Genomic DNA, 49802 nt, shown 5'->3' with positions numbered 1-49802 from the left:
GCCGCGGGCCAGCGCCGGCGCCGCGGCCGTGGTCGCCGCGGGGGTCGCGGCGGTCGCAGCGCCCGCCGCCGCCGCGTCGATCGACCCGGCGCACGCCATCCGCGCCGTGCGCGGGCAGGAGACCGGGACGTCGATCGCCCCGTCGCGGGTGGCGGTGAGGGCGCGGGTGCGCACCTGCAGCGCGCGGGCCCGTGCCGGCCCGGCGCCGGGCAGCGGCTCGAGGCGCACCCCGGCCACCGCCAGGACGTCCTGCAGGTTCAGGATCGTCCGGAAGGCCTCGTCGGGATCGACCGCCGGCTTGCCGTCGTCGCGCTCGGGGGCGCGCTCGGGCACCGTCGACGGCGCGCGGATCGCCTTCGTCACGGCCTCCTTCAGCGGATCCTTGACGCCGCTGGTGATGCTGCCGAAGCGCACGACGACGAGCGACTGGCTCGGGACGACCCAGACGATCTGCTCGCCCAGCCCGTTCATCTCGTAGCCGTCCGCGGGTGCCCAGCGGCCGGTGCAGCCCGGGGCGTCGGGCCAGAACAGCAGCGCATAGCACGCGTTGGTCGCCGTCGGCCGGGCGACCTGTGCGGTCCAGTCCTCGTGCAGCAGTCGCCGGCCGCCCCAGCTGCCGTCCTGGAGCAGCAGCCGCCCGAGACGCGACCAGTACTTCGTCGCCATCTCGATGCCCATGTAGCCGTCGGTCCGGCCCGCCCGGTCGCGGTGGATCGCCGCGGCGTCGGCCGGGATGCCCAGGGGCGCGAAGAGCTCGCGGCGCAGGAACGCCTGGTAGTCCTCCCCCGCCGCGCGACCGACGACCTCGGCCAGCAGCGAGACCGTCACCTGCCCGTACGTGAAGTGGCTGCCGGGGGCGTGGTCGAACGGCAGCGTCAGCGCGTTCTGCAGGTGGTCGTCGAGGATGAAGTTGTAGTCGCGGACGAGGTTCTGGTGCAGGCCGCTGTTCTGCTGCAGGAGCTGCCGGACGGTGATCCGGCCGTGGGCGGCGTCGGCCTCCGGGATCAGCGACCCGACCGTGTCGTCCATCGACAGCAGCCCGAGCTGCATCGCCCGGGCGACCGCCATCGAGACCACCGACTTCGACGCCGACCAGCTCTGGTAGCCGCGCTCCGGTCCCTCGGCGTGCGCGGACGCGACGAGGCAGCCGTAGCGGTAGACGGCCACCGAGCCGCCCGCCCGGGCCGTCGCCGTGCTGATCGCCCGGCCCAGTGCCGCGTCGTCCATCCCCGACGCCGCGGCGCTCGCGCGGGCAGGCTCGCCCCGTCCCGTGGGCTCGGCGCACCGCAGCTCGGGGACCGCGGCGCGCGTCGTGGACGGTGACGGGACCGTCGTGGCGCCGGCTGTCGGGGCGGCGGTCAGGAGCGCCGCCCCGACGGCGACCGCGGTCAGGCCGCGCCGGCCGGGACGGGTGGCCGGTGGGCGGTGGGACGGGGGGCTCGCGCGCCACGGGGCTCTCATGTCGCGACAGTACAGAGGCCGTTCATCTGTCACACGCCTTTCGGCTCGCGGGACCGCGCCCGGGGGTCCCCCGCCCCCGCGCGCCGCGACGCCGCACGATGCCCGATCATGGGTCGGTCGCATGAACACACCCGGAGAGCCCACCGACCCCTCCGACCCGGTCGTCGGCGACTTCCCGCACGGCCGCGTCCCCCGTGCCGTCCGCGAGCAGCAGGTGCTGCGGATCGCGCAGTCGCTGTTCGCCGAGCGCGGGTACCAGGGCGCGTCGATGGACGAGCTGGCCTCGCGGGCCGGGGTGTCCAAGCCCGTCGTCTACGACCTCGTCGGCAGCAAGGAGTCGCTCTACCTGCGGTGCGTCGAGCGTGCCGGACGGGCGCTCGCCGAGCTCGTCGCCGACGCGGCGTTGACCGAGTCGGATCCGGAGCGGCGGATGCGCGCCGGGGCCGTCGCGTTCCTGCACTTCGTGGCCGAGGAGCACGGGGGCTGGGACCTGCTGCTGACCGCGGGTCCCGAGCCGGGCTCCGAGCCGATCCTCGCGATCCGGGCGCAGCAGAGCGCGCTGCTGACCGAGCTGACGCGCGAGACCGTCGGCGGCTTCGGCGTGGAGCTCGACGAGTGGCGGATCGAGGCGCTGGCCCATGCGCTCAACGGCGCGTTCGAGGGCCTCGCCTACTGGTGGCAGGCCAACCGGGACGTGCCGCCGGAGGAGCTCGTGGACTGGATCACGGCGCTCTTCTACCCGGGCATCAAGGCGCTCGCCGGGTTCTCCGGCGGCGCCTGAGCCGCGGCGCGCCCGGCCGCCCGCTCGGGTGTCGGCAGGCGTCGTCCCCGCGGCGCCCGACCGCCGGGCCCGCACCGGTCGGCGCGGGCCCGAGGCGGGCGGCCCTAGCCCTGCGGCGGCGCGATCGTCGACCGGAGGCCCAGGTCGCCGAGCTGCTTCGTGTCGACGGGCGCCGGCGCACCGGTCAGCGGGTCGCCGCCCGAGGAGGTCTTCGGGAACGCGATGACGTCGCGCAGCGAGTCGCGCCCGGCGCACAGGGCGGCGAGGCGGTCGACGCCGAACGCGATGCCGCCGTGCGGCGGGGCGCCGGCCTTCAGCGCGTCGAGCAGGAAGCCGAACTGCTCGTCGGCCTCCTCCGCGGAGAACCCGAGCAGGTCGAGGATCGCGCGCTGCTGGTCGGGGCGGTTGACGCGGATCGAGCCGCCGCCGACCTCCCAGCCGTTGACCACGAGGTCGTAGGCGCGGGAGTGCAGGTCGCCGGGCGTGGTCTCGTCGTCGTTGAACGCCCCGCCCGGGGCCAGGTCCTCGGCCGAGACGGGCGCGCCGCCGGGGGCGCACGGCTGGGTGAAGGGGTGGTGGACCGCGTCCCAGCGGCCGCCGCCGAGGTTGGTGCCGTCGCCGGCGGTGCCCTCGAACATCGGGAAGTCGACGATCCAGAGGACGTCGTTGCGGTCCTCACGGAGGTCGAAGCGGTCGGCGAGCTCCAGACGCAGGACGCCGAGGACGTTCGCCGCGACCGGGGCCTTGTCGGCGACGATCAGCAGCAGGTCGCCGGGCGAGGCCGACAGCGTCGTCTTGATCGCCTCGATCTCCTCGGGCGTGAGGAACTTGGCGATCGGGGAGCGCCACGAGCCGTCGGGCTCGACGAAGCCCCAGACGAGGCCGCCGGCGCCGGCCTTCTTGGCGATGTCGGTGAGCTCGTCGAGCTGCTTGCGCGGGACCGTGAGGCCGCCGGCGTTGATGCCGCGGACGACGCCGCCGGAGGACAGCGTGCCGGCGAAGACCTTGAACTCGGTCGTCGACAGGGCCTCCGAGAGCTCCTGGATCTCGAGGCCGAAGCGGCGGTCGGGGCGGTCGTTGCCGTAGCGCAGGACGGCCTCGTCGTAGGGCATCCGCTCCCAGGCGGGCCGGGGCAGGTCGAGGCCGCCGGCGACGAACGCGCGGGCCATCACGCGCTCGAAGATCGCGATCACGTCGTCCTCGTCGACGAAGCTCAGCTCGGCGTCCAGCTGCGTGAACTCGGGCTGGCGGTCGGCGCGCAGGTCCTCGTCGCGGAAGCAGCGGACCACCTGGTAGTAGCGGTCCAGGCCGGCGACCATGAACAGCTGCTTGAACAGCTGCGGGGACTGCGGCAGGGCGTAGAACGAGCCGGCCTGCAGGCGCGACGGCACGAGGAAGTCGCGGGCGCCCTCGGGCGTGGAGCGGGTCAGGTACGGGGTCTCGATGTCGAGGAAGCCCTCGTCCTCCATCGCGTCGCGGATCGCGCGGACGATGCGGGAGCGCAGGAGCAGCGCGTCGCGCGTGTGCTCCCGGCGCAGGTCGATGACGCGGTGCTGCAGGCGCAGGAGCTCGTCGACCGGGCCGTCCTCGTCGACCGGGAACGGCGGGGTCTCGGCCTCGGCGAGGACGTCGAGCGACGTGGCGCGCAGCTCGACCGTGCCGGTGAGCATCTTCGGGTTGACGTGCTCGGGCCCGCGGAGCGTGAGCTCGCCCTCGGCGGAGATGACGTGCTCGGGGCGGATTCGCTCGGCGGCCTGGAAGACGTCGGCGCCACAGGTGGCGGGGTCGAAGACGACCTGCAGCAGGCCGGAGCGGTCGCGGAGGTCGACGAAGATCAGTCCGCCGTGGTCGCGGCGGCGGTGGACCCAGCCGGCGACGCGCGGGGTCTGGCCGACGGCCTCGTCGGTGAGGAGGCCGGCCCAGGTCGAGCGGTACCGGTTCGCATGGACCGGCGCGGCGCCGACGGTGTCGCGGACGAGGGCGGCGATCCGCTCGTTCTTGGAGTCGGTGGAGGAGGTCGGCTCCGCAGCAGGCATGACGCCCGAGGGTACCGGCCACCGTGACGGCCGGGTCTCCAGGCCGGAGTCCGGCCCGGGGTCGCGCCCCCGCGGCTTCGCGCAGGGGCCCGGGGTCGCGCCCCCGCGGCGTCGCGGAGGTGGACCTCGTACACCCGGGAGGCCGCTCCTCCGCAGCTCGCACCGGGGCGACGGTGGCCGGGCACAGGCGGGCACGGCGGCGTCACACGGACGTCACCGAACCGTCACCGGCCGGGCCAGGACGAGACCTAGGGTGCCACGCGTGCCCCCGTTCCAAGGACCCCGGTCCGTGCCACGTCCCACCTCACCGCCGACCCGCCGCGCCGTCGCCACCGCGACGCTGATCGCCGCCGTCGCCGCCTCGACCGTCGCCGGACCCGCCGCTGCCGGCGCGTCCGACGCCCCGGTCCGTGCGAAGGCGTCCGCGTCGAGGACGGCGAAGGCGAAGAAGAAGACCCGGACCACGAAGACGTCCCGCACGGTCACGACCCGCGCCGGGCTGAAGCGTCCGAAGACGATCAGCCGCAAGTGCGGACGGTCGAAGAGCAACGCGAAGATCCGGCGGCGCACCTCGAGCGTCAGCTCGACCACGCTGCGGGTCACCACGCGCTACTGCGGCGGCCGCACGGTGATCCAGACCACCCGCCTGGTGCCCGGCCCCACGAAGACCGTTCCCGGCCCCGCCGTCCCCGGGCCGACGACGACCGTCCCGGTGCCCGTCCCCGTCCCGGGCCCGACGGTCACGGTCCCCGGGCCCACGGTCGAGGTCCCGGCGACGCCGAAGGAGAAGAGCTTCCGCCTCACGCTCCTGCACAACAACGACGGCGAGTCGAAGTACGCGACCTCCGACGCCCCCGCGAACTACGGCGGCGTCGACCGCTTCGCGACGGTGCTGAACCGCCTGCGCACCGCCGCCGCCGACCACGTGACCGCGGCCGAGAAGGCCGGTGCGGAGTCCAAGGGCACGCTGACGGTCTCCTCCGGCGACAACTTCCTCGCGGGCCTGAACCTGCGCGCCTCGTTCGCGCGCTTCGACGCCGGCCAGGGGCCCTGGTACGACTCGACCGCCCTGGACCTCCTGGGCTACGACGCCGCGACGATCGGCAACCACGAGTTCGACTTCGGCCCCGCCCGCCTGGCCCAGTTCATCGGGGGGACCACGAGGACCACCTTCCTCAGCGCCAACACGGACGTGTCGCAGGAGCCGACCCTCCAGGCGCTGCGGGCCTCGGGCAAGATCGCGAGCTCCACGGTCGTGCAGAAGGGCGGCGAGCGGCTCGGCGTCATCGGCGTGACACCGCCCGAGACGCCGTCGATCTCCTCCCCCGGCAAGGTCGCGTTCAACGCCGCCGTCGCCGACGTCGTCAACGCCGAGGCGAAGAAGCTCACCGACGCGGGCGTCAACAAGATCGTGCTCTCGTCGCACCTGCAGAGCGTCGCGAACGAGCGCGCCCTGATCCCCCTGCTCGAGAACGTCGACATCGTCATCGCCGGTGGCGGCGACGACCTGCTGGCCAACTCCGGCGACCTGCTCGTCCCGACGACGGGCGACCCGGCGGGCGGCTTCCCGACGCCGGTCGGCAACTACCCCCTGCGGCTGGCCGACAAGACCGGCCGCGTCGTCCCCGTCGTCACCACGGCCGGCGAGTACAACTACGTCGGTCGCCTGACGGTGACCTTCGACCAGGCCGGCCACATCGACCAGGTCGACGGGTCCCGCAGCGGCCCCGTCCGGGTCTCCGGCCGCACCGGCGATCCCGACGTCGCGGCCCCGGACGCTGCCCTGAAGGCCCAGGTCGTCGACCCGCTCGCCGCCTACTCCAAGGTCGCGGACGAGACCGTCCTCGCGCAGTCGGAGGTGGCCCTCAACGGCGGCAACCCCGACCCGATCCGCCAGAAGGAGAGCAACCTCGGCGACCTCGTCGCGGACGCCTTCCGCTTCTCCGTCCTCGACGCGGTGAAGGACGGCGTCATCGCCGACAACGGCCTGCAGACCGTCGGGCTGGTCAACGGCGGCGGCATCCGCGCGTCGATCCCCGGGCCCGGACCGGTCAGCCAGGGCGACACGTTCCGCGTCCTGCCCTTCAACAACGTCATCAGCCGCGTCCCGTCCGTCCCCGCGTCGCAGCTGAAGGAGCTGCTCGAGTGGGGCGTCGAGGCCCTGCCGTCGGCCAAGGGCGGGTTCTCGCACGTCAGCGGCATCACGGTCGCCTACGACGTCTCGAAGCAGAAGCAGACGCTGAACCTGGCGGACGGCACGATCGCCACCCCGGGCCAGCGGATCCGCACCGCGACGCTCGCGAACGGCACGAAGATCGTCGAGAACGGCGCGGTCGTGGCCGGTGCCCCGGCGGTCAACGTCGCCACGACGGACTTCACGGCCCGCGGCGGCACCAACGGCAACGGCGGCGACGACTACCCGTTCCGCAAGCCGACGGTCCAGCCGGTGGGCATCGCCTACCAGCAGTCCCTCGAGGAGTTCCTGACCGCGCCGGTCGCCGACGGTGGGCTGAACAAGACGGTCACCGCCGCGAGGTACCCGGTCGGCGGCGACCTGCGGTTCCAGCCGGTGCCGGTGCCGTAGGGCACGGGCTGCTGCGGGGCGGCGGCCGGGCCGCCGCGCCCTCAGACCCGCGCGGCCGCCAGCGCGTCGCCGACGGTCAGGCCGGTGGCCCGACCGCCCGGGGCGCGCTCGACCCGGATGCCGTCGTCGTCGAGCACGACGACCGTCCGGGCGCCCGCCTTCTCGGCGCGGCGCAGCTGGCCCTTGATGCCGCGGCCCGGCGCCTGGTCCAGCCGGACGGCCAGGCCCTCGCGGCCGGCGGCGTCGGCCAGGTCGAACGCCTCGCGGCGGTGCCCGTCGGTCCACGCGACGTAGAGGTCCGCGCCGGCCAGGCCCTCGGGCTCGGCGTCGTGGCCGGGCTCCGGGTGGTCGGGGTCGTCGGGGTGGCCGGCGGCCTGCGCCAGCAGGATCCGCTCGATGCCGGCACCCCAGCCGAAGCCGGGCGTCGCCGGCCCGCCGATGAGCTCGGCGAGCCCGTCGTAGCGTCCGCCGCCGCCGACGCCCGACTGGGCGCCGAGCGCGTCCGAGGTGAACTCGAAGAGCGTCCGCGAGTAGTAGTCCAGGCCGCGCACGAGGGTCGGGTCGACCTCGTACTCCACCCCCGCACCGTCGAGCAGCGCACGGACCTCGTGGAAGTGCTCGGTGTCCTCGGCCGGCAGGTGGTCCAGGAGCAGCGGCGCGCCCTCCATGACCTCGCGCGTGCCGGGATGGTCGGAGTCGAACGCCCGCAGCGGGTTCAGGTCGATCCGCTCGCGGACCTCGTCCGACAGGCGATCCTCGTGCTCGCGCAGGTACGCGACGAGCGTCTCGCGGTAGCCCTCGCGGCCGGCGGGCGTGCCCAGCGACCCGAGCCGCAGCCGCAGGCCGGGCACGCCGAGGTCGCGGAGGATCCGGTGCAGCAGGACGATGCCCTCGGCATCGACGGACGGGTCGTCGGAGCCCAACGACTCGATGCCCAGCTGCCAGAACTGCTTCTGGCGGCCCTTCTGCGACCGCTCGTAGCGGAAGAACGGCCCCCAGTACCAGAGCTTCACCGGCTGGGGCAGCTTGTGCATGCCGTGCTCGATGTACGACCGGACCACCCCTGCGGTGCCTTCGGGACGCAGCGTCACGGATCGCTGCCCGCGGTCCTCGAAGGTGTACATCTCCTTCTGCACGACGTCCGTCGAGCCGCCGACGCCGCGGGCGAAGAGGTCGGTGTCCTCGAAGATCGGCGTCTCGATCCGCCGGTAGCCGGCGCCCTCGAGGACAAGCGTCGCGACGTCCTCGATCCGGCGGCGCCGGTCGAACTCGTCGGGGAGCACGTCGTGGGTGCCGGGAAGGGTCTGGACCTTCTGCCGCCTGCCGCCGCCCTTGCCCTTCGCCGACGCGGCCGCCGCGTCGTCGGTCGCGCCGGCCATCAGGCGCCGTTCTCGAGCATGTCGAGGATGAAGGGGTTGGTCCGTCGCTCCTGACCGAGCGTCGTCGGGCCCATGTGGCCCGGGCAGACGGTCGCGGCGTCGTCGAAGCGCTCGAGCAGGGTGGCGATCGACCGCATCAGCGTCGCGTGGTCCGCGCCGGGCAGGTCGGTGCGGCCGATGGAGCCCTGGAAGAGGACGTCGCCGGAGAACAGGACGCCCTCGTCCGGCAGCGCGTAGGTGACGTGGTCGGGGCTGTGGCCCGGGGTCGAGACGACCTGGAAGTCCATGCCCGCGAGGGAGACGACGTCGCCGCCCTTCACGAGGTGCTCGGGGTCGTAGCCGCGGAACGGCCCGAAGCCCTCCCAGCGCATGACCGCGTTGGGGTCCTTCAGCGTCTCGACCTCGCCGGCGGGGCACCAGACCTCGGCGCCCGTGGCGTCGTGCAGGTCGGCGACCGCGCCGATGTGGTCGAAGTGGGTGTGGGTGATGAGGATCCCGGCCAGGGTCAGGCCGTGCTCCTCGATCGCCGCGAGCAGCTTCGGGGCATCGTCGCCGGGATCGACGATCACGGCCTCCGACGCGCCCTCGTGGCTGACCAGGAAGCAGTTCTCCTGGATCATCCCGACGGTGTACATGCGGACGTCCATGGTGGGTCCTTCCCCTCTGTGAGTTCGATGCCGCCGCGGGCGCGCCCGTTCAGCGCTTGGGCTTGGCCTTCGCGGCCGCCCGCTGCCCGGCGACCTGCGCCAGGCGACGGCGGTACATCCAGCGGTCGAAGTAGAAGCCGAACGGGGTGTAGACGCCGAGCAGCAGGATCGTCGTCAGCAGCACGCCGGCGGGGCTGCCCTTCAGCACCGCGAGCATCACGACGGCGAAGATGCCGGCCGCGAACAGCGCGCGGATGAACGCCGAGCGCCACGACGGCTCGCGCAGCCGCGGGTCGGTCGACCGGCCACCCTTGGTGGCGGGGCCGCCACCCGAGCGCGCATGCGTCACGCCGCGCGCCTCGATCATGCCGGCGGCGTTGCCGCGGTGCTTGGTCTTGCGCTTGGTCTGACGGGCCATCTGCGCGCTCCAGCGTATCGACGCGCGTGCGGGCCCGCCGACCCCGTCGGCCCCGTGCGCCGACGCGACGCCCCGTGGCGACGCCGACGGGCGCGAGCCGGTCGTCCGGCCACGGCGGGCCGGGGCCGCCGTCGCACGGCGCGGACGGGCCGCCGACCGTGCCGACGGGCCGCACACCGGGCTGGCGTACCCTCTCTCGGAGATGTCGCGCATGCGCCTCGGCCTCGTCCTCACCGGAGGCACGATCGGCTCGACCTCCCCGGGCGACTCCGACGTCGTCCGGCTCATGCGGGGCCCCAACGCCGCGGGGATGCCGGGCTGGCTCAGCGGTCCGCTCGCCGCGTTCGGGGCGCACCAGCTGTCGATCGAGCGCCCCGTCGAGCTGCACTCGGAGGAGGCGCGGCCGTCGGACTGGGAGGCGATCGCCACCTCGTGCCGCAAGCTCGCCGAGCGGGGGGTCGACGCGATCTGCGTCCTGCACGGCTCCGACACCATGGCCTACGCGGCGGCCGCGCTGTCCTTCGCGCTGGCCGACCTGCGGCTGCCGATCGTCCTGACCGGCAGCAACCTGCCGCCCGACGCCGAGGAGAGCGACGCGAAGAACAACGTCCGCGCCGCCCTCGTCGCCCTGCGGACGCTCCCCGACGGCGTCTACCTCGTCTTTGCCGGCACCCCGGACGGCGACGCGCTGGTCCACCTGGGAACCCGCGTGCGCAAGGAGCGCGCCTCCGGCCGGGCGTTCGTCTCGCCCAACGGCGGGCCGGTCGCCGTCGTCGAGCGCGGACGCATGCGCCGGCTGGTGCCGTGGCCGCTCCCCCAGCCGCTCGGTCCGACGTCGGAGCAGCGCCTCGGCGCGATGGCCGACGGTCCCGCCGGCCCGGTCTCGGCGGTCCTCGACGGGCTCGACACCCCGGGCGCCAACGGCACCACCCCGGTCAACGGCTGGTCCGCTGCGCGGGCGGGCGCCGCGATCGGCGTGACGGAGCACCCGCGGGTCGCGCGCTTCGACCCGCGCGTGCTCGAGCTGCGGGTCCACCCCGGCCTGCCGGTGACCGCGCTGGAGGCGGCCGTCGACGCGGGCGGGCTGCTGGGGGTCGTCGCCGAGCTCTACCCCTGCGCGACCGGCCCGACGGGCGACGACGACGCGTCGCTCTCCCGGCTGGCCGAGCACGTCACCGCACGCGGCGGCGTGGTCGTCGGCACGGTGGCCGCCGCCCCCGAGGTCGCCGGCTCGTACTACCCGTCGCTGCCGAGCCTGACGGCGTCGGGCATCGGGTTCCTCCCCGGCGTCCTGACCTCGACGGCGACGGTGAAGCTCATGTGGGCGCTGGCCGTCACCGGCGGTGACCAGGCCCGCACCCGCGCCCTGATGCGGCGGACGATCGCGGGCGAGGTCGCGCTGGTCGGGCGCCCCGCGCCGCGGCGGCGCGTGCAGCACCAGGCGCGTACCGGGGGCTGAGGCCGGGCGAGTACGGAGGCCGGCGAGAGGGCGCTGCGAGTCCCGGGCCGCGGGAGTGGCGTCGCGTCCGGCGTGCTGTGGGCCGCGACGGTCGGACCCGCACCCCCATCCCACCGTTCTCCCGAACGTTCGCCCCGCCTGGCGAGGGAAACGTGCCGAAGAACGGGGCCCCGGCCGAAGACCAGGATCCTTCAGCCCGCGATCGCGTCCTCGATCGTGCGGCGGTTCCGCACGACGACGTGCTCGGGGAAGCCATCGAACGCTGCGGCGGGCGGCAGACCGATGACCTCGCAGGCCGCCACCGGGGCGTGCAGGGCGATCGCCCGCACGAGCTCGGCCAGCGGCACCGCGCGGTGGTCCTCGACGTTGCACGAGACCTGCGCCACGACCTCGCCGCCGGCGGCCAGGCCCTCCGCGTGCTCGAGCCCGAAGCCGATGGCGCGGACACCCGGCAGCCCGTCGGGGCCGCCCTCGCGGATCGCCGCGGCGATCGCCCGGGCGTGCTCGACCGTCGACGGCGGGGCCAGCTCGACGTTGAAGGCCAGGAGCGGCGGACGCGCCGCGACGAGGACGGCGCCGGCGGTCGGGTGCGGCGCGGCGGGCCCGAAGTCCGGCCGAAGCTCGCCGGCGGCCATCCGCTCGGCCAGCGCCGCGACGCCGCCGCGCCGGACGTCGGCGCGGGCCCGGCCGTCGCCGAGCTCGCCGTAGAGGAACACGGGCAGGCCGAGATCGCCGAGCGCCTCGGCGACGGCCAGCGCCTCGAGGACCGCGGCGCCGCGCCGGTCCTCGTCGAGGAAGACGACCGGACACACGTCGAGGGCCCCGACGTGCGGATGGACGCCGCGCGGCGTGCCGAGGTCGATCCGGGCGATCGCCTCCTCGGCCCCGGCCAGCAGCGCGTCGGCGAGCGCCCCCGGCGCCCCGGCGAGCGTGTGGACCGTGCGGTGGTGGTCGGGGTCGGAGTGGACGTCGAGGACGCACGCGGGCGCCGGATCGCCCGGACGGGCGGCGGCGCCGGCGGGCGCGCCTGCGGCGTAGGCGGCGGTGATCGCGTCGATCGCCGCGCGGTCGCGGCCCTCGCTGACGTTCGGCACCGCCACCAGCAGCGGCGGGGCGCCGGGGGTGGTCGGATCGGGCGACGGCTGGGCGGAGGACATCCCGGTCGACGCTAGCCGAGTGGCGTCCCGGGCCGTGCGGGCCGGTGCGGCCCGTAGTGTCCGCCCGGTGACCGAGCCCGCACCCGCCGTCGCGCGCCCGCCGCTGCCCGGCGACGACGGCCGCCGTCAGCTCTCCGCGCGCGCCGTCCCCTACTGGCGTCTGGGCCTGGCGCTCTGGCTGGTCCCGGCGTGCATCGTCGCGACGGTCGTCCTGATCCTGGTCGACGTCTCCCCCGCCCTGCGGGTCGTCCTGGGCGTCGCCGCCTGGGCCGCCGCCGCCGCGGTGATCGTCCTCGTCCCGCGCATCCGGCGCCGGATCTGGTGGTACGCGATCGGCGAGGAGGAGGTCGACCTGCACGAGGGTCTGGTCGTGGTGACCCGCACCGTCGTGCCGATGGTCCGCGTCCAGCACGTCGACCTGCACCGCGGGCCGCTGTCCACCCGCATGGGCCTGGCCGAGATCGAGCTGCACACCGCCGCGGGCTCCGTGACGATCCCCGCGCTCGACGCTCCCGAGGCCGAGCGGATCCGGGCCCGCGTGGCCGTGCTCGCGCGGGTGCCCGATGACGTCTGAGCCGGAGCCGCCGGTCGACGGGGCGACGAGAGGTGCGGCGACGGGCGGTGGGCCGACGGCGGGTGGGCCGACCGGCGACGGGGCGACCGGCGACGGGGCGACCGGCGACCGCCCGACCGGTGACGGCGCGACGGAGGTCGACGAGCGCCGCATGCACCCCGCGTGGGTCCTGACCCGCGCGCTCTCCGTGCTGCGCGGGCTCGTGCCCGCGTTCATCGGGCTGGCCGTCGGGCTGCGCGAGTGGGCCGTCCCCGCGGCGCTGGCCCTGTCGGCGATCGTGATCGGCCTTCGCGCTGTCGAGTGGTGGGCGACGCGCTACGCGGTCGTCGACGGGACCCTCCGCGTGCGCAGCGGCGTCCTGGCCCGGCGCGAGCGCGTCGTCCCCGCATCGCGGATCTCGGCACTCGACACCAGCCGCGGGTTGATCCAACGCGTGTTCGGGCTCGTCGCGCTCGAGGTCCAGACCGCCGGTGGCGGCAAGGCCGCGGAGCTGCGCCTCGACGCCCTGACGACGGAGGAGGCCGAGCGCCTGCGGGCCGCGCTCGGGCACGCCGGGGCGGGCGCGCCGGGGTCGGCGGCGGTGGGCGCCGGGGCACCGGGCCGCGACGGGGTCGGCGCGCCGGACCGCGCGGACGGATGGGCCGGGACGCCGGGCCGGGTCGGGGCCGACGCACTGGACCGCACGGACGGATGGGCGCCTCCGGGCGGACCGTCCTCATCGCCCGGCCCGGACGGCCGGGTCGACCACGTTGGCTCGGTCGACCACGGCAGCCCGATCGACCACCGCGGCCAGGGTGGTCGGACCGGCCAGGGCGTCGACCGCGTCCCGGTCCACGCCGCGGCGCTCGCCCCCTCCCCCGCCCCCGTCTACGCGATCACCTCCCGACAGCTCGTCACCGCGGCGCTCACCGGACCGCAGCTCGGCCTCGTCGCCGTGCTCGTCGGGTCGGTCTTGTCGCAGGGCCAGGACCTGCTGCCACGCAGCATCACCGACCGCGTCGAGGACGAGCTGAGTGGCGCGAACGCGATGACGATCGTCGTCTTCGTGATCATCGGCCTGCTGCTGGCCGCGGCCGTCTCCGTCGCGGGCACCGTCCTGGCGTTCGCGGAGTTCACCGTCGTCCGCGACGACCGCCGCTTGCGGGTCCGCCGCGGCCTGATCACCGAGCGCACCGGCACGATCCCGCTGGACCGCATCCACGGGATCCGGATCGTCGAAGGACTCCTACGACGGCCGCTGGGGTACGCCACCGTGCAGGTCGAGGTCGCCGGCTACCGCGGGGACTCCGAGCTGACCCGCACGCTCGTGCCGCTGGTCCACCGCAGCGAGCTCCCGGCCCTGCTGGAGCGGATGCTCCCCGAGCTGCCGTGGACCGACGAGCGGCTGCAGCGCCCGCCGGCCCGCGCGCGGCGGCGGTACTGGACGGTCCCGGTGCTGCTCTCGCTGCTGCCCGCGTTCGTCCTCCTGGTGACGCTGCCCGAGGACGTCGACCTGCTCGCGATCCTCGTCCCGGTCGTCGGCCTCGCCCTGGGCGAGGCGCGCTGGCGCGGCGCCGGATGGGCGCTGGGTCCCGGGACGCTCACGGTCCGCTCGCAGCTCATCGCCCGCACGACGCTCGTCGCCCTCCCCCGCCGGGTGCAGCGCGTCCAGCACCGCACCCAGCCCTTCCAACGTCGCGCCGGGCTGGCGACGTTCGTCGTCGCGCTGGCCACCGGCCGGACCGGCGAGGTCCGCCATCTGGACGACGACGTGGCCGACGACCTGCAGCGCGCCGTGGTCGCCCGCACCACCCGCGCACCGTCACCCGCCGTCCGTCGCGACGGCTCGCTATCCTCCGTCGCCCCGCCGGAGTAGCTCAGTCGGTTAGAGCAGCGGAATCATAATCCGCGTGTCGGGGGTTCAAGTCCCTCCTCCGGCATCCCGAAAGGCCCGCACCAGCGGGCCTTTCGCGTTCTCCGGCCCCGATGCGACGACCGTCGGCCCCCGCTCAGAGCCCCGCCAGCTGGTCCACCGGCGCCTCGGCGTCCGTCAGCGCCTCGCGGGGCTGCAGCTCCCGCGGCACGACCTCGAGGTCCGGGACGCCCAGGGTCGTCCGGACGCGGTCCACGCACGCCGCCTGCGGGAGCGGACCGGTGCGCAGGAGGACGTTCTGCAGACGCCTGCGGGGCGAGGCCTCCTGGGCGCTCAGCTGCGGGAAGCTCGTCCGGGCTGAGGCGGCGATCGCGTCGGTCAGGGGCGCCTCGGGGACGGTGAGGACGTTGAAGGCGAGGACGCCGCCGGGGCGAAGCCGTTGCGAGGCCAGGCGCGCGAACTCGGTCGTCGCCAGGGTCGGGGGCATCCGGTCGCCGGAGAACGCGTCGACGTAGATCAGGTCGTAGCGGCGGTCGGTGGACTGGAGGAACCGGCGTCCGTCGCCGGCGACGAAGCGGTCGCCCGGGCGCTCGCGGACGCCCATCCATTCGCGCGCCAGGCGGATCACCTGGGGGTCGAGCTCGACGGCGTCGACCTGGACGTCCGGGACCAGGCGACGCAGCGGTGCGAGCAGGGCCCCGCCGCCGAGGCCGATCATCAGGACGCGTCGCGGGGCCTTCGGGCAGACGAGCGTCGTGGCGGCCGCGATGTAGGGCGACGCCGGGACGTGCGGCTGGTCCCGGTCGATCAGCGACTGCACGACCTGCGGGCGGTCGAAGTACATCGCCCGGCGCTCGTCGTCGTCGCTGATGACGATGCGGGCCAGGCGGCTGTCGACGACCGCGCGCACCGTGCCGAAGCCGTCCCGGTCACCGGGCCGGAGCGTGTCCGCGCTCGGCAGCGCCGCGACCACCGCGATGAACCCCAGGCCCATGACGGCCGCGACCGCCGTCCCCGGGCTGCGGACCAGCGCCGGCATCGCGAGCAGGCCGATCGGCACCGCGCAGAGCAGCATCAGCGTCGGGACCGGCAGCAGGCCGATCAGCCAGAACGGGGTGATGATCGAGCCGAGGACCGCGCCGAGCGTCGCCAGGGCGCTCAGGTCGCCGGCGGCCCGGCCCACGAGGTCCTCGCGGACGCTGACGCGGACGGCCATCGGCGTCACCAGCGACAGCGCCGTGCACCCGGGGACGATCACGACGAGGGCGCCGAGCAGCGCCCCGACGCGGTCGCTCGTGCGCGGGCTCAACCAGTCGAGGATCGGCGGCCCCACCAGGGCACAGGCCGCCAGCAGGGCGCAGGAGACGAGCAGCACCGGGCCGATCGCCCGGGCGTACGGGAGGCGGTCGGCCAGGCGACCGCCGAACGCGGTGCCGACGGCGATCGCGACGAGCACCGCCGCGATCGTGATGCCCCACACGTCGATCGTGTCGCCGAAGCGCGGCGAGAGCATCCGCTGCCCGAGGAACTCCACCGCCAGGGTCACCACGCCGCTGACGAACACCGCGACCCGGATCCACCACGCACGCATCGGGTCGGACCGTACGAGGTCGGTCGTCGCGGGGCGCCGGGCGCGCCGCCGAGCGCGCCACGGGACGACCGCCGGCCCGCCCGCCGAGCCCGAGCCACGGGTCGTCGGGGGACCGCCCCGGCCCCGCGCCCAGCGGCCCGTGCCTGCAGGCTCCCCGCCGTCCTGCAGGACCGCTCTCAGGCGTCCCGGTGCAGGCAGATCCCGAGTACGGTCGCCGGATGTTGCGGTTCCGCACTGCCCGATCCGAGACCGACGTCCTCGTCCGCGAGGTCGAGTCGGCGCTCGGCCGCTGCATCGCCGTCTCCGTCCTGAAGGACCGCCCCGACGACCCGGACGCGCTCGACGGCGCGGTCACCGGACTGCGGGCGCAGGCCGACCTGCTCGACGGGTCGGACAAGCCGTCCGACGCCGCGGAGGTCGAGGCGATCGAGGCGCTGGAGACGCGCGTGGTGGACCGCAAGCTCGACCTGCTCGGGATCGACCCGCGGCAGGTCCGCCGCGGCTCGCTGGCCACCCTGGCCCACGTCGGCCTGACCCCGTCGGCCACCGGCCTGCCGGTCGTGGCCGACGCCTACGCCGGCCGCCGGCGCGACGCCGACGCCGCCGTCGACCGCGTCCGCGCGCTGATGGCCGTCCTGCACGCCGTCCACGGCGCCCCCGCCGCCGACGTCGCCGGGTCGTTGAAGAGCCGCGGCCTCGTGCCGTGGTCGACCCCGCAGGAGCGCACGTTCCTCGACCTCCAGGGCACCCGCGAGGAGGGCGACCGCGAGCTGGCCGCCCACCGCGCGTGGATCGGTCGCCGCGTCGAGGGCCTGCACGCCCTGGGCTGGGCGCTCGGGATGCTCGACGACCTCGAGCCGACCGGCTTCAGCGCCGTCCACCCCTCCGCGTTCGCCGCCGTCGGCCCCGCCGAGCCGGCCGGCGCCCCGACCGAGCTGCTGCTGCGCCCGCAGGCCGAGTTGCTCGCCCGCCTGGACCTCCTGAGCTGCGCCCATTACGCCGTGCAGGAGCACGAGCTGCGGGGCGCCAGCAGCCCGCTCCCCCGGGACGTCATCCCCGGCGCGATCGCCGAGCGCAAGCGGGCGCTCGAGTGGCTCCTGGGCCAGGACGGCTGGGACGACATCGAGGTCGACGGCGAGATCCGGGCCTCGCGGCGCCGCTGAGGGCCCGGACGGTCGACCGCGTCGGCCGCCGCTCGTCGCGCCGGGCCGCCCCGCCCGGCCGCCCGGCCGCTCAGCTCCAGGCCGAAAGCCGCTCCAGGCCGGCTCGCAGCGTCGCGGTGTCGGTCGCGTAGGACAGCCGCACCCAGCCCACCCCGTCGACGGCGTCGAAGTCCGCGCCCGGCGTCAATGCGACCCCGGTCTGGTCCAGGAGCCGCGCGCACCACGCCACCGCGTCCCGGTCGCCCGCCTCGCGGATCCGGTCGGCGACGTCCGCGTAGAGGTAGAACGCCCCGTCCGCCGGCGCGGTGGCGCCCCAGCCCAGCGCGGGCAGGCGCTCGAGCAGCAGCTCGCGGTGCGCCCGGTACCCGGCGGCGGCCGCGTCCGCCTCGGCGTAGGAGCGCTCCGAGAACGCCCGGACCGCCGCGTGCTGCGACAGGGTCGGCGGGCACAGCGCCAGGTTGCCCGCCAGCGCGTCGACCGGCCCCGCGAGCTCCTCGGGCAGGAGCGCCCAGCCCAGCCGCCAGCCCGTCATCCCCCAGTACTTCGAGAACGACGAGACCACGATCGTCCGGTCGTCGTGGCTCCACGCGCACGCCTGCTCGCGGTCGCCGGCGACGATCCCGTGGTAGATCTCGTCGCTGACCAGCCGCGTGTCGTGCTCCGCGCACCAGGCGCAGAGCGCCGCCAGCTCCGGGCCGTCGACCATCGTGCCCGTCGGGTTGGCGGGCGAGGCCAGGACGACGCCCGCCAGCGGCCCGCCGGCGCCGACCGCGGCGTCGAGGAGCTCCGGCGTCGGCTGGTAGCGCTCCCCCGCGCCGCACTCCAGCTCGACGACCTCGCAGCCCAGGGCGGTGAGGATGTTGCGGTACGCCGGGTAGCCCGGCCGCGCGAGCGCGACCCGGTCGCCGGGCCCGAACGCGGCCAGGAACGCCAGGACGAACGCGCCGGAGGACCCGGTGGTGATCGCCACCCGGCCCGGGTCGACCTCGAGGTCGTACCAGCGGCGGTAGTGCCCGGCGATCGCGCGGCGCAGGACGGGCAGCCCCAGGGCGGGCGTGTAACCCAGGGGCTCGCCGGCCTGCAGCAGCGCGGCCGCGTGCTCGCGCACGTCGGTCGGGGCGCCGCCACCGGGCTCGCCGGCGCAGAGCGAGAAGACGTCGAGCCCCGCGTCGCGCCGGCGCTGGACGGCGTCGAGGATGTCCATGACCGCGAACGGCGGCACGGCGGAGCGGGACGAGGGGCGCACCCGACCATGGTGTCGAAAAGCCCGTCGGCACGCCGGTCTGCGCGGTACGCTGAGCGCCCGTGAGCTCCGTGTCCGACAGTCGTTCAGCCCCCGCGGCGCCCGGCGACACGTTCCTCGACGCGCTGCAGGAGGACCAGCGTCGCGAGCTCCGGCGCCGCGCGACGCCGCGCCGCTTCCCCCGCGGCTCCGCGCTCGCGCACGCCGGGCAGGTCGGCGACCGCGTCTTCGTGGTGACGACGGGCCACGTCAAGCTGACCCGGCTGACCCCGGAGGGCCGCGACGTCCTGCTGGCGCTGCGCGGGCCGGGCGACCTGATCGGCGAGCAGTCGGCGATCGACGGGCAGGTCCGCTCGGCGACGATGACCGCGCTGGACGCCGTCGAGACCCTCGCGATCGCCCCGGCCGACTTCCTGACCTACGTCACCACGGTCCCGGACGCCGCGCGGTACGTCATGCGCACCCTGGCCGAGCGCCTGCGCGACGCCGACGGCAAGCGCGTCGAGCACGCCGCCCACGACGTCGTCGGGCGGCTCTGCGTGCGGATCGGCGAGCTGTGCGAGCGGTTCGGGGTGCCCGAGGCGGATGGCGGCGGCACGCGCATCGACCTGCCGCTGACGCAGGAGGACCTCGCCGGATGGGTCGGGGCCTCCCGCGAGTCGACCGCCCGGGCGCTGGCCCAGATGCGCGAGCTGGGGTGGGTCACGACGGCCCGGCGCAGCATCGTCTGCCACGACCCCGAGGCCCTGCGCCGGCGGGCCGGCGGATGACGGTCGCGCGGCGGGCGGGCGTCGGTGGCCGGACCGGGCCATCGGTCGCGACGGTCGCCCTCGCCGTGCTCCTCTCCCTGCTGCTGCCCTCCGTCGCCGGGGCGGTCGTCACGACGGAGGCGACCGACCCGACGCCGGGCGCCGCCCCGTCGGGCATGACGGCCACGCCCGACGGGTCGGTGTGGTTCACCGACCCCGCCGACGGCCGGATCGGGCGACTCGGTCCGACGAACGCGTTCGAGGGCTTCGCCGCCGCCGTACCGAGCCCGACCGGCCGCCCGCCGACGGCGCTCACCCCGGGCCGGATCGCCCTGGGCCCCGACGGTGCCCTCTGGTTCACCGCGACGCAGGGCGGCTTCGGGCGGATCACCCCCGAGGGGCAGGTCAGCCGGTACTCGCAACGGACGGTCGCCGGGGCAACGGGCATCACGGCCGGTCCCGACGGCGCGATGTGGTTCACGGTGCCCGGACAGGACTTCGTGGGGCGGATCACGGCCCCGAGCGACGCGCAGGTCGCCGCCGGCACGGCTCGCGGGGTGATCTCGGTCTACGCCCTGCCCGCCGGCAGCGCCCCCGACGACATCGAGCTGGGGCAGGACGGCGCCCTGTGGTTCACCGAGCCGGGGACCGGCCGACTGGGACGCGCGGTGCCCGACCCCCAGGGCCCGACGATCACCGAGGTCGTCGTCCCGACCCCCGGGAGCACCCCGTCGCGGCTGAGCACCGGCCCCGACGGGCGGATCTGGTTCAGCGTGCCGGGCACCCGCACGATCGGGCGGATCGGTGGCAACGGGCTCGTGGTCGAGATGCCGCTGCCCGCCGGCGTGGGCGTCCCCGGCGACGTCGCCGCCGCCCCCGACGGCGCCCTCTGGTTCGTCGAGAGCGGCGGGACGCGCGACGCCCTGGGCCGCATCACCGACGCAGGGCAGGTCACGCGCTACGAGCTGCCCGATCCGCAGGGAGGCCCGGTCGAGCTCGTCCGCGGGGCCGACGGCGACCTGCGCTACTCCCGGGCCGGCGGGCGGATCGGCCGGGTCGACACGCTCCGCTCGGCCGCCGAGCAGCCGCCGCCGCAGGCCGTTCCTCCCGCCCTGTCCGCGGTCGCCGGTCGCACGGTGATCGTCGAGGTGGTCAGCGGCAGCGTCCGCGTCCGGCGGCCCGGTCGCGGCGCCTACGAGCCGCTGGAGGCCGGCGGCGCGCTGATCCCCGACGGCACCGAGGTCGACGCGACGAAGGGCCGCGTGCGGCTCACCGCCGAGACCGCGCCGGGCAGCGGGATCACCCGCACGGCAATCTTCTGGGACGGCCGCTTCGTCGTGCACCAGGCCCGGGTCGCGGGCGCGGCGACCGAGGTGCGGCTGACGGGCAGGCTCGCCTGCGGGTCGGGCGCACCGGGCAGGGGGACGACGACTCCGAGAGCGGGGGCGGGCGCGCAGGCCCTGACGCGCGCCGCGAAGAGGAAGGGCCGGAAGAGGCCGAAGGTCGGGCGCCGGCTCTGGGGCGACGGCAAGGGCGACTTCCGCACCCGCGGGTCGCGGGCCACCGCGTCGGTCCGCGGCACCCGCTGGCTCGTCGAGGACCGCTGTGACCGGACGACCCGCGTGCGCGTGTTCGAGGGCATCGTCGGCGTGCGCGACCGGGTCACGGGTCGCCGGGTGACCCTGACCGACGGCGCGCAGTACGTCGCGCCCGGTCCGCGTCGGCGGCGGTGAGCCAGGTGCGGCGGCCGGGCCGCGACCGGTGGCGCGCGGGCGCCCCGGCGGGTGCGGTCCGCGGACGGCCGCGTCGCTCCGGGGACCACACCGCCCCCGAGCGCCGACGGATCCTCGCCGCCGTGGCCGTCGTGTCCGCCGTGGTCGCCGTCGCCCTCGGGGCACTCGGCGCCCTCACCGATCTCGAGCGATCGACGGTCGACGCCCGCTTCGAGCTCCGGGGCACCGACCGCGACCGGATCGGCCCCGTGCCGATCGCCGTGGTCGGGATCGACGACCGCACGCTGCGACGGGTGGGCGAGCGGTTCCCGTTCTCGCGACGTTTCCACGCCCGGGTGCTCGACCGGCTGCGCGAGGCCGGGGCGCGGGCCGTCGCCTACGACGTCGAGTTCACCGAGCAGACGACCACGGCGGACGACAACGCGCTGATCGAGGCGGTCGCCGCGGTCCCGCGCATCGTCCTGGCCGGGTTCGCGACGGACGACCGGGGCGACACCGCGGTCCTGGGCGGGGCCGAGCTGCAACGCGAGATCGGCGTGCGCGTCGGCCACGTCGGCGTGGTGCTCGACGGCGACGGGGTGCTCCGGCGGTTCGCCGCCGTCACCGCCCGGCTGACGGGCTTCCCGGTCGCGGTCGCCGAACGGGCCACGGGACGCCGCGTCGACCGGTCGCGGTTCGACGACGACGGCGAGGCGCTCGTCGACTGGGTCGGCGGCGACCGCGCCATCCCCACCTACTCGTTCTCCGACGTGATGGACGGGGCGGTCGCGGCCTCGCGGCTGCGCGGCCGGATCGTCGTGGTCGGCGCGACGGCTCCGTCGCTGAAGGACGTGCGGTCGACCCCGATGGACGGCGGGGCGCCGCTGTCGGGCCCAGAGATCCAGGCCAACGCGATCGCCACGGTGCTGCGCGGCGTGCCGCTGCGGGAGAGCGCCTGGCCGCTCGGCCTGCTGCTGACGGCCCTCGCCGCCGTCGGCCCCGCGCTCGCCGCCCGCCGGGGCCGGAGCTTCGGGACCCTGCTGGCCGCGGCCGCCGGGACTGCGGTGCTGCTCGGCATCGCCTGGGTCGCGTTCCTCCTGGACCGGGTCGTGCCGGTGGCCGAGCCGCTGGTCGCCCTCGGCCTCGGCACGCTCGGTGCGGTGGCGGCGGGGTCCGCGTTCGAGGCGGGCGAGCGCCGACGGACCCGCGAGATCTTCGCCCGGTTCGTCAGCCACGACGTCGTCGACGACGTCCTCGCCCACACCGACGCCGAGGTCCGGCTCGGGGGCGTCCGGGTCGACGCGACGATCCTCTTCTGCGACCTGCGAGGTTCGACCGCCCTGCTCGAGGACCTCGAGCCGGAGCGCGGGATCGCCGTCCTGAACCGCTTCCTCGGCGCGATGGGCGACTGCGTGGACGGGCACGGCGGGACGCTCGTCGGCTACCGCGGCGACGGGCTGATGGCGGTCTTCGGCGCGCCGCTGGAGCAGCCCGACCACGCGGACCGGGCCGTGGCCTGCGCCCGCGAGATGGCCGGCCCGGCGCTCGATCGGTGCCACGCGCTCCTGCGGGCCGACGGGGTGGAGCGCGAGCTGCGCCTCGGTGTCGGTCTCGCGTCCGGGCCGGTGATGGCCGGCAACGTCGGCTCGGAGCGCCGCATGGAGTACACCGCCATCGGCGACGCCGCCAACGTCTCCGCCCGCCTGGAGGGGCTGACCAAGGACCACGGCCGGGCGATCCTCGTGGCCGCCGGCACCGTCGAGCGGCTGCCGGACGCCACGGGCCTGCAGCCGCTGGGCCCGGTCGCCCTGCGCGGCCGGGTCGGGACCGTCGAGGTGTGGGCGGCGGGGTGAGGCGGCGGGCCACGGCGGCGGGGCGAGGGCGGCCGTGGCACGATCCGGGGCGTGATCCAGCCCGAACCGATCAACGCGCGCTTCGTCGGCGGACCGCTCGACGGCGAGACCCACCGGCTGGCGCACCGGCTCCCCTACGTCCAGGTGCCCGGACCGGACGAGTCGTTCTTCGCCCGCCTGTGGATCGAGCGACCCGACTGCGCCGACCACCTGCTCTACGCCGTCGACGGCGCGGACGATCCGGAGACGCTGGTCTACCGCACGATGGCCGACCGCCCCGAGGGCGACCCGGGCCCGGTCGCCGGCGCCGTGGACCCCGACACGATCGGTGCGCCGTCCGGGCTGCGACCCGAGGACTTCGGCGTCGACCCGGCGGACGTCCCGGCCGATCGCGGCGCCGACGACGGGGCCCCGCGCGCATGAGCACCCAGCACGAGCTCCTCGCCAAGGCCGTCGAGCGGGCCGCGCGGACCGCGGCGGCCGCCTACGGCTCGGAGTGGTCGGCGCTGGACGACGAGGAGCGCGCCCGCTACCGCGCACTCTCGCGCCGGTGGGCGGAGTTCCTCGGGCTCGACGCGGCGATCGGGGCGCTGTCGACGATCGCGACGAAGACGCCGGTCGAGGCCGACGGGGCGATCGCCATCCGCACCATCGACGGCGACGACGCCCAGGTCGTGGCGGAGGAGACGCTCGCGGGTCTCGTCCACGACGACACCGCCGAGGGCTGAGCGCGCTACCCCTGCCGGGGCGGGTCGATCCGCCAGCCCGCGGCCTTCGCCAGCTCGACCGCGTCGTCGAGGTTGCGGCGGTTCTGGGCCTCGAGCAGGAGCTTCCGGGCCTGGACGTCCGGCGGGGAGAGGACGACGACCGTGCCGTTGGCGACGTCCTCCAGCCGCGGGGCCGCGGCCGCCACCGCGTCGGCGAACGCCCCCTCGCCGTACTCCGTCGCGTACGACACGAAGGCGGTGAGGACGTCCTGGCGCTCGTCGGTCATGGCCCGGGAGCCTCGCACCGCCGCCCGGCCGCGTGCCCCGCGGTCACCCCCACGCACCCTCCCCCGCGCACCGCGCCCTCCGTCGCGGTCGGTCACCGGCACCGGTCCGCCGCGACCGACCGGTGCACCCGCACCTTGCGCGCAGGCGCCCGACGTGGAAGGAATGGAGGATGGTCCCCCGCCTCACGCCCCTCCGTCCCCGCACCGCCGGTCCCCCGCTGGCCGCCGGGGCGCTGCTCGCCCTCCTCGCCCTGGCCCCGGCCGCCCACGCCGACGAGCCCGCGGTCGCCCTGGGCACCGGCGGCGCCGTCGCTTCCGTCGACCGCGAGGCCACGCAGGCCGGCATCCGCACCCTCCGCCGTGGCGGCAACGCCGTCGACGCCGCCGTGGCCACCGCTGCGGCGCTCGGCGTGACCGAGCCGTACTCCGCCGGCATCGGCGGCGGGGGCTACATGGTGCTCTGGGACGCGAAGCGCCGGCGGGCGGTGACCATCGACGGGCGCGAGACCGCGCCGGGCCGGATGCGCGCGGACTCCTTCGTCGACCCCGCCACCGGCGAGGCCCGGCCGTTCGACGATCTCGTCACCAGCGGCCTCTCGGTCGGCGTCCCCGGCACCCCGGCGCTGTGGTCCGAGGCCACACGCCGATACGGCCGCCAGACCCTCGCGAGCAACCTCGGACCCGCCGCGGCGCTCGCCGCCCGCGGGTTCCGGGTCGACAAGACGTTCCGCGACCAGACGCAGCAGAACCGCGAGCGGTTCTCCCGGTTTCCCGCCACCCGCAAGCTGTTCCTCCCCGGCGGTCGGCCCGCGCCGGTCGGCGCGACCATGCGCAACCCCGACCTGGCCGACACCTACCGGCTGCTGGCGAAGGAGGGCACCTCCGCGCTCTACCGCGGCGCCCTCGGACGCGACGTGGTCCGGACCTCGCGCAGCCCGGAGACCCGCGGCGCACCCGTGCCCAAGGGACTGATGACCACGAAGGACCTGCGGGACTACGACGTCCGCCGGCGCGGCGCGGTGCGCAGCACCTTCCGCGGCCTCGACGTGCTCGGCATGCCGCCCTCGTCCTCCGGCGGCATCGCGGTCGCCGAGGCGCTGAACATCGTCGAGGCGCTCGGCACCGCCGCCGCCGACGAGACGCAGCGGCTGCACCGCTACCTCGAGGCCAGCCGACTGGCCTTCGCGGACCGCAACCGCTGGGTCGGCGACGACACCCGCGAGGTCGTGCCGCGCGGTCGTCTGATCTCGAAGCCGTTCGCCCGCAGCCGCGCCTGCCTCGTCTCCCCCACCGCGTCGTTGGCGAACCCCGCGACCGCCGGGGATCCGTCGAACCCCACGTGCGGCTCGGTCGCCCCGCAGGGCGGCGCGTCGGACCGCGAGGGCGAGTCGACCACGCACCTCGTCGCGTCGGACCGCTGGGGCAACGTCGTCTCCTACACGCTGACGATCGAGCAGACCGGCGGCAGCGGCATCGTCGTGCCGGGCCGCGGGTTCCTGCTCAACAACGAGCTGACCGACTTCGACGCCGAGCCCGGCCCCGGACTGACCGCCGAGACCGACCCCAACCTGCCGGGCCCCGGCAAGCGGCCCCGCAGTTCGATGAGCCCGACGATCGTCCTGAAGGGCGGTCGGCCGTTCCTCGCCATCGGCAGCCCCGGGGGCGCGACGATCATCACGACCGTGCTGCAGACGCTGCTGAACCGCCTCGACGGCGGGATGAGCCTGCCGCAGGCCGTCGAGGCGCCGCGGCTCTCGCAGCGCAACGCGGCCACCACGGAGGCCGAGCCGGCCTTCCTGACCTCCCCGCTGCGGGGACCGCTGGAGGCGATCGGCCACCGCTTCGTCGAGGCGCCGCCGACGCTCTCGCCCGACCCCGAGATCGGCGCCGTGGCCGCCCTGGAGCGGGCCTCCGGCGGCGCCTGGCAGGCGGTCGCTGAGCCGACGCGACGCGGCGGCGGGTCCGCCGCGGTGGTGACGCCCCGGCGCTGAGCGGGGCGGGTGCGGTCGCGGGGCGGGCCGCCGGGCGCCGCGCGTATCCTCGGCGACCGATGCCGCCCGCCCGTCGCCGTCCCGCCAAGAAGATCGTCGAGACCCCCGTCGAGCAGCAGCCCGGCGAGACCCTGATCTGGACCGACGGCGCGTGCAAGGGCAACCCCGGTCCGGGCGGCTGGGGCGCGATCGTCGTGCCTCCGGCCGAGTCCCACCTCGAGGCCGTCGAGCTCTCCGGCGGGGAGCCGCAGACGACGAACAACCGGATGGAGTACTCCGCCGCCCTCTTCGGCCTGCGGTCGCTCCCCGACGGGTCGACGGTCTGCATCGTCACCGACTCGCAGCTCATGCTGAACTCGATGACCCAGTGGATCACCGGCTGGAAGCGCAAGGGCTGGAAGACCGCCGGCGGCGACCCGGTGAAGAACCAGGACCTCGTCAAGGCGCTGGACGAGGAGATCGGCCGCCACGCCCAGGTCCGCTGGCACTGGGTCCGCGGGCACGAGACCGGGGCCGAGCACGCCCACAAGGCGTTCAACGACCGCGCCGACCAGCTCGCGGTCGCCGCGGCCGCCCAGCAGGCGTAGGGGCCGGCGCCGCCGGGCGTCCGCACCGCCCGCAGGCGATCGACGACGTCCCCGGGCGCGGCCGGGCCGCTCCGTCGCTCAGTCCGGGACGGTCACCGCCTGCAGCGCCTCGCGGCCGTCCCCCACGATCGGCTCGCCGTGCGCGAACAGCAGGTGGGCGAAGCGCTCGTCCAGGAGGCGCGTCGCCGCGAGCCGCAGGCCCTTCTTGACGGCGTCGGGATCCTCGCCCAGGAGGCCGTCGGGCATGAACCCGACCCGGCCGCCATCGTTGAGGAAGCCGTCCGCGAACGACAGCGCCCCGTCGCCGACGTCGATCCGCAGCGCCGTCTCCTCGGGCGTGATCGACCCGACCTCGAGCGCCGTGATCCCGGGCGCGACCTCGTCGCCGAACGCGAACGTCGACGGCGCGACGTCGAGGTCGGAGAACGTCGCCGTGCCCTTCTCGTGCACGTGGACGCTGCACCCGAACGCGTCGACGAGCCTCGGGACGTCCCGGACGTGATGGCGGTTGGTCAGGACGATCCGCTCCGGGCGGACGATCCGCTCGATCCCGTCGAGCCCCTCGTCCGGCAGGAGCGGGTCGATCAGCGTCGCCGAGGGGACGACGAGGTACGAGGACACGCGCTGCCCGATGTTCGGGTGCTGGGCGGTCCAGTGGACGATGCCGTCGGTGATCTCACGCATGGGACTCGCCTACCCGACCACCGGGTCGGGACACGGCGGGCCGTCGCCGGGACCCGTGAGGCGGCCGCGGGACGCGCCGGCACCGACGCAGCGACCCGCGTACGCTCGACGCGTGTCCCCCACGCGTCCCGTCCCCCGCACCCCCCGACCGCGGTCCCGGCCAGGCCGTGCCGCGCTCCGCCCCGGCCTGGCGGCCCTCGTGACCGCCGTCGCGCTCGGCGTCCCCGCGTCGGCGTCGGCCGGCCCGCTGCTGCCCGCCGGCACCTTCGACCCGGCCGCGCCGTCCTCGTACTACCCGCAGCTGCTGGACACGCCGCTCAAGGGCAGCAACGCGATGCAGGGCTTCGCGTTCGACGAGCAGGCCCAGCAGATCTACGTCCTGCAGACGGTGACCGGCGAGAAGGAGCAGGGCAACCTCTGGCTCAACCGCCTCACGTACTCGGGCAAGCTCGTCGACTCGATGAAGCTCGAGGGCTTCGGGCACGGCGTGTCGATGGGCCTGCACGACCACGGCGGCGCGGTCTGGGTCTTCGTCGAGTCCGAGTCGAAGTCCTCGGGCGGCGAGGACGGCAAGGGCAGCCGCGTGGCGCGCGTCGTCTACCACGGCGGCACCACGGTGCGGTCCGGCACGTCCGCCGCGCTCGACGTCACCCCGCCCGGGACCGCGAACAACGCGCCGCGGCCCACCGTCGACCCGGTGACCGGCCAGCTCGTCGTCCGCTACGGCGAGCGCCCCGGGGTGTGGGGCTTCAAGCGCGTCCCGATCGAGGACGCGGTCGTCGGGCGCTGGGACCGCCTCGTGACCCTCGGCACCACGCCGACGAAGGGCGAGCCCCGTCCGGGGAACACGAGCGAGGAGGTCGTCTCGCAGGGCTACGCGTTCGCCGGCGAGACCGCCTACCTCTACTACGGCGACTCCTACGACCACGTGGGCAAGCCCGGCGACGCGTACGTGCGGTTCGTCCCGATGCGTGCGACGAAGCTCGTGCGCGGGACCATCGGCGGCGTCAAGGTGCTGCCCGACATGTCGTTCCGCGAGCCGGAGGGCATCGCCGTGCAGGTCAACCCGGGCGGGCCGCCGCGCCTCGTCTTCGGCCTGGCCAGCGACCCGGTCACGAAGCCCGACGAGACGAGGCGCTTCGCGAACTTCGCCTATCAGGAGGGGTTCCTCCCCGGACCGGTGCCCGAGCCCGAGCCCGCCCCGGAGCCCGTGCCCGCCCCCGCTCCCGCGCCTCCGCCCGTGGCGGCGCCCGCCCCGGCGGCGACGATCGTCCTGCGGGCCAAGCGGGTCAACCGCAACCGCGTCGTGCGCACCCGGCGGATCCCGATCAGCATCGGTGGGGCCGACGTCGCGGCCGAGGTCCGCGTCTACGCGAAGTTCGGCCGGCGGCTGTCCCGGATCTACCGCGCGACGCGCACCGTCCGCACCGCGCAGCGCACCGTCACCCTGCGGATCTCGAGGGCGCAGGCGCGCAGGCTGCGCCGGTCGAGCGGCCGCGTGCGGCTGACGATCAGCGCCCGCGTCGCCGGCCAGCCGACGAAGCGGCGCCACGTGACCATCCCGCGCCGCCGCTGAGGGCGGGCGGCGCCCCGACGGCGCCGTCAGCCGTCCGCCTCGCCCCGCCGCTTCGGAGCCCGGCCCTCCGGCTGCAACGGCCGGCGCAGATCGGTCGGGGCCGGGGCGATCGGCCGGCGCTCCTCCTGCCCGGGCCGCAGGTCGAACGGCTCGCCCCAGTGCGAGAGCGGGACGAACGGCGCGTCGTCGCCCTCGCGGTGGTCGTCGGGCTCGAGCTCGTCGAGCCGGTAGCACGCCTCGTCGGGCGTGATCTCGACGCAGAGCCGCAGACCCCGCCAGACGATCGGGAACGCGAGGCGCGGCAGGCGCTCGGGCAGCCGCGGGGAGAACTCGAGCCGGTCGCCGTGGTCGCGCAGCCCGCCGAACCCGGAGGTGATCGCGGTGATCGCCCCCGCGAGGGACGCGATGTGCAGCCCGTTGCCGGAGTCGCCTCGCAGGTCGCGCAGGTCGGTCAGGGTCGCCTCGGCGAGGTAGTCGTGGGCGAGCTCGAGGTGCCCGACCTCGGCCGCGATCACCGCCTGGACCCCGGCCGACAGCGACGAGTCGCGGACCGTGATGCTCTCGTAGTACTCGAAGTCCCGGCGCTTCTGCTCGAGCGTGAACGCGTCGCCGCGCCGGAACAGCGCCAGCACGAGGTCCGCCTGCTTGACGACCTGCGTGCGGTAGAGGGCGAAGTACGGGTGCGACAGCAGCAGCGGGTAGTCCTCCTGCGGCGTGCCCTCGAAGTCCCACCGGGCGTGCTGGAGGAAGTCCTGGTCCTGCGGGTGGACGCCGAGCCGCTCGTCGTAGGGCACGTGCATCGCGTGGGCGGCCGTGCGCCACGCCGCGATCTCCTCGTCGCGGACCCCGAGCTCCCGGCCGACGTCGGCGTGCCGCTCGACGGCGTCGGCCGCCGCGAGCAGGTTCGACTGGGCCATGAGGTTGGTGTAGACGTTGTCGTCGACCAGGGCGGAGTACTCGTCCGGCCCCGTCACCCCGTCGATCCGGAAGCCGCCGTCGTGGGCGTGGTGGCCGAGGCTGGCCCACAGCCGGGCGGTCTCGACGAGCAGCTCGGCGCCGTAGGAGCGCTCGAAGTCCCGGTCGTCGGTGGCGACGACGTAGCGCCGGACGGCGTCGGCGATCGCGGCGTTGACGTGGAACGCCGCCGTGCCGGCGGGCCAGTAGCCCGAGCACTCCTCGCCGTGGATCGTCCGCCACGGGAACGCCGCGCCCCGCAGCCCCAGCAGCCGTGCGCGCTCTCGGGCCTGCCCGAGCGTGTCGTGCCGCCAGCGCAGCGCCTGGCGCACCAGGTCGGGGCGCGCGTAGGTCAGGACCGGCAGGACGAACGCCTCGGTGTCCCAGAACGCGTGCCCGTCGTAGCCCGAGCCCGTCAGGCCCTTGCCGGGGATCGGCTGCGTCTCGGCCCGCGCCGCGGACTGCAGCATCTGGAACAGGGCGAAGCGCACGCCCTGCTGCACCTCCGGGTCGCCCTCCAGCTCGATGTCGGCCACCCGCCACCAGGCGTCGAGGCTGCGTCGCTGCCGGGCCAGGAGACCGTCGAACCCCTCGGCCAGCGCGCTCTCCAGGCTCGCGTCGACCTGGTCGCGCAGCCACTCCACCGACTGCTGCGAGGACCAGTGGTACGAGAGGTACTTCGTCAGCACCAGCGGCTTGCCGGGCTCCAGGAGCGCGGACACCGTGACGCGGCCCAGGTCGTCGTCGACCTGCGTCAGCGACCGGGGGTGGTCGTCGACCTCGATCTCGTGGTCCATGCCGACCGCCAGGGCGATCCGGCTCTCGCGCGTGCGGTGGGCGAGCACCACCCGGTGGTCGTGGCTGGTGGAGAGGCACGGCTCGAGCACGTCGGCGAGCTCCGAGGCGGAGCGCGGGTCGACGCTCGCACGCTCCTGGGGCGCCTGGTTGGCGAGCAGGTTGGACTGCACGGCGACGCGCAGCGGCTCGCCGTCGTCGACCTCCACCTCGTACCGGATGACGGCGACGCTGCGCTGCTCGAACGAGACGAGGCGGCGGGAGCGCACGCGGACGGAGCGCCCGGCCTGCGAGGTCCAGCGCAGCGTCCGCTCCAGGACGCCGGTGCGGAAGTCGAGGTGGCGCTCGTGCTCGTCGAGGCTGCCGCGGTGGACGTCGAGCGGCTCGTCCTCGACGAGCAGCCGGATGATCTTGCCGTCCGTGACGTCGACCACCGCCTGTCCGTCCTCCGGGAACCCGTAGCCGATCTCGCCGTACTCGAGCGGGTAGGACTCGTAGACGCCGCCCAGGTAGGTGCCGCTCGCCCCGCGCGGCTCGCCCTCGTCGAGGTTGCCGCGCAGGCCGAGGTGGCCGTTGGCCAGCGCGAAGACCGACTCCGTCTCGGCGATCAGGTCGAGGTCCAGCCGCTTCTCCCGCACGCCCCACGGCTCGACCGGGAAGACGTCGTGGCCGATCATGCGAGCTCCGCGAGGTCGGCGACGACGAGGCCGGCGCCGTGCTCGCGCAGCGCGTCGGCGTGCCCGACGCGGTCGACGCCGACCACCAGCCCGAAGTGCCCGTCGCGGCCGGCCTGCACCCCGGAGAGCGCGTCCTCGAAGACCGCGGCGTCGGCGGGGGCGACGCCCAGGTTCTCCGCCGCGGCGAGGAACGTGTCCGGCGCCGGCTTGCCCTTCAGCCCGCGCGAGGCCAGCGACGTCCCGTCGACGATCGCCGCGAACCGCCCCAGCGCGCCCGCGGCCTCCAGCACGTGACGGGTGTTGGCGCTCGACGAGACGACCGCGTACGGGACGCCCTCGGCGTCCAAGGCGTCGAGCAGGACGACGGTCCCCGGGTAGAGCTCCACCCCCTCCCGGTCGATCAACGGGCCGACGCGGTCGTTCTTGGCGGTGGCGATGCCGGTGACCGACGCGACGTCCGGACCGTCGTCGGCCGTGCCCTCGGGGAGCTCGATCCCGCGGGAGGCCAGGAACGCCCGGACGCCGTCCTCGCGGGGCAGCCCGTCGACGTGCGCCTCGTAGTCCGCCCGGGCGTCGAACGGCCGCAGGTCCTCGTCCGGACCGTGCTCCGCGCCGGCGCGGGCGGTGAGGAACGCGTCGAAGGCGTCCTTCCACGCGGCGGCGTGGATCCGCGCCGTGTCGGTCAGCACGCCGTCCATGTCGAACAGGCACGCGCGGACCGCATCGGGCAGCTGGGTCATGGGACGAGCCTGTCACACGGCCCGGCCAGGGCGGACCGGAGCACGCCCGCCGGCGCACCACCGGCCGATGCGGCCCAGGAATGCCCGCTCCAAGCGGGTTTCGGCGCCGCATGCGTGGCAACGCGCCAACTGTCGGGCACCCGAACATTCCGCTGGTAGCGTTCTGCGATTGCGTAGGGCGCCCGAAGTTCGGATGCCCTCTCGCCCGACCTCATGCTGACCCTCGCCGCCCTCCCCACCGTCCAGTTCGTGATCGGGCTCCGAGAGGGCGTGGAGGCGTCGCTGATCGTCGGCATCGTCGCCGCCTTCCTCGTCCAGGAGGGACGGCGCGACGCCCTGAAGCTCATGTGGATCGGGGTCGCCGCGGCGATCACCGTCTGCATCGGCATCGCCGCCGTGCTGCAGATCGTCGACGAGGCCCTGCCGCAGAAGCAGCAGGAGCAGCTCGAGACCGTCATCGCCGCGGTCGCCGTCGTGATGGTCACCGGCATGATCCTGTGGATGCGCAAGCACGCGCGGTCGATGGGCGGCGAGCTGCGCGCCAGCGCGGCGACCGCCCTGGCCGCCGGCTCGGCCTGGGGCCTGATCGCCATGGCCTTCCTGGCCGTGCTGCGCGAGGGCATCGAGACCGCGTTCTTCCTGCTGGCGACCTTCCAGTCCGAGTCGACGCAGATCTCCACGCTGAGCGCCTCGATCGGCGCCGTCCTCGGCGTCCTGATCGCCGTGCTGATCGGCTGGGGCATCTTCCGCGGCGGGGTCAAGCTGAACCTCGCGCGGTTCTTCCGCGTCACGGCCGTCTTCCTCGTGATCATCGCCGCCGGCCTGGTGGCCGGCGCGTTCCATACCGGCCACGAGGCCGGCTGGGTCAACTTCGGGCAGGGCCAGGCGTTCGACCTGACCTGGCTCGTCAAGCCCGACGCCGACAACGTGCTCTCCGGGCTGCTGACCGGGCTCTTCGGCCTGCAGCCCTACCCGCGTCACATCGAGCTGATCGGCTGGCTGGTCTACGCCGTGCCGATGCTCGCCTTCGTCCTCTGGCCCGCGGGCAGCCCGCGCGCCAGCACCCCGCCCCGCACCGAGTCCGAGGTCACCGCATGACCCGCAACACCGCCCGTCCCGGCGTCCGTTCACTCGCCCTCGCCGCCGCCGCGACCGCCTCGCTCGGCCTCGTCGCCTGCGGCGGTGACGACGCCGGAGGCGCCGCGGGCGCCGACGCCACCAACCTCAAGGTCGAGCTCACCGACGCCGGCTGCACCCCGAACGCGCTGACGGCCGAGGCAGGCAAGGTCCGCTTCGAGGCCGTCAACAACGGCACCTCGAAGACCACCGAGGTCGAGCTGAAGAACGCCGACGGGATCATCCTCGGCGAGCGGGAGAACCTGACCCCGGGCCTCTCGGGCGACTTCTCGCTGCAGCTCGACGCCGGCGACTACGTCGTCTACTGCGCCACCCCCGGCGACACGTCCCGCACCCCCGGCAAGCTGACCGTGACCGGCGCGAAGGCCGCGAAGGGCCCGACCGACCCCGCGCTGACGAAGGCCGTCGCGTCGTACAACGCCTACGTCCAGGACCAGTCCGACGAGCTCGTCGAGCGGGTCGGGGCGTTCGCCGCCGCGCTGCGCGCCGGCGACACGCAGAAGGCGAAGGACCTCTTCGGCCCCGCCCGCCTGCCGTACGAGCGGATCGAGCCCGTCGCCGAGGCGTTCGGCGACCTCGACCCGAAGATCGACGCCCGCGTCAACGACGTCGCCGACGCCGACGAGTGGACCGGCTTCCACAAGATCGAGCAGATCCTCTGGACGAAGGACACGACGAAGGGCACCGCGACGTTCGCGAAGCAGCTCGTGAAGGACGTCGCCACGCTCGACTCGCGGATCAAGGACATCGACCTGCAGGCCGCGCAGCTGGCCAACGGCTCGCTCGAGCTGCTCAACGAGGTCTCCTCCGGCAAGATCACCGGCGAGGAGGACCGCTACTCGCACACCGACCTCTCCGACTTCCAGGGCAACCTCGACGGCTCGAAGAAGGCGTTCGACCTGCTGAAGCCCGCCCTGGTGGCGCGCAAGCAGCAGGCCCTGATCGACGAGATCGAGCCGCGCTTCGCCGCCGTGCAGAAGGGCCTGGACGAGTACAAGCGCGACACGCCGCTGGGCTTCGCCCTCTACGACGAGCTGACGGACGCGGACCGCAAGGCGTTCGCCACCCAGATCAACGCCCTGGCCGACCCGCTGTCCCTCGTCGCCGGCAAGGTGCTGGAGTAGCCCCATGGCCGGTCGGCGCGACGAGACGGGGACCCCGGACGGGACGGACGCTCCGCGGCGCGGCATGACGCGCCGCCGCGCGCTCCTGACCGGCGGCGGGCTGCTCGGCATCGCCGCCGCCGGCGGCGCGGGCTACGCGACGGGCCAGGCGGAGGCCGACGCGGGCTCCGGCGCCGCGGACGTCGTCCCGTTCCACGGCGAGCACCAGGCCGGCATCGCCACCCCCGCGCAGGACCGCATCGTCTTCGGGTCCTTCGACCTGACGATCGAGACCGCCGCGGAGCTGCGCGACCTGCTGCGCGAGTGGACCCGCGCCGCGGAGCTGATGTGCGCCGGTCGCCCCACCGGGACCGTCGCCGGGCACCCGGAGCTCCCGCCCGAGGACACCGGCGAGGCCGCCGGCCTGGCGCCCGCCCAGCTGACGATCACCTTCGGCTTCGGGCCCGACGTCTTCGAGCGGGACGGGAAGGACCGCTTCGGCCTGCGCGCGCGGCGTCCGAGCGCACTGAAGCCGCTGGGCGACCTGCCCGGCGACCAGCTGGACCCCGACCGCACCGGTGGCGACCTCTGCGTCCAGGCGTGCTCGAACGACCCGCAGGTCGCCTTCCACGCGGTGCGCAACCTGGCCCGCATCGCGTTCGGGTCCGCCACGCTGCGCTGGACCCAGCTGGGCTTCGGCCGCACGTCGTCGACCACCCGGTCGCAGGCCACCCCGCGCAACCTCATGGGGTTCAAGGACGGGACGAACAACCTCCGCGCCGAGGACACCAGGGGCATGGACCGCTTCGTCTGGGTCGGGCGCGAGGAGCCGCAGACGTGGTTCCGCGGCGGCTCGTACCTCGTCGCCCGCCGGATCCGGATGTTCATCGAGACCTGGGACCGCGACCGCCTGGCCGACCAGGAGGCCGTCTTCGGCCGCACCAAGGTCTCGGGCGCCCCGCTGACCGGGAAGGCCGAGTTCGACGAGGTCGACCTCGACATCAAGGGCAGCGACGGCATCACGGTGATCCCGCCCGACGCCCACATCCGCCTGGCCTCCCCCGCGGTCAACGACGGCCAGCACATCCTGCGCCGCGGGTACTCCTACACCGACGGCATCGACAGCCGGACGGGCCAGCTCGACGCGGGTCTGTTCTTCGTCGCCTTCCAGCAGGACCCGCACCGCCAGTTCGTCGCGATCCAGCGCAAGCTCGGGGTCGGCGACGCGCTGATGGAGTACATCCAGCACACCGGCAGCGGCCTCTTCGCGGTGCCTCCGGGCGTCCGGCCGGGCGGCTTCGTCGGCGAGGGCCTCTTCCGCGGCTGAGCGGGCCGGGCGGGCCGCCGACGGCCGGACGCGACGCGTCGGCGTCGGCGCCCCGGGCGACGGGGCGGCGCCCGGCGCACCGCCACGACCGTCGTCCGGTCGGGTCGGTTGTACCCGCCAAGGGTCGCGCGGCCCCGGGGGCGTCCCTGCCCGTATCCTGCGCGGTCATGTCGTCCTCGCCCCCCGGTCCTGCAGCTCCGGTCGCCGCGCGTCTTCGCGGCGTCGCGAGCTCGCCGGTACGCGAGATCCTGGCGCTGACCGAGAAGCCCGGCGTCCTCTCGTTCGCCGGCGGCCTGCCGGCCCCCGAGCTGTTCGACCAGGCGGGCATCGCCGCCGCGTTCGCCGCGGCGCTCGAGCCGGGCAGCGCCGAGCGCTCCCTGCAGTACTCGACCACCGAGGGGGACCCCGAGCTGCGCCGACGCGTCGCGGACCGGCTGAGCCTGCGCGGTCTGCCGACCGGTCCCGAGGACCTGCTGATCACGAGCGGCTCGCAGCAGGCGCTGACCCTCATCGCGACGGTGTTCCTCGAGCCGGGGGACCGGATCCTCGTCGAGGACCCCAGCTACCTGGCCGCGCTGCAGGCGTTCCAGCTGGCCGGCGCGGTGCCGATCCCCGTGCCGTGCGACGAGGACGGGATCGACCCCGCGGCCGTCGAACGCCTCGTCGCCGAGCACCGGCCGAAGCTGCTCTACGTCGTCCCGACGTTCCACAACCCGACGGGCCGGACGCTCAGCGAGGCCCGCCGGGTCGAGCTCGCCGCGGTCCTCGAGCGGACGGGCCTCTGGGCCATCGAGGACGACCCGTACGGCGAGCTGCGCTACGCCGGGGAGCCGTCGACGCCGCTGGCCGCCATCCCCGGCGCCGCGGAGCGCACCCTGGCGCTGTCCACGCTGTCGAAGGTGGCGGCCCCCGGCCTGCGGATCGGCTGGGTGCGGTGCCCCGCGGCGCTGCGCACCCCCCTGACGATCGCCAAGCAGGCGGCCGACCTGCACTCCTCCACCGTCGACCAGGCCGCAACCGCGCTCTGGCTGGCCCACGTCGACCTCGACGCCCACCTCGACCGGCTGCGCGAGGTCTACGGCGAGCGGCGGGACGCGATGCTCGAGCTGCTGCCGGAGACGCTGCCGGAGGGCTCGACGTTCAACCGGCCCGAGGGCGGCATGTTCGTGTGGGCGCGCCTGCCGGAGGGCATGGACGCCACCGCGCTGCTGCCGCGGGCGATCGAGCGGCAGGTCGCCTACGTGCCCGGCGCGCCGTTCTACGCGACGACGCCGGACCCGCGCACGCTGCGGCTGTCGTTCACGACCCACAGCCCGGCGGAGATCCGCACGGGCCTGGGGCGCCTGCGCGGCGCGCTCGCGGACGCCTGACGCCCGCGGCGGGGCGGCGGCCCCGTCCCGGGGCCGGCGCCCCGCCCTCAGAGCGCCGGGATCTGGTCCGGCCGGGCGGTCCGTACGAACAGCGCCTGACCGGGGTACAGCCCGAGCTCGGCGGCCCTGCCCCGGGTCGTCTGGGCGGTGACCCGCTCCCCCGCCTCGTCGAGCAGCTCGACGCGGACCTCGAAGCCCAGGTGCACGACGCGCTCGATGATCACGGCCACCCCGTCGTCGATCTTCTCGTGCGACAGCACCAGGTCGTGGGGCCGGACGACCTCGCCGCGCAGCGTGGCGGTGGGCCCGAGGAACGACATCACGAACTCGGTCTGCGGCGTGTCGTAGAGCTCCCGGGGCGAGCCGACCTGCTCGATGCGGCCCTCGCTCATCACGGCGATCCGGTCGGCGACGTCCATCGCCTCCTCCTGGTCGTGCGTGACCAGGACGGTGGTGACGTGGACGTCGTCGTGCAGCCGGCGCAGCCAGGTGCGCAGGTCCTCGCGGACCTTCGCGTCCAGTGCGCCGAACGGCTCGTCGAGCAGCAGCACCTGCGGCTCGACCGCCAGGGCGCGGGCCAGGGCCATGCGCTGGCGCTGGCCGCCGGAGAGCTGCGACGGGTAGCGCGTCTGGTACCCGGCGAGGCCGACGATCTCGAGCAGCTCGTCGACCCGCCTGGCGATCTCGTCCTTGCCCCGCTTGCGGATCTTCAGACCGAAGGCGACGTTGTCGCGCACGGTCATGTGCTTGAACGCCGCGTAGTGCTGGAAGACGAACCCGATCCCGCGCTTCTGCGGCGAGGTGTGGGTGACGTCCTCCCCCGAGATCACGACGGCGCCGGAGTCCGGCACCTCGAGTCCGGCGATCACCCGCAGGAGGGTCGACTTGCCCGACCCCGACGGCCCCAGCAGCGCGGTCAGGGACCCGTCGGGGATCTCGATGGAGACGTCGCGCAGCGCGTGGAAGTCCCCGTAGTGCTTCTCGACGTTCTCGGCGGCGATCATGCGCGCTTGCTCCTGTACTCGAAGAGGGACATGAGGATCAGGGCGACGAGCGCGAAGCCCATCAGCACCGTCGCGGCCGCGTAGCTGCCGGGGAGGTTGAGGTCCTCGAAGCGGTTGGCCACGAGGAGGGTCAGGGTCTCGGACTCGCCGGATGCGCCGGCCGAGACGACCGACACCGCCCCGAACTCGCCGAGTGCCCGGGCGATCGTCAGGACGATGCCGTAGGCCAGGCCCCAGCGGATCGACGGGAGCGTGATCCGCCAGAACGTCTGCCAGCGGTCGGCGCCCAGCGTGGAGGCGGCCTGCTCCTGCTCGTTGCCGATCTCGTGCAGCACCGGCTCGACCTCGCGGACGACGAACGGCAGCGTCACGAAGATCGTCGCCAGGACCATTCCCGGCAGCGAGAAGATGATCTGGAAGCCGGCGTCGGCGACCCCGCCGAACCACCCGTCGGTGCCCCAGAGCAGGATGAGCGAGACGCCGACGATCACCGGCGAGACCGCGAAGGGCAGGTCGACGATCGCCTGCACGATCCCCCGCCCGCGGAACCGGCCTCGGACGAGGGCGAGGGCGACGAAGACGCCGAAGACGACGTTCAGCGGCACGACGATCGCGACGATCTCGAGCGTCAGGCTGATCGCGGAGATCGACGCCGGGGTCGAGATCTGGTCCCAGAACGCGCCGATCCCGTCCTCGAAGGTCCGGTACAGGATCAGCCCGACCGGCAGCACCAGGAGCAGGCCCAGGTAGACCAGCGCGACGGTGCGCAGCGCGATCCGCGGCCCGCGATCAACCTTCATTGCGCGTCCTCCACCAGGTGAACAGCCGGAGCAGCAGCAGCACCGCGAAGGTGATGAGCAGCAGGGTGACCGACATGGCGGCGGCCGCGGCGGGCCGGTCCGTCTCGATGCGGTCGAAGATGTACTGCGAGGCGACCTGGTTGCGCGGCGTGTTGCCCGAGATCAGGACGACGGAGCCGTACTCGCCGACCGCACGGGCGAACGCCAGGCCGGCGCCGGAGACGAGCGCCGGCAGGAGCGCTGGCAGGATGATCAGCCGGAAGATCGTCAGGTTGCCCGCGCCGAGCGACGCGGCGGCCTCCTCGGCCTCCTTCTCCACCTCGAGCAGCACGGGCTGCACGCTGCGCACGACGAACGGCAGCGTCACGAAGAGCAGCGCGATGCCGATGGCCCAGTGGGTCGCGAAGAGGTCGAGGCCGACCGGGCTGTTCTGCCCGATCAGGGTCAGCAGGACGATCGACGCCACGACCGTCGGCAGCGCGAACGGCAGGTCGATCAGGGCGTTGACCAGCGCCTTGCCGCGGAACTCGTCGCGGACCAGGACCCACGCGATCAGTGTGCCCATGACCGCGTTGATCACCGTGACGACGATCGAGACGATGAGCGTCAGCTGCAGCGCCCGCGTGGCCGGCGGCGAGGTGATCGCCTCCCAGAACGCGGGCAGCCCGCCGTCGAGCGACTTCGCGACGACGGCGGCCAGCGGCAGCAGGACGATGATCGAGAGCCACAGGGTGGCGACGCCGAGCCCGAGGGGCCCGACGCCGCCGGCGTCCGCACGCGCCCGTCGACGGCTCCGCGCACGGGGCCTCGGGGTCGACGGGTCCGCGGGCGTGCGCCCGTCGGGCCCGTCGCCGCCGGCGACCTCAGTCGCCGGTCGAGGCACCGGCGTCCTCGTAGAGCTTGGCGATGTCGCCCTTGTCCGGGTCGAACAGCGTGTCGTTCAGCTTCGACCAGCCGCCGAGCTGCTCGACGGTGTAGAGCGTCTTCGGCGCCGGGTACCTGTCCGCGAACTCCTTGGCGACGTCGGGCAGCACGGGCCGGAAGCCGGCCTCGCCCCAGAGCTTCTGGCCCTCGGCCGAGAAGTTGAAGTCGGCGAACGCCTTGGCCTGCTCGGGGAACTTCGAGGTCTTCAGGACCGCGAAGGGGTTCTCGATGCGGATGGTGTTCGGCGGCGTGACGTGCTCGATGCCCGCCTCCGGCTGGTTCTTCTCGATGTTCAGCGCCTCGTTCTCGTACGAGAGCAGCGCGTCGGCCTTGCCCTGCAGGAAGGTCTGCGTGGCCTCGCGGCCGGACTTCGGCTGGGTCTTGATGTTCTTCAGCAGCTCGCCGACGAACTTCAGGCCCGCGGCCTTGTCCTTGCCGACGTTCGAGTACTGCGCGTAGGGGGCCAGCAGGTTCCACTTGGCCGAGCCGGAGGAGAACACGTTGGGCGTCACGACCTCGACGCCCGGCTTGACCAGGTCGGACCAGTCCTTGATGCCCTTGGGGTTGCCCTTGCGGACGACGATCGTGACGACCGAGCTGGAGACGATGCCCTTCTCCGCGTTGCTCGTGTTCCAGTCCTCCGCGACCTTGCCGGAGTCCACCAGGCGCGTGACGTCGGGCGTCAGCGAGAAGTTGACGAGGTCGGCGGGCTGGCCGGCCTCGACCGCGCGGCTCTGGTCGCCCGAGGCGCCGTAGGACTGCGAGAACGTGACGCCCTTGCCGGCCTCGGTCTTCTGGAACGCCGGGATGATCTTGTCGAAGCCGACCTTCGGGACGGCGTAGGCGACGAGCGAGAGCTTCGTCTGCGCGCCGCTCGAGGACGACGAGGACTCGCCGCCGCCGACCTCGTCGGAGGCGCCGCCGCAGCCGGCGAGGACCGCGGACGCCGCGAGGGCGGCGAAGACTGGAAGTCGGGTCGTCAGACGCATGGAGATCGCTTTCGTGAGGACGGTCCAGGGAGGAAACCCTGATCGAGTTTGCGCATATTAGGCGATGGCGCGCCATAACGCCCCAACCCGGATCGGGAATAGGTCACACGTCCGGGACGCCCCCGGCCGCGGGGGCGCGGTCAGTGCTCGCGCATGCCGTCGAGCCAGCGCCCGATGGCCCGCCCGGCGGGGCCAGCGCCGTCCAGCAGCGGGTCGGCGTCGGCGGCGAACCGCCGGAGGACCTCGGCCAGCCGGCGCTCGTCGGCCGTCAGCGCGCCGTCGAACGACGGGTCCAGCAGGTGCCCGAGCGGGTCGACCGAGAGCATGCCGAGCAGGTCGAGCGCGATCTCCAGCCGGCGAGCCGCGGGCGCGGTGCCGGCCCGCCCCTCGCCGTCCTCGGCCCGCCGCGTGGAGACGACGTCCAGCTGGCCCGTCCACAGCTCGGCCGTGACCGTCTGCCGCGACGGCGACAGGCTCGTCGCGTAGGCCCCCGTGCGCCCGATCCCCGAGCCCTCGTGCAGCACCTGCCGCACGTCGTGGGCGATCCGGTGGAACGTCTCGTCGCTGAGTCCGAAGCCGACGAAGAGCATGTGCCGGGTCAGCAGCAACGACTGGACGATGCCCGCCAGGGCGTTGCGCTCCGCACCGAACCGCAGGTAGTCGTCGCGGGTCAGGACGACGCCGTGCAGGTGCCCGTCGCGGACGGTGCCGTGGAGCTTGACGATCCAGTGCTCCGCCCCCGTCTGGCCGTCGAACGGCAGCTGGGCGACGCGATCGGCGCCGGCGTCCCGCCACGCGCGCTCGAAGAGGTCGTCCCAGTTCGTCGACGCGGCCTCGCGCACCGGGAGCGACGCGAGCAGCTGGTGCTGGAGCGCCACCCGGGAGGCGGACGTCAGGCGCTGGAGCAGGATGCGCTCGAGCTCGCCGACGCCGAGACGGCTCTGGATCAGGGCGGCGCGATCGCGCAGGTCGACGCGGTCCAGGGCGGCCCGGTCGGACTCCATGCCGGCCTGGGCGATCAGCTCGTCCAGCAGCCCCACCCACGAGGGCAGCCCGGCACCCATGCTGACGCCGGCCCCGACGAACGGGACCAGGCGCCCGGCGCGCGCGTGGCCGGCCAGGACCTCGATGCGCCCCGACAGGTCGGCCCCCAGGCCGGCGAAGAGCGCGTCGCCCACGCCGGTCGCGGCCCGCGCGCGCTGCGCGGCGGCGTAGTGCTCGTGGTCGAAGCAGACGAGGACGACGTCCGGGCCCTCCTCCGCCGACAGGGTGCCCAGCGCCGCCTCGATCTGTCCTGCGAGCACGGCCCCGCGCACGTCTCGTCCCCCGCCTGCGCCGACCCCGACGGTCGGCAGGGCCACCAGGGCGCGGGACCGCGGCTGCTCGAGGGTCCGCGTCGGACGGGCCTCCACGCCGTCGGCCATCGCGCTGACGCGGGCGATCGCCACGGACGCGGCCTGCGCGCACGCGGCCACGTCACCGTGGGCCACCGCCGTGTCGCAGGCGATCACGCCGGGATCGTCGGCGGACGGCGCCCGCAGGACCGCCGCGCCGGTCTCGGACAGGTCGCGTCGTGCGGCGTCGTCGAGCCGGCCGCCGTACGCGTCGGCTCGCCCGCGGCCGAGGCGCTCGAGCTCGGCGACCCACGGCGGCGTGACCGTCCCCTCGCGGTCCGTGGGCAGCACCCAGGCGTCGCAGTGCAGGTGCGTCAGGTCGCCGCGCGTGACGAACAGGTGGCGGCCGGGCGACATGTCCGTCAAGAGGTATCAGGCGCCCGCCGGTCGAGGCGTGACCGGGGGGTGGCCGTCGGCCCGCGTCGCTCATGGGGCCCGTGGGGCGAGGCCGGAGAGCACGCCTGCCACGAGCCGGTCGGCGTACTCGTCCTCGAGCGGCCCCGTCCGGAGGAGCCAGCGGTGGAAGGGCGGGCCGAAGAGGAGCTCGACCGCGACCTCCACGTCGGCGTCCGGCGCCAGCTGCCCGACCTGCCGGGCCCGATCGAGGCGATCCGCGGTCGCCTCCATCTGCGGACGCAGCAGCCGGGTGACGAGCTCTCCGGCGAGCGACTCGTCCGCCTGGATCTCCGCGGTGACGGCCCGGTTGGTGCGATCCGTCGCGGGGTCCGCCAGCTCGGCCACCACGGCGCGCAGGACCGCCTGGAGATCGGCCCGCAGATCGCCGGTGTCCGGCAGAGCCGTCCCGCGCTCCGCGTCCGAGCCGCGGTCGAGGATCGCGTCGAAGAGCACCGCGCCCTTGGACGGCCACCACCGGTAGATCGTCTGCTTGCCGACCCCGGCCCGGGCCGCTATCGCCTCGACGGTCACGGCTGCGTACCCGACCTCGGCCGTCAATGCGGTCGTGGCGTCGAGGATCGACCTGCGTGCCCGGGCGCTGCGCCGGGCCGGATCGGGTGGGGCCGCCATGATCGGAGCGTAGAAGACGGCGAGACGCCACGTCTCGTCATCGGTCCGATCGCGCTACGCTCGAACCACGAGACGCTGCGTCTCGCCAACGTTCGAAGGAGGATCCGATGCCCGCCACACCCACGACACAGCCCCGCGTCTGGTTCGTCACCGGCGCCGGTCGGGGCCTCGGGCGCGCGTTCGTCGCCGCCGCCCTCGACCGCGGCGATCGGGTGATCGGCACCGTCCGGTCCGCGGACGCGCTGGCCGATCTGCAGGGACGTCACGCGGATCGGCTGCGGGTCCTGCAGCTCGACGTCCGCGGTCGCGACGCCGTGCGCCGGGTCGTCGACGAGGCCGCCGGCGTGTTCGGACGCCTCGACGTGGTCGTCAACAACGCCGGGTACGGGCTCGTCGGGGCGACGGAGGAGCTGTCGGAGGACGACGCCCGCGACCACGTCGACACCAACCTGCTCGGTCCCCTCTGGGTCACCCAGGCGGCACTGCCCCACATGCGTGCGCAGGGATCCGGGGAACTCGTCCAGATCAGCACGGTCGGGGCGGTCGGGTCGATGCCGTTGCTGGGGCTCTACAACGCCGGCAAGTGGGGGCTCGAGGGCTTCTCCGAGGCACTGGCCGGCGAGGTCGCCGCGTTCGGGGTCCGCGTCACGATCGCGCAGCTCGGCGGGTTCGACACCGATTGGGGCACGACGAGCATGCGCTTCGCGGACCCGCAGGGCACGTACGACGGACTGCGGGAGTCGCTGTTCGGGACGGCCGAGGTCCCCTGGCCGCCGACGGCCGAGGACCCGCACCCGCTCGAGGCACCGCCCGGCCGTGCAGCCGCCGCGCTCCTCGAGCACCTCGACCGCGGGGACGACCGCCCGCTGCGACTGCTCGTCGGCGACAACGCCCCCGGCCACGTCGCGCTGGCGCTCGACCGGCGCCGCGAGGACTACTCCCGCGACGCCCGGTTCTCGTGGCCCGCGGATCCGGGCTCCGCATCACCCGGCCCCGCGGGCTGACCGTCGGCGTCGGAGGACACCGGGACGCCGCCCGTTCCACCCCCGGCCCCGAACTCCGTCGCCGCGTGGCCCGTCGGCGCGGCGGAGCCCGTCAGGTCGAGCGTGGGGCGGTCGGTCGGGTCGTCGCCCTGGACCGCGTCGCCGCCGCCGCGGGCGTCCCCGGCGATCATCAGGCGCTCGCGGAGGGTGGCGGTCTCCTCGGGTGTGGGGTCCCACGCGGAGGGGTCGGGCAGGTCGGCCAGGCCGTCGAGGCCGAAGAGCTTGAGGAACAGGCCGGTCGTGCGGTAGAGGACGGCGCCGAACTGCGACCGCCCGGCCTCCTCGATCATCCCCCGCTCCGTCAGCGTGTTGCAGGCGGAGTCGGCCGCGACGCCGCGGATCCGGGTGATCTCGGGCCGGCTGACGGGCTGCAGATAGGCGACGATCGCCAGCGTCTCGGCCTGCGCGGGCGTCAGCGGCGGGGTGCGCGGCGCGGCCAGCAGCCGCCGGGCCGCGGGCTCGGTCTCCGGGGCCGAGGAGAGCAGGAAGCCGCCGCCGAGCTCGCGCAGCAGCAGCCCGCGGCGTCCGGGCGCGAAGACGCGGCGCAGCTCCTCGAGCGCGACCGCGACCTCCTCCGGACCGGTGTCGCAGGCCAGGGCCAGGTCGTCGAGGCGCACCGGCTCGGACGAGAGGAACAGCAACGACTCGACCTGCGACGCCAGGCCGGACTGCTCGGGCGGCAGGGGTGCGGTCGGTTCGGCGGCCTCGAGGACCGACACCTCGTCCGGCAGCTCCTCCGCGGTGGAGTCGACCACCAGGTCGGGGTCGTCGTGCCGGTCGCTCACGTCGACACCGGCTCGCGGACAGCGGCGGACCAGCGTGCTGCACCCGGGGCGACGCCGGCCACGTGGATCTCGGCGAACGGCTCGACCTGGGTCCAGTCGGCCTCGCCCTGCTTGTACATCTCGAGCAGGGCCCAGAGGGTCACCGCGACGGTCGTGCGGTCCGCGTCGCCGACGGCCTCGGTGAAGGTGAACGAGCCGCGGCGCAGCAGCGTCCGCAGGTGCGCGAGGCGCTCGGGCAGGCTGACGCGCTGCAGCGTGACGTGGTGCAGGTCGACCCGGGGCGGCAGGCGGAGCAGGCCGCCGATCGCCTTGCCCAGACGCGCCGGGCTGTGGACGGCGATCGCGTCCTGCTCCGTGAACCGGCGCAGGTGCCGCGGCAGCGGGGCGGACCGGAAGCGCTTGCCGTCCTCGCCCTGCAGGCGCTCGGCGAGATGGTCGGCGGCGTGGCGGTAGCGGCGGGCCTGGAGCATGCGCTCCATCAGCTCCTCCGCGGCCTCCTCCGGCTGCAGGTCGCCGAGCTCGTCGTCCTCGTCGCGGGGCAGCAGCAGCCGCGACTTCAGCTCGAGCAGCGACGCGATCAGGACGAGGAACTCCGTCGCGACCTCGAGATCGAGCTCGCCGCGAGTCTCGAGGTGGTCGAGGTAGGTGAGGACGACGTCCGCGAGGTCGACCTCGAGCAGGTCGACCTCCTCCTTGAGGATCAGCGTGAGCAGCAGGTCGAACGGCCCGCTGAAGACCTCCAGGTCGAGCTCGAGACCCGCGACGTAGGCGGTCGCGCGCATCGCGGGAACCGTAGCGGCGGCACCGGTCGGCGGACGGTCCGCGGCCCGGCGGCGACCGCGCGGGTCGGCCGGACGTGGCGACGAGACCCCGGGGACCCGGAACCCTGGTGTTGCCGCCCGGGCAACATCTGGTCGCCGAACTGGCAACGGTGTACGGTGCACGTCGTGTCACAGGCCCTGCAGCGCGGACTCGCCATCCTCGAGACCCTCGACGACCGGTCCGTGGGGGTCCGCGAGCTCGCGCGTCGCCTCGGGATCGACAAGGGGGCGCTCTCGCGGACCCTCGCGCTCCTGGCCCGGGAGGGCTGGGCCGTCCGCGACGCCGGCGGATACCGGCTGGGGCCGCGGGCCCACGCGCTCGGGGCCACCGGCGGCAGCCGGGAGGCCGTCGCCCGGGCGGCGCGGATCGCGCACGTGGTCAGCGGCCTCACCGGTGCCTCGGTCTTCGTGATGCAGCTCGCGGGCGTCCGGCCGCTCCTGGCCGCCACGACGCCCGGCCCCGACGCGCCGTCCGCCGACGGCTGGGACCCGCCGACCGCGCTCTGGGCGACGGCCGGCGGGATCGCCCTGCTGGCGCAGCTGCCGCCGGACGAGGTCGATCCGTTCGTGGCCGAGGACCCCTGGCCCCGCTTCAGCGCGGCGAGCCCGGAAGGCCCGGACGAGGTACGCGACCTGGTCGCCGCCGTCCGGTCCGGCGCCGCGGCGCGTGAGGTCGCCTGGTCGCACCCCGCCGCCGCGTGCATCGCGGTGCCGTGGCCGTCCCTGGAGCCCGGCGTGCCCTCCGTCGTCGCGCTGACCGGGAACGCCCCGCTCGTCACGGCCAACGACGCGGCCCTCGAGGACCTGCTGCGCCGCGTCGTGCGTCCGGGCACGACCCCGGAGGAGCTCGCCGGCGACGGCCTCGCCCTCGTCCGACCCGCCACGACAGGCTCCTGATGCGCCCCTCCCGCCCCCTCCCCGTCCGACGCCCATCCCGCCTGCGCCCCACCCGCCGCCCACTCCGCGGGCGTCCATCCCGCCTGCGGCCCGCGGCGGTCCTCACCGCACTGGGGCTGCTCGCGGTCCCGGCGGTCGCCGACGCCCGCCCGACCGCATCGACGCCCGGGTTCGACGGGTCGACGAAGCGGCTGACGACCAAGGCCCCGCCGCTGCCCCTCCCCAGGCGCGTGACCCTGGCCACGAACGGCGCGGCGCCGCACGCGGTCGTCGACGACGCCGGGACGGCCTACGTCACCTGGCGGATCGCGGACGGCGGCCCCGGCGGCGAGGACGCGGTCGGGTTCTGCCGCCTGCCCCGCGGCGCCGCCGCGTGCGACAACCCGGCCCCGACGCGGGTGCTCGTGCCGGAGAAGGCCTACGACGCCGACGACGGCCCGAACCTCAACAAGGAGCTCAGCGACGGGCCGTTCCCGGTCATCGTCAACACCCAGCTCGTCGTCCTGACCAGCCGCTACCCGACGCGCTACGCGCTGCCCGACGGCTCCGGCACGACCGACCGCGCCACGGTCCTCCTGGTCTCCCTCGACGGCGGGACGTCGTTCAGCTCCGGCGGCCCGGCCGGCACGGGCGTCGCGGTCGACGCCCAGCCGGTCGCGTTCGGCAGCGCGTCCTCTCCGAGGATCGCGGCGCTCTCCTCCCAGCGCGAGGGCGGGACCTTCGTGCAGGCGCTGACCCCAGGGGCGTTCACCGCCGGCCGCGTCGACCTCGGATCCCCGGCCGCCCCGGGCGAGCGGGCCCAGCTCGCGACGCTGCCCGGAGGCGGCGTCGCGGCGGTGCTCGTGACGGGTCCGGGCCGGTTCGCCGTCCGGCGCTTCGACGGTCAGGGCGACCCGAACGACGCGTCGCGGTGGACGGTCGCCGGCACGTTCCAGGGCTACGCCCCGACGCTGGCCGCGGGCCCCGGCGGACGCCTCTTCGTCGCCTCGCGCCCGTCCGCGGACGTCGGCGTCTACGGGGTGACGGAGGTCGGCGGCAAGGCCCGCGGCACGGTTCAGCCGACCTCGGCGACGGTCGCCCGCATGGTCGGCCGCGGCGGCGCGCTCAGCGCCCTGGTGCTCGACCGCGGCGACACCCGCGACGCGCCGAAGGGCCACAAGGGCCTCTACGCCCGCCGCAGCGCGAGCGGCGACGGCGTCTTCGCGGGCGAGCAGCGCCTGACCACCAGCGCCGCCGAGATCGAGGACCTCGCGTTCGACGTTGCGCCCGACGGCGGCGGATTCGCCGTCTGGACGCCCGCGGGATCGCAGACCGCCGGCGAGATCCGCGGGCTGTTCTTCGGTCCGCTGACCCGCAGCCCCGGGGCCGGCCTCCCGACGACGATCCCCGGCAGCGTCACCGGCGGGGGCAACGTCACCGCCGCCGACTGCCGGCGCCGGGAGTTCGCCCGCGTCAAGGCCATGGTGGAGACCGGGTGCTTCCTCACCGGCGTGCGCGACGGCCGGTCCGTCGCCGTCGCCGAGGGACCGATCCGCGTCAACGGCCTGCGGGTCGTCCCGCTGGGCGGCACGCAGCTGGTGATCGATCCGGCGGACAAGGAGCTCTACACGGCCGGCAGCGGCAGCGCCCGCGTGGAGATCCCGGTGGCCGGGTCGAGCCCGATCGTCCTGTGGGAGGGAGGACTGCGCCAGAAGCTCGTCGCGGGCCCCGGCGGCAGGCTGTTCGCCTTCGACGTCGCCCGCTTCCCGGTGCGCGTCAAGGGCTTCCCCGTGGTCGGCGCGCTCGAGCCGCGGATCGACGGCGACGGCTCGAGCGTCACCCTCGCGCTGCGGCTCCCGACCGGGTTCGGCGACGCGACGGGGCAGGCGACGCTGAAGATCGACCCCGAGAGCGGGTTGCGGCTCGACAGCCTGTCGTTGCAGGCCGACCGCATCCTCGTCCCACCGGTCTCGATCGACGACCTCTCCCTGACCTGGACCGCCGAGGGCGACCGCTGGGTCGGCGGGGCGAAGATCACCCTTCCCGGCGGCGCCTCGCTGCGCTTCGAGGTGATCGTCGCGGACGGGAAGCTCGTGTCGGTCCGGGCGAGCTACGTCCCGACCTTCCCCGGCATCGGCCTCTACCCCCAGGTGTTCCTGCACCGCATCGACGCCGGCTTCGGGCTCTCCCCGCTGAAGCTCTCGGGCGGCGCGGGGATCGGGGTCGTCCCGATCGCGCCGCCGACGAGCGCCGGGCAGTCCGGCAGCTACCTCTTCGACGTGGACGGCTCGCTGACGGCGACCTTCGGCAGCCCGTTCGTGCTCGAGGCGAAGGGCGACCTGCGCATCCTCTCGACGCTCGACGTCGCGGCGGCGCGGTTCGAGTTCTCGACGGCCGGCTACGCGAAGATCGCGGCCGAGGTCGGGGTCTTCAAACAGACGAAGCCCTTCCTCTTCCTGGGCGCGAAGCTCGACATCTACGCCGGCAAGCTCGGGGCGCAGGGCGAGGCCGCTGGGACGGCGTGCGCCCTCGGGAAGTGCGTCGAGGTCGGCAAGGTCGTCGTCTCGAACAAGGGCATGGGGGGCTGCGCGAAGATCCCGCTGCCGTACTGGAAGCCCCCGTTCTACGAGCTCGTCGAGGGCAGTGCGACGTACGTCTGGGGCGACGGGTTCCCCGAATTCGACAGCGGTTGCGACCTGCGGAGCGTCACGATCGCCGGCACCAGGCAGGTCGGCGGCCCGACCCGTCTGGCGATCCCGGCCGGGACGACGCGGGCGACGATCAACGTCGGCGCCGCGGGCACGGCACCCGCGGTCGACCTGATCGATCCCGCCGGCCGCACGATCCAGCCCGAGGCCGACGGCGACACGATCGCGACCGCCGCGACCGCGGCGACCGGCTCGCGGATCGTCGTCCTCGGCGACCCCGCCGCCGGCACGTGGCAGGTCGTGCCCCGCGCCGGGTCGCCGGCCTTCACCTCGGTCTCCGCGACCGTTCCGGCGCCCGCGCCGAAGGTCACCGCGAAGGTCGGGCGTGCGCGCGGCACCACCCGCTCGATCACCTACCGGCTGGACGCGATCCCCGACGAGACGGTGCGCTTCGTCGAGCGGACCCGGCGCGGATCGGTCGTGCTCTCGCCCGGCGGACGCCGCGGCACCGTCCGGTTCACCCCCAACGCCCTGGTCCCGGGCCGCCACGAGATCGAGGCGCAGGTCCTCCAGGACGGCATCGTCAAGCGCGTCGTGCGGGTCGGCTCGTTCGTGCAGCGGACGCTGCGCGTCGGCACGCCGAGGCGGGTGACGGTCCGCCGGCGCGGGGCGCGGCTGGAGGTCCGCTTCAGGCCCGGCGGTGCGGTCCGCCACGCCGTGCTCGTGCGCTACGCCGACGGGGCGCGCGAGACGACGGTCGTCCGGGCCGGTCGCTCGTCCGTGCGCGTGCGGGCGCCGCGCAGAACCGTGCGAGGGGGCCGGACGACCGTGAGCGTGCGCGCGATCGCGCCGTCCGGGCGGCTGGGCCGGCCGGCGCGGGCGACGCTGCGGCGCTGAC

At 75.0% G+C, this 49802-nt stretch carries 41 protein-coding genes and 1 tRNA gene; 22 read left to right on the top strand and 20 right to left on the bottom strand.

The window, feature by feature from the left end; genetic code table 11:
- Positions 1-1461, bottom strand: a 1461-nt coding sequence (locus Q7T67_RS18630; RefSeq protein WP_304793349.1) for a serine hydrolase, incomplete at its 3' end; no start/stop codon positions are given.
- 121 nt (positions 1462-1582) lie between these two features.
- Here Q7T67_RS18630 and Q7T67_RS18625 point away from each other — a divergent pair.
- Entirely contained in the window at positions 1583-2242 is a 660-nt protein-coding gene (locus Q7T67_RS18625; protein ID WP_304793345.1) for a TetR/AcrR family transcriptional regulator, read from the top strand.
- Positions 2243-2346: 104 nt separating this feature from the next.
- Here Q7T67_RS18625 and aspS read toward each other — a convergent pair whose 3' ends face one another.
- The gene (gene aspS / locus Q7T67_RS18620) at positions 2347-4278 is read right to left on the bottom strand and encodes an aspartate--tRNA ligase (RefSeq protein ID WP_304793342.1); all 1932 of its coding nucleotides are present in this window, start codon (positions 4276-4278) and stop codon (positions 2347-2349) included.
- A gap of 289 nt (positions 4279-4567) precedes the next feature.
- Here aspS and Q7T67_RS18615 point away from each other — a divergent pair, with 289 nt between their 5' ends.
- Complete coding sequence (locus Q7T67_RS18615; protein WP_304793339.1) at positions 4568-6862, top strand: bifunctional UDP-sugar hydrolase/5'-nucleotidase; 2295 nt, start codon at positions 4568-4570, stop codon at positions 6860-6862.
- A 41-nt stretch (positions 6863-6903) separates the two neighbouring features.
- Here Q7T67_RS18615 and hisS read toward each other — a convergent pair whose 3' ends face one another.
- The 3 genes from hisS to Q7T67_RS18600 are packed head-to-tail and all read right to left on the bottom strand — an operon-like array spanning position 6904 to position 9306.
- A complete protein-coding gene (gene hisS, locus Q7T67_RS18610; protein ID WP_304793336.1) occupies positions 6904-8241 on the bottom strand; it encodes a histidine--tRNA ligase in 1338 nt (445 codons plus the stop codon).
- Positions 8241-8888, bottom strand: a complete 648-nt coding sequence (locus Q7T67_RS18605; RefSeq protein WP_304793333.1) for an MBL fold metallo-hydrolase — start codon at positions 8886-8888, stop codon at positions 8241-8243. The genes hisS and Q7T67_RS18605 overlap by 1 nt, the downstream gene beginning before the upstream one ends.
- A 49-nt stretch (positions 8889-8937) precedes the next feature.
- A complete protein-coding gene (locus Q7T67_RS18600) occupies positions 8938-9306 on the bottom strand; it encodes a hypothetical protein (RefSeq protein ID WP_304793330.1) in 369 nt (122 codons plus the stop codon).
- Between the two features lie 202 nt (positions 9307-9508).
- Between Q7T67_RS18600 and Q7T67_RS18595 the strand changes: the two genes are divergently transcribed.
- Complete coding sequence (locus Q7T67_RS18595) at positions 9509-10765, top strand: asparaginase domain-containing protein (protein WP_304793328.1); 1257 nt, start codon at positions 9509-9511, stop codon at positions 10763-10765.
- A gap of 191 nt (positions 10766-10956) precedes the next feature.
- On the opposite strand, the gene Q7T67_RS18590 is transcribed toward Q7T67_RS18595, so the two are convergent.
- Positions 10957-11922, bottom strand: coding sequence for a hypothetical protein (locus Q7T67_RS18590; protein ID WP_304793325.1), 966 nt, complete (start codon positions 11920-11922; stop codon positions 10957-10959).
- Between the two features lie 67 nt (positions 11923-11989).
- Between Q7T67_RS18590 and Q7T67_RS18585 the strand changes: the two genes are divergently transcribed.
- The 3 genes from Q7T67_RS18585 (at position 11990) to Q7T67_RS18575 (ending at position 14415) form a co-directional block, all read left to right on the top strand.
- Entirely contained in the window at positions 11990-12496 is a 507-nt protein-coding gene (locus Q7T67_RS18585; protein WP_304793322.1) for a PH domain-containing protein, read from the top strand.
- Entirely contained in the window at positions 12486-14351 is a 1866-nt protein-coding gene (locus tag Q7T67_RS18580) for a PH domain-containing protein (protein WP_304793318.1), read from the top strand. The genes Q7T67_RS18585 and Q7T67_RS18580 overlap by 11 nt, the downstream gene beginning before the upstream one ends.
- Positions 14342-14415 (top strand) — tRNA-Met (locus tag Q7T67_RS18575). The genes Q7T67_RS18580 and Q7T67_RS18575 overlap by 10 nt, the downstream gene beginning before the upstream one ends.
- Before the next feature lie 69 nt (positions 14416-14484).
- Here Q7T67_RS18575 and Q7T67_RS18570 read toward each other — a convergent pair.
- Positions 14485-15939 carry a spermidine synthase gene (locus Q7T67_RS18570; RefSeq protein WP_304793315.1) on the bottom strand — a complete coding sequence of 485 codons (1455 nt, stop codon included), beginning with the start codon at positions 15937-15939 and terminating at the stop codon, positions 14485-14487.
- A gap of 218 nt (positions 15940-16157) precedes the next feature.
- Here Q7T67_RS18570 and Q7T67_RS18565 point away from each other — a divergent pair, with 218 nt between their 5' ends.
- The gene (locus Q7T67_RS18565) at positions 16158-17102 is read left to right on the top strand and encodes a DUF4272 domain-containing protein (RefSeq protein WP_304793313.1); all 945 of its coding nucleotides are present in this window, start codon (positions 16158-16160) and stop codon (positions 17100-17102) included.
- 70 nt (positions 17103-17172) lie between these two features.
- On the opposite strand, the gene Q7T67_RS18560 is transcribed toward Q7T67_RS18565, so the two are convergent.
- Positions 17173-18348, bottom strand: coding sequence for a pyridoxal phosphate-dependent aminotransferase (locus Q7T67_RS18560; protein WP_304793310.1), 1176 nt, complete (start codon positions 18346-18348; stop codon positions 17173-17175).
- A 59-nt stretch (positions 18349-18407) separates the two neighbouring features.
- Here Q7T67_RS18560 and Q7T67_RS18555 point away from each other — a divergent pair, with 59 nt between their 5' ends.
- The 5 genes from Q7T67_RS18555 (at position 18408) to Q7T67_RS18535 (ending at position 23387) form a co-directional block, all read left to right on the top strand.
- Positions 18408-19115, top strand: coding sequence for a Crp/Fnr family transcriptional regulator (locus Q7T67_RS18555; RefSeq protein ID WP_304793307.1), 708 nt, complete (start codon positions 18408-18410; stop codon positions 19113-19115).
- A 65-nt stretch (positions 19116-19180) separates the two neighbouring features.
- A complete protein-coding gene (locus Q7T67_RS18550; protein ID WP_304793305.1) occupies positions 19181-20827 on the top strand; it encodes a hypothetical protein in 1647 nt (548 codons plus the stop codon).
- A gap of 122 nt (positions 20828-20949) precedes the next feature.
- Positions 20950-22659, top strand: coding sequence for an adenylate/guanylate cyclase domain-containing protein (locus Q7T67_RS18545; RefSeq protein ID WP_304793302.1), 1710 nt, complete (start codon positions 20950-20952; stop codon positions 22657-22659).
- Between the two features lie 51 nt (positions 22660-22710).
- The gene (locus Q7T67_RS18540) at positions 22711-23082 is read left to right on the top strand and encodes a hypothetical protein (protein WP_304793299.1); all 372 of its coding nucleotides are present in this window, start codon (positions 22711-22713) and stop codon (positions 23080-23082) included.
- The gene (locus tag Q7T67_RS18535; protein ID WP_304793296.1) at positions 23079-23387 is read left to right on the top strand and encodes a hypothetical protein; all 309 of its coding nucleotides are present in this window, start codon (positions 23079-23081) and stop codon (positions 23385-23387) included. The genes Q7T67_RS18540 and Q7T67_RS18535 overlap by 4 nt, the downstream gene beginning before the upstream one ends.
- Before the next feature lie 5 nt (positions 23388-23392).
- Here the strand turns inward: Q7T67_RS18535 and Q7T67_RS18530 are convergent, their stop codons facing one another.
- Complete coding sequence (locus tag Q7T67_RS18530; RefSeq protein ID WP_304793294.1) at positions 23393-23653, bottom strand: hypothetical protein; 261 nt, start codon at positions 23651-23653, stop codon at positions 23393-23395.
- 170 nt (positions 23654-23823) lie between these two features.
- Between Q7T67_RS18530 and ggt the strand changes: the two genes are divergently transcribed.
- Both ggt and Q7T67_RS18520 read left to right on the top strand, forming a co-directional pair.
- Complete coding sequence (ggt, locus tag Q7T67_RS18525) at positions 23824-25644, top strand: gamma-glutamyltransferase (protein ID WP_304793291.1); 1821 nt, start codon at positions 23824-23826, stop codon at positions 25642-25644.
- Between the two features lie 59 nt (positions 25645-25703).
- Complete coding sequence (locus Q7T67_RS18520) at positions 25704-26231, top strand: ribonuclease H (RefSeq protein ID WP_304793288.1); 528 nt, start codon at positions 25704-25706, stop codon at positions 26229-26231.
- Between the two features lie 78 nt (positions 26232-26309).
- Here Q7T67_RS18520 and Q7T67_RS18515 read toward each other — a convergent pair whose 3' ends face one another.
- Positions 26310-26915 (bottom strand): hypothetical protein, encoded by a 606-nt coding sequence (locus tag Q7T67_RS18515; RefSeq protein WP_304793285.1) that lies wholly within the window; start codon positions 26913-26915, stop codon positions 26310-26312.
- 112 nt (positions 26916-27027) lie between these two features.
- On the opposite strand from Q7T67_RS18515, the gene Q7T67_RS18510 reads away from it, so the two are divergent.
- Positions 27028-28491 (top strand): hypothetical protein, encoded by a 1464-nt coding sequence (locus Q7T67_RS18510; RefSeq protein ID WP_304793282.1) that lies wholly within the window; start codon positions 27028-27030, stop codon positions 28489-28491.
- 26 nt (positions 28492-28517) lie between these two features.
- Here the strand turns inward: Q7T67_RS18510 and Q7T67_RS18505 are convergent, their stop codons facing one another.
- The gene (locus tag Q7T67_RS18505; RefSeq protein WP_304793279.1) at positions 28518-30917 is read right to left on the bottom strand and encodes a glycoside hydrolase family 65 protein; all 2400 of its coding nucleotides are present in this window, start codon (positions 30915-30917) and stop codon (positions 28518-28520) included.
- Entirely contained in the window at positions 30914-31657 is a 744-nt protein-coding gene (locus Q7T67_RS18500; RefSeq protein WP_304793276.1) for an HAD family phosphatase, read from the bottom strand. The genes Q7T67_RS18505 and Q7T67_RS18500 overlap by 4 nt, the downstream gene beginning before the upstream one ends.
- Positions 31658-31870: 213 nt before the next feature.
- Between Q7T67_RS18500 and efeU the strand changes: the two genes are divergently transcribed.
- From efeU to Q7T67_RS18480, 4 genes are all read left to right on the top strand, one after another.
- Complete coding sequence (efeU, locus tag Q7T67_RS18495) at positions 31871-32755, top strand: iron uptake transporter permease EfeU (RefSeq protein ID WP_304793273.1); 885 nt, start codon at positions 31871-31873, stop codon at positions 32753-32755.
- Positions 32752-33918 (top strand): iron uptake system protein EfeO, encoded by a 1167-nt coding sequence (efeO, locus tag Q7T67_RS18490; RefSeq protein WP_304793270.1) that lies wholly within the window; start codon positions 32752-32754, stop codon positions 33916-33918. Before efeU ends, efeO begins: the two co-directional genes overlap by 4 nt.
- A gap of 64 nt (positions 33919-33982) precedes the next feature.
- Positions 33983-35224: an iron uptake transporter deferrochelatase/peroxidase subunit gene (efeB, locus tag Q7T67_RS18485; protein WP_304793267.1), complete on the top strand. Its 1242-nt coding sequence runs from the start codon at positions 33983-33985 to the stop codon at positions 35222-35224.
- 167 nt (positions 35225-35391) lie between these two features.
- Positions 35392-36594 (top strand): PLP-dependent aminotransferase family protein, encoded by a 1203-nt coding sequence (locus tag Q7T67_RS18480; RefSeq protein WP_304793264.1) that lies wholly within the window; start codon positions 35392-35394, stop codon positions 36592-36594.
- 47 nt (positions 36595-36641) lie between these two features.
- Here Q7T67_RS18480 and Q7T67_RS18475 read toward each other — a convergent pair whose 3' ends face one another.
- From Q7T67_RS18475 to Q7T67_RS18450, 6 genes are all read right to left on the bottom strand, one after another.
- Positions 36642-37598: a sulfate/molybdate ABC transporter ATP-binding protein gene (locus Q7T67_RS18475; RefSeq protein WP_304793261.1), complete on the bottom strand. Its 957-nt coding sequence runs from the start codon at positions 37596-37598 to the stop codon at positions 36642-36644.
- Positions 37595-38398 carry a sulfate ABC transporter permease subunit CysW gene (cysW, locus tag Q7T67_RS18470; protein ID WP_304793258.1) on the bottom strand — a complete coding sequence of 268 codons (804 nt, stop codon included), beginning with the start codon at positions 38396-38398 and terminating at the stop codon, positions 37595-37597. Before cysW ends, Q7T67_RS18475 begins: the two co-directional genes overlap by 4 nt.
- Complete coding sequence (cysT, locus tag Q7T67_RS18465; RefSeq protein WP_304793256.1) at positions 38388-39281, bottom strand: sulfate ABC transporter permease subunit CysT; 894 nt, start codon at positions 39279-39281, stop codon at positions 38388-38390. The genes cysW and cysT overlap by 11 nt, the downstream gene beginning before the upstream one ends.
- Positions 39262-40311, bottom strand: coding sequence for a sulfate ABC transporter substrate-binding protein (locus Q7T67_RS18460; RefSeq protein ID WP_304793253.1), 1050 nt, complete (start codon positions 40309-40311; stop codon positions 39262-39264). Before Q7T67_RS18460 ends, cysT begins: the two co-directional genes overlap by 20 nt.
- Positions 40312-40451: 140 nt before the next feature.
- On the bottom strand, positions 40452-42062 hold the full coding sequence (locus tag Q7T67_RS18455) for an SIR2 family protein (protein WP_304793250.1): 1611 nt from the start codon (positions 42060-42062) through the stop codon (positions 40452-40454).
- 69 nt (positions 42063-42131) lie between these two features.
- Complete coding sequence (locus Q7T67_RS18450) at positions 42132-42731, bottom strand: TetR/AcrR family transcriptional regulator (RefSeq protein ID WP_304793247.1); 600 nt, start codon at positions 42729-42731, stop codon at positions 42132-42134.
- A 107-nt stretch (positions 42732-42838) separates the two neighbouring features.
- Here Q7T67_RS18450 and Q7T67_RS18445 point away from each other — a divergent pair, with 107 nt between their 5' ends.
- Positions 42839-43735 (top strand): SDR family NAD(P)-dependent oxidoreductase, encoded by an 897-nt coding sequence (locus tag Q7T67_RS18445; RefSeq protein ID WP_304793244.1) that lies wholly within the window; start codon positions 42839-42841, stop codon positions 43733-43735.
- Here Q7T67_RS18445 and Q7T67_RS18440 read toward each other — a convergent pair.
- Together Q7T67_RS18440 and Q7T67_RS18435 are read right to left on the bottom strand one after the other, a co-directional pair.
- Positions 43666-44559 (bottom strand): SMC-Scp complex subunit ScpB, encoded by an 894-nt coding sequence (locus Q7T67_RS18440; RefSeq protein WP_304793242.1) that lies wholly within the window; start codon positions 44557-44559, stop codon positions 43666-43668. The two genes, Q7T67_RS18445 and Q7T67_RS18440, sit on opposite strands and share 70 nt — an antisense overlap.
- Positions 44556-45341, bottom strand: a complete 786-nt coding sequence (locus tag Q7T67_RS18435) for a ScpA family protein (protein ID WP_304793239.1) — start codon at positions 45339-45341, stop codon at positions 44556-44558. The genes Q7T67_RS18440 and Q7T67_RS18435 overlap by 4 nt, the downstream gene beginning before the upstream one ends.
- Before the next feature lie 165 nt (positions 45342-45506).
- Here Q7T67_RS18435 and Q7T67_RS18430 point away from each other — a divergent pair, with 165 nt between their 5' ends.
- On the top strand, positions 45507-46277 hold the full coding sequence (locus Q7T67_RS18430) for an IclR family transcriptional regulator (protein WP_304793237.1): 771 nt from the start codon (positions 45507-45509) through the stop codon (positions 46275-46277).
- On the top strand, positions 46277-49801 hold the full coding sequence (locus tag Q7T67_RS18425) for a hypothetical protein (protein WP_304793235.1): 3525 nt from the start codon (positions 46277-46279) through the stop codon (positions 49799-49801). The genes Q7T67_RS18430 and Q7T67_RS18425 overlap by 1 nt, the downstream gene beginning before the upstream one ends.
- Position 49802 lies beyond the last annotated feature (1 nt).

This window comes from Patulibacter sp., assembly GCF_030655195.1.
Taxonomy (GTDB): domain Bacteria; phylum Actinomycetota; class Thermoleophilia; order Solirubrobacterales; family Solirubrobacteraceae; genus Patulibacter.
This window is presented reverse-complemented; position numbering and strand designations above follow the sequence as displayed.

Coding starts and splice junctions, on each gene's coding strand:
- Q7T67_RS18625 (WP_304793345.1), top strand. CDS start 1,583: ATGAACACACCCGGAGAGCCCACCGACCCCTCCGACCCGGTCGTCGGC.
- aspS (WP_304793342.1), bottom strand. CDS start 4,278: ATGCCTGCTGCGGAGCCGACCTCCTCCACCGACTCCAAGAACGAGCGG.
- hisS (WP_304793336.1), bottom strand. CDS start 8,241: ATGGCCGGCGCGACCGACGACGCGGCGGCCGCGTCGGCGAAGGGCAAG.
- Q7T67_RS18605 (WP_304793333.1), bottom strand. CDS start 8,888: ATGGACGTCCGCATGTACACCGTCGGGATGATCCAGGAGAACTGCTTC.
- Q7T67_RS18600 (WP_304793330.1), bottom strand. CDS start 9,306: ATGGCCCGTCAGACCAAGCGCAAGACCAAGCACCGCGGCAACGCCGCC.
- Q7T67_RS18595 (WP_304793328.1), top strand. CDS start 9,509: ATGTCGCGCATGCGCCTCGGCCTCGTCCTCACCGGAGGCACGATCGGC.
- Q7T67_RS18590 (WP_304793325.1), bottom strand. CDS start 11,922: ATGTCCTCCGCCCAGCCGTCGCCCGATCCGACCACCCCCGGCGCCCCG.
- Q7T67_RS18580 (WP_304793318.1), top strand. CDS start 12,486: ATGACGTCTGAGCCGGAGCCGCCGGTCGACGGGGCGACGAGAGGTGCG.
- Q7T67_RS18570 (WP_304793315.1), bottom strand. CDS start 15,939: ATGCGTGCGTGGTGGATCCGGGTCGCGGTGTTCGTCAGCGGCGTGGTG.
- Q7T67_RS18565 (WP_304793313.1), top strand. CDS start 16,158: ATGTTGCGGTTCCGCACTGCCCGATCCGAGACCGACGTCCTCGTCCGC.
- Q7T67_RS18535 (WP_304793296.1), top strand. CDS start 23,079: ATGAGCACCCAGCACGAGCTCCTCGCCAAGGCCGTCGAGCGGGCCGCG.
- Q7T67_RS18530 (WP_304793294.1), bottom strand. CDS start 23,653: ATGACCGACGAGCGCCAGGACGTCCTCACCGCCTTCGTGTCGTACGCG.
- ggt (WP_304793291.1), top strand. CDS start 23,824: ATGGTCCCCCGCCTCACGCCCCTCCGTCCCCGCACCGCCGGTCCCCCG.
- Q7T67_RS18520 (WP_304793288.1), top strand. CDS start 25,704: ATGCCGCCCGCCCGTCGCCGTCCCGCCAAGAAGATCGTCGAGACCCCC.
- Q7T67_RS18515 (WP_304793285.1), bottom strand. CDS start 26,915: ATGCGTGAGATCACCGACGGCATCGTCCACTGGACCGCCCAGCACCCG.
- Q7T67_RS18505 (WP_304793279.1), bottom strand. CDS start 30,917: ATGATCGGCCACGACGTCTTCCCGGTCGAGCCGTGGGGCGTGCGGGAG.
- Q7T67_RS18500 (WP_304793276.1), bottom strand. CDS start 31,657: ATGACCCAGCTGCCCGATGCGGTCCGCGCGTGCCTGTTCGACATGGAC.
- efeU (WP_304793273.1), top strand. CDS start 31,871: ATGCTGACCCTCGCCGCCCTCCCCACCGTCCAGTTCGTGATCGGGCTC.
- efeO (WP_304793270.1), top strand. CDS start 32,752: ATGACCCGCAACACCGCCCGTCCCGGCGTCCGTTCACTCGCCCTCGCC.
- efeB (WP_304793267.1), top strand. CDS start 33,983: ATGACGCGCCGCCGCGCGCTCCTGACCGGCGGCGGGCTGCTCGGCATC.
- Q7T67_RS18480 (WP_304793264.1), top strand. CDS start 35,392: ATGTCGTCCTCGCCCCCCGGTCCTGCAGCTCCGGTCGCCGCGCGTCTT.
- Q7T67_RS18475 (WP_304793261.1), bottom strand. CDS start 37,598: ATGATCGCCGCCGAGAACGTCGAGAAGCACTACGGGGACTTCCACGCG.
- cysW (WP_304793258.1), bottom strand. CDS start 38,398: ATGAAGGTTGATCGCGGGCCGCGGATCGCGCTGCGCACCGTCGCGCTG.
- Q7T67_RS18460 (WP_304793253.1), bottom strand. CDS start 40,311: ATGCGTCTGACGACCCGACTTCCAGTCTTCGCCGCCCTCGCGGCGTCC.
- Q7T67_RS18455 (WP_304793250.1), bottom strand. CDS start 42,062: ATGTCGCCCGGCCGCCACCTGTTCGTCACGCGCGGCGACCTGACGCAC.
- Q7T67_RS18450 (WP_304793247.1), bottom strand. CDS start 42,731: ATGGCGGCCCCACCCGATCCGGCCCGGCGCAGCGCCCGGGCACGCAGG.
- Q7T67_RS18445 (WP_304793244.1), top strand. CDS start 42,839: ATGCCCGCCACACCCACGACACAGCCCCGCGTCTGGTTCGTCACCGGC.
- Q7T67_RS18435 (WP_304793239.1), bottom strand. CDS start 45,341: ATGCGCGCGACCGCCTACGTCGCGGGTCTCGAGCTCGACCTGGAGGTC.
- Q7T67_RS18425 (WP_304793235.1), top strand. CDS start 46,277: ATGCGCCCCTCCCGCCCCCTCCCCGTCCGACGCCCATCCCGCCTGCGC.